57 protein-coding genes (2 of these 57 running past the window's edge) are annotated in these 54,516 nt (G+C 68.2%); 28 read left to right on the top strand and 29 right to left on the bottom strand.

What is annotated here, in order from left to right; genetic code table 11:
* The 10 genes from D1793_RS01865 to D1793_RS01820 all read right to left on the bottom strand — a co-directional run.
* Positions 1-827, bottom strand: partial view of a mannitol dehydrogenase family protein gene (locus D1793_RS01865; RefSeq protein ID WP_119020634.1) — the 5' portion only. Its footprint begins 661 nt before the window's first position; 827 of the gene's 1,488 nt are visible here — the first part of the coding sequence; it begins with the start codon at positions 825-827; the stop codon falls past the left edge of the window.
* Positions 828-908: 81 nt separating this feature from the next.
* Positions 909-1,544, bottom strand: a complete 636-nt coding sequence (locus D1793_RS01860; protein WP_119020633.1) for a nucleoside/nucleotide kinase family protein — start codon at positions 1,542-1,544, stop codon at positions 909-911.
* 78 nt (positions 1,545-1,622) lie between these two features.
* On the bottom strand, positions 1,623-2,411 hold the full coding sequence (locus D1793_RS01855; protein WP_119020632.1) for an L-iditol 2-dehydrogenase: 789 nt from the start codon (positions 2,409-2,411) through the stop codon (positions 1,623-1,625).
* Complete coding sequence (locus D1793_RS01850) at positions 2,408-3,115, bottom strand: HAD family hydrolase (protein WP_119020631.1); 708 nt, start codon at positions 3,113-3,115, stop codon at positions 2,408-2,410. Before D1793_RS01850 ends, D1793_RS01855 begins: the two co-directional genes overlap by 4 nt.
* A 9-nt stretch (positions 3,116-3,124) precedes the next feature.
* Positions 3,125-4,270 (bottom strand): sn-glycerol-3-phosphate ABC transporter ATP-binding protein UgpC, encoded by a 1,146-nt coding sequence (gene ugpC / locus D1793_RS01845; RefSeq protein WP_119020630.1) that lies wholly within the window; start codon positions 4,268-4,270, stop codon positions 3,125-3,127.
* A 15-nt stretch (positions 4,271-4,285) separates the two neighbouring features.
* Complete coding sequence (locus tag D1793_RS01840) at positions 4,286-5,146, bottom strand: carbohydrate ABC transporter permease (protein WP_119023536.1); 861 nt, start codon at positions 5,144-5,146, stop codon at positions 4,286-4,288.
* Positions 5,147-5,221: 75 nt separating this feature from the next.
* Positions 5,222-6,109 carry a sugar ABC transporter permease gene (locus D1793_RS01835; RefSeq protein WP_119020629.1) on the bottom strand — a complete coding sequence of 296 codons (888 nt, stop codon included), beginning with the start codon at positions 6,107-6,109 and terminating at the stop codon, positions 5,222-5,224.
* A gap of 68 nt (positions 6,110-6,177) precedes the next feature.
* Entirely contained in the window at positions 6,178-7,497 is a 1,320-nt protein-coding gene (locus D1793_RS01830) for a sugar ABC transporter substrate-binding protein (protein ID WP_119020628.1), read from the bottom strand.
* Between the two features lie 157 nt (positions 7,498-7,654).
* Positions 7,655-8,608 (bottom strand): sugar-binding transcriptional regulator, encoded by a 954-nt coding sequence (locus D1793_RS01825; protein ID WP_119020627.1) that lies wholly within the window; start codon positions 8,606-8,608, stop codon positions 7,655-7,657.
* Between the two features lie 10 nt (positions 8,609-8,618).
* Positions 8,619-9,176, bottom strand: a complete 558-nt coding sequence (locus tag D1793_RS01820) for an NUDIX hydrolase (protein WP_119020626.1) — start codon at positions 9,174-9,176, stop codon at positions 8,619-8,621.
* Between the two features lie 78 nt (positions 9,177-9,254).
* Here D1793_RS01820 and D1793_RS01815 point away from each other — a divergent pair, with 78 nt between their 5' ends.
* The 6 genes from D1793_RS01815 to D1793_RS19990 all read left to right on the top strand — a co-directional run bounded on the left by D1793_RS01815 (position 9,255) and on the right by D1793_RS19990 (position 14,028).
* Positions 9,255-9,890, top strand: a complete 636-nt coding sequence (locus D1793_RS01815; RefSeq protein WP_119020625.1) for a CoA pyrophosphatase — start codon at positions 9,255-9,257, stop codon at positions 9,888-9,890.
* Positions 9,891-9,922: 32 nt separating this feature from the next.
* Positions 9,923-10,588, top strand: coding sequence for a 2OG-Fe(II) oxygenase (locus D1793_RS01810; protein WP_119020624.1), 666 nt, complete (start codon positions 9,923-9,925; stop codon positions 10,586-10,588).
* Complete coding sequence (locus tag D1793_RS19995) at positions 10,588-12,171, top strand: ATP-binding protein (protein WP_119020623.1); 1,584 nt, start codon at positions 10,588-10,590, stop codon at positions 12,169-12,171. The genes D1793_RS01810 and D1793_RS19995 overlap by 1 nt, the downstream gene beginning before the upstream one ends.
* Complete coding sequence (locus tag D1793_RS01800) at positions 12,168-12,818, top strand: sigma-70 family RNA polymerase sigma factor (RefSeq protein ID WP_119020622.1); 651 nt, start codon at positions 12,168-12,170, stop codon at positions 12,816-12,818. The genes D1793_RS19995 and D1793_RS01800 overlap by 4 nt, the downstream gene beginning before the upstream one ends.
* A gap of 83 nt (positions 12,819-12,901) precedes the next feature.
* Entirely contained in the window at positions 12,902-13,267 is a 366-nt protein-coding gene (locus tag D1793_RS01795) for a hypothetical protein (protein ID WP_162899877.1), read from the top strand.
* 62 nt (positions 13,268-13,329) lie between these two features.
* On the top strand, positions 13,330-14,028 hold the full coding sequence (locus D1793_RS19990; RefSeq protein ID WP_119020620.1) for a c-type cytochrome: 699 nt from the start codon (positions 13,330-13,332) through the stop codon (positions 14,026-14,028).
* Positions 14,029-14,074: 46 nt separating this feature from the next.
* Here the strand turns inward: D1793_RS19990 and D1793_RS01785 are convergent, their stop codons facing one another.
* The 4 genes from D1793_RS01785 to D1793_RS01770 all read right to left on the bottom strand — a co-directional run bounded on the left by D1793_RS01785 (position 14,075) and on the right by D1793_RS01770 (position 19,237).
* Positions 14,075-15,067 (bottom strand): L,D-transpeptidase family protein, encoded by a 993-nt coding sequence (locus D1793_RS01785; RefSeq protein ID WP_240407753.1) that lies wholly within the window; start codon positions 15,065-15,067, stop codon positions 14,075-14,077.
* A 225-nt stretch (positions 15,068-15,292) separates the two neighbouring features.
* Positions 15,293-16,741, bottom strand: a complete 1,449-nt coding sequence (gene cls, locus D1793_RS01780) for a cardiolipin synthase (RefSeq protein WP_119020618.1) — start codon at positions 16,739-16,741, stop codon at positions 15,293-15,295.
* A complete protein-coding gene (gene lgt, locus D1793_RS01775) occupies positions 16,738-17,532 on the bottom strand; it encodes a prolipoprotein diacylglyceryl transferase (RefSeq protein WP_119020617.1) in 795 nt (264 codons plus the stop codon). Before lgt ends, cls begins: the two co-directional genes overlap by 4 nt.
* Before the next feature lie 67 nt (positions 17,533-17,599).
* Entirely contained in the window at positions 17,600-19,237 is a 1,638-nt protein-coding gene (locus D1793_RS01770; protein WP_119020616.1) for a multicopper oxidase family protein, read from the bottom strand.
* 1,218 nt (positions 19,238-20,455) lie between these two features.
* On the opposite strand from D1793_RS01770, the gene D1793_RS01760 reads away from it, so the two are divergent.
* Positions 20,456-22,408, top strand: a complete 1,953-nt coding sequence (locus D1793_RS01760) for an ATP-binding cassette domain-containing protein (protein WP_119020614.1) — start codon at positions 20,456-20,458, stop codon at positions 22,406-22,408.
* A gap of 172 nt (positions 22,409-22,580) precedes the next feature.
* Here D1793_RS01760 and D1793_RS01755 read toward each other — a convergent pair whose 3' ends face one another.
* A complete protein-coding gene (locus tag D1793_RS01755) occupies positions 22,581-23,036 on the bottom strand; it encodes a universal stress protein (protein WP_119020613.1) in 456 nt (151 codons plus the stop codon).
* 117 nt (positions 23,037-23,153) lie between these two features.
* On the opposite strand from D1793_RS01755, the gene D1793_RS01750 reads away from it, so the two are divergent.
* Entirely contained in the window at positions 23,154-23,684 is a 531-nt protein-coding gene (locus D1793_RS01750; RefSeq protein ID WP_119020612.1) for a preprotein translocase subunit YajC, read from the top strand.
* Here D1793_RS01750 and slyA read toward each other — a convergent pair.
* Together slyA and D1793_RS01740 are read right to left on the bottom strand one after the other, a co-directional pair.
* Positions 23,681-24,136 (bottom strand): transcriptional regulator SlyA, encoded by a 456-nt coding sequence (slyA, locus tag D1793_RS01745; RefSeq protein ID WP_119020611.1) that lies wholly within the window; start codon positions 24,134-24,136, stop codon positions 23,681-23,683. The two genes, D1793_RS01750 and slyA, sit on opposite strands and share 4 nt — an antisense overlap.
* Positions 24,137-24,221: 85 nt before the next feature.
* Positions 24,222-25,445: a DUF5924 family protein gene (locus D1793_RS01740; RefSeq protein ID WP_119020610.1), complete on the bottom strand. Its 1,224-nt coding sequence runs from the start codon at positions 25,443-25,445 to the stop codon at positions 24,222-24,224.
* A gap of 157 nt (positions 25,446-25,602) precedes the next feature.
* Here D1793_RS01740 and fadB point away from each other — a divergent pair, with 157 nt between their 5' ends.
* Together fadB and fadA are read left to right on the top strand one after the other, a co-directional pair.
* A complete protein-coding gene (gene fadB / locus D1793_RS01735) occupies positions 25,603-27,780 on the top strand; it encodes a fatty acid oxidation complex subunit alpha FadB (protein WP_119020609.1) in 2,178 nt (725 codons plus the stop codon).
* A 31-nt stretch (positions 27,781-27,811) separates the two neighbouring features.
* The gene (fadA, locus tag D1793_RS01730; RefSeq protein ID WP_119020608.1) at positions 27,812-28,990 is read left to right on the top strand and encodes an acetyl-CoA C-acyltransferase FadA; all 1,179 of its coding nucleotides are present in this window, start codon (positions 27,812-27,814) and stop codon (positions 28,988-28,990) included.
* A gap of 74 nt (positions 28,991-29,064) precedes the next feature.
* Here fadA and D1793_RS01725 read toward each other — a convergent pair whose 3' ends face one another.
* The gene (locus D1793_RS01725; protein WP_119020607.1) at positions 29,065-29,529 is read right to left on the bottom strand and encodes a flavodoxin family protein; all 465 of its coding nucleotides are present in this window, start codon (positions 29,527-29,529) and stop codon (positions 29,065-29,067) included.
* Between the two features lie 70 nt (positions 29,530-29,599).
* Here D1793_RS01725 and D1793_RS01720 point away from each other — a divergent pair, with 70 nt between their 5' ends.
* Together D1793_RS01720 and D1793_RS01715 are read left to right on the top strand one after the other, a co-directional pair.
* The gene (locus tag D1793_RS01720; RefSeq protein ID WP_119020606.1) at positions 29,600-30,079 is read left to right on the top strand and encodes a YbhB/YbcL family Raf kinase inhibitor-like protein; all 480 of its coding nucleotides are present in this window, start codon (positions 29,600-29,602) and stop codon (positions 30,077-30,079) included.
* Between the two features lie 7 nt (positions 30,080-30,086).
* Complete coding sequence (locus D1793_RS01715) at positions 30,087-30,458, top strand: DUF393 domain-containing protein (RefSeq protein ID WP_119020605.1); 372 nt, start codon at positions 30,087-30,089, stop codon at positions 30,456-30,458.
* Between the two features lie 12 nt (positions 30,459-30,470).
* Here the strand turns inward: D1793_RS01715 and D1793_RS01710 are convergent, their stop codons facing one another.
* Entirely contained in the window at positions 30,471-31,406 is a 936-nt protein-coding gene (locus D1793_RS01710) for a 2-dehydropantoate 2-reductase (RefSeq protein WP_119020604.1), read from the bottom strand.
* 180 nt (positions 31,407-31,586) lie between these two features.
* Between D1793_RS01710 and D1793_RS01705 the strand changes: the two genes are divergently transcribed.
* Together D1793_RS01705 and D1793_RS01700 are read left to right on the top strand one after the other, a co-directional pair.
* A complete protein-coding gene (locus D1793_RS01705) occupies positions 31,587-33,164 on the top strand; it encodes a thymidine phosphorylase family protein (RefSeq protein WP_119023535.1) in 1,578 nt (525 codons plus the stop codon).
* 1 nt (position 33,165) lies between these two features.
* The gene (locus tag D1793_RS01700; protein WP_119020603.1) at positions 33,166-34,071 is read left to right on the top strand and encodes a ribose-phosphate diphosphokinase; all 906 of its coding nucleotides are present in this window, start codon (positions 33,166-33,168) and stop codon (positions 34,069-34,071) included.
* Between the two features lie 114 nt (positions 34,072-34,185).
* Here D1793_RS01700 and D1793_RS01695 read toward each other — a convergent pair whose 3' ends face one another.
* Positions 34,186-34,434: a hypothetical protein gene (locus D1793_RS01695; RefSeq protein ID WP_119020602.1), complete on the bottom strand. Its 249-nt coding sequence runs from the start codon at positions 34,432-34,434 to the stop codon at positions 34,186-34,188.
* A gap of 208 nt (positions 34,435-34,642) precedes the next feature.
* Positions 34,643-35,908 (bottom strand): M20/M25/M40 family metallo-hydrolase, encoded by a 1,266-nt coding sequence (locus tag D1793_RS01690; RefSeq protein ID WP_119020601.1) that lies wholly within the window; start codon positions 35,906-35,908, stop codon positions 34,643-34,645.
* A gap of 159 nt (positions 35,909-36,067) precedes the next feature.
* Between D1793_RS01690 and D1793_RS01685 the strand changes: the two genes are divergently transcribed.
* From D1793_RS01685 to D1793_RS01675, 3 genes are all read left to right on the top strand, one after another.
* Positions 36,068-36,598 (top strand): hypothetical protein, encoded by a 531-nt coding sequence (locus D1793_RS01685; RefSeq protein WP_205527609.1) that lies wholly within the window; start codon positions 36,068-36,070, stop codon positions 36,596-36,598.
* A 47-nt stretch (positions 36,599-36,645) separates the two neighbouring features.
* On the top strand, positions 36,646-37,404 hold the full coding sequence (locus D1793_RS01680; protein ID WP_119020600.1) for a VIT1/CCC1 transporter family protein: 759 nt from the start codon (positions 36,646-36,648) through the stop codon (positions 37,402-37,404).
* 173 nt (positions 37,405-37,577) lie between these two features.
* Positions 37,578-38,066 carry an Hsp20/alpha crystallin family protein gene (locus D1793_RS01675; RefSeq protein ID WP_119020599.1) on the top strand — a complete coding sequence of 163 codons (489 nt, stop codon included), beginning with the start codon at positions 37,578-37,580 and terminating at the stop codon, positions 38,064-38,066.
* 145 nt (positions 38,067-38,211) lie between these two features.
* On the opposite strand, the gene D1793_RS01670 is transcribed toward D1793_RS01675, so the two are convergent.
* Positions 38,212-38,496, bottom strand: coding sequence for a ribbon-helix-helix domain-containing protein (locus D1793_RS01670; RefSeq protein WP_119020598.1), 285 nt, complete (start codon positions 38,494-38,496; stop codon positions 38,212-38,214).
* A gap of 252 nt (positions 38,497-38,748) precedes the next feature.
* On the opposite strand from D1793_RS01670, the gene D1793_RS01665 reads away from it, so the two are divergent.
* The 3 genes from D1793_RS01665 (at position 38,749) to gloA (ending at position 41,568) form a co-directional block, all read left to right on the top strand.
* The gene (locus tag D1793_RS01665) at positions 38,749-39,315 is read left to right on the top strand and encodes a twin-arginine translocation signal domain-containing protein (protein ID WP_119020597.1); all 567 of its coding nucleotides are present in this window, start codon (positions 38,749-38,751) and stop codon (positions 39,313-39,315) included.
* Between the two features lie 59 nt (positions 39,316-39,374).
* Positions 39,375-40,958, top strand: a complete 1,584-nt coding sequence (locus tag D1793_RS01660; protein ID WP_119020596.1) for a GMC family oxidoreductase — start codon at positions 39,375-39,377, stop codon at positions 40,956-40,958.
* 76 nt (positions 40,959-41,034) lie between these two features.
* The gene (gloA, locus tag D1793_RS01655) at positions 41,035-41,568 is read left to right on the top strand and encodes a lactoylglutathione lyase (RefSeq protein ID WP_119020595.1); all 534 of its coding nucleotides are present in this window, start codon (positions 41,035-41,037) and stop codon (positions 41,566-41,568) included.
* A gap of 30 nt (positions 41,569-41,598) precedes the next feature.
* On the opposite strand, the gene D1793_RS01650 is transcribed toward gloA, so the two are convergent.
* From D1793_RS01650 to D1793_RS01640, 3 genes are all read right to left on the bottom strand, one after another.
* Positions 41,599-42,237 (bottom strand): DsbA family protein, encoded by a 639-nt coding sequence (locus tag D1793_RS01650; RefSeq protein ID WP_119020594.1) that lies wholly within the window; start codon positions 42,235-42,237, stop codon positions 41,599-41,601.
* 13 nt (positions 42,238-42,250) lie between these two features.
* Entirely contained in the window at positions 42,251-43,306 is a 1,056-nt protein-coding gene (locus D1793_RS01645) for an SO_0444 family Cu/Zn efflux transporter (RefSeq protein WP_119020593.1), read from the bottom strand.
* Positions 43,307-43,394: 88 nt separating this feature from the next.
* Positions 43,395-44,303 carry a complex I NDUFA9 subunit family protein gene (locus D1793_RS01640; RefSeq protein WP_119020592.1) on the bottom strand — a complete coding sequence of 303 codons (909 nt, stop codon included), beginning with the start codon at positions 44,301-44,303 and terminating at the stop codon, positions 43,395-43,397.
* A gap of 141 nt (positions 44,304-44,444) precedes the next feature.
* Here D1793_RS01640 and D1793_RS01635 point away from each other — a divergent pair, with 141 nt between their 5' ends.
* The 8 genes from D1793_RS01635 to D1793_RS01600 all read left to right on the top strand — a co-directional run bounded on the left by D1793_RS01635 (position 44,445) and on the right by D1793_RS01600 (position 51,757).
* The gene (locus tag D1793_RS01635; RefSeq protein ID WP_119020591.1) at positions 44,445-44,786 is read left to right on the top strand and encodes a zinc ribbon domain-containing protein YjdM; all 342 of its coding nucleotides are present in this window, start codon (positions 44,445-44,447) and stop codon (positions 44,784-44,786) included.
* Between the two features lie 220 nt (positions 44,787-45,006).
* The gene (locus D1793_RS01630; protein ID WP_110070469.1) at positions 45,007-45,471 is read left to right on the top strand and encodes an SUF system Fe-S cluster assembly regulator; all 465 of its coding nucleotides are present in this window, start codon (positions 45,007-45,009) and stop codon (positions 45,469-45,471) included.
* A 68-nt stretch (positions 45,472-45,539) separates the two neighbouring features.
* A complete protein-coding gene (sufB, locus tag D1793_RS01625; RefSeq protein ID WP_119020590.1) occupies positions 45,540-46,982 on the top strand; it encodes a Fe-S cluster assembly protein SufB in 1,443 nt (480 codons plus the stop codon).
* Positions 46,983-47,014: 32 nt separating this feature from the next.
* Entirely contained in the window at positions 47,015-47,767 is a 753-nt protein-coding gene (sufC, locus tag D1793_RS01620) for a Fe-S cluster assembly ATPase SufC (protein WP_119020589.1), read from the top strand.
* On the top strand, positions 47,764-49,110 hold the full coding sequence (sufD, locus tag D1793_RS01615; protein WP_119020588.1) for a Fe-S cluster assembly protein SufD: 1,347 nt from the start codon (positions 47,764-47,766) through the stop codon (positions 49,108-49,110). Before sufC ends, sufD begins: the two co-directional genes overlap by 4 nt.
* Before the next feature lie 25 nt (positions 49,111-49,135).
* Positions 49,136-50,392 (top strand): cysteine desulfurase, encoded by a 1,257-nt coding sequence (locus tag D1793_RS01610; RefSeq protein ID WP_119020587.1) that lies wholly within the window; start codon positions 49,136-49,138, stop codon positions 50,390-50,392.
* An 8-nt stretch (positions 50,393-50,400) separates the two neighbouring features.
* Positions 50,401-50,973, top strand: coding sequence for a putative Fe-S cluster assembly protein SufT (sufT, locus tag D1793_RS01605; RefSeq protein WP_110070474.1), 573 nt, complete (start codon positions 50,401-50,403; stop codon positions 50,971-50,973).
* Positions 50,974-51,004: 31 nt separating this feature from the next.
* Positions 51,005-51,757, top strand: coding sequence for an ElyC/SanA/YdcF family protein (locus tag D1793_RS01600; protein ID WP_240407752.1), 753 nt, complete (start codon positions 51,005-51,007; stop codon positions 51,755-51,757).
* A gap of 73 nt (positions 51,758-51,830) precedes the next feature.
* Here D1793_RS01600 and D1793_RS01595 read toward each other — a convergent pair whose 3' ends face one another.
* From D1793_RS01595 to D1793_RS01580, 4 genes are all read right to left on the bottom strand, one after another.
* The gene (locus D1793_RS01595; RefSeq protein WP_110070475.1) at positions 51,831-52,274 is read right to left on the bottom strand and encodes a hypothetical protein; all 444 of its coding nucleotides are present in this window, start codon (positions 52,272-52,274) and stop codon (positions 51,831-51,833) included.
* A 112-nt stretch (positions 52,275-52,386) separates the two neighbouring features.
* Positions 52,387-53,295: a 30S ribosomal protein S6--L-glutamate ligase gene (gene rimK / locus D1793_RS01590; protein WP_110070476.1), complete on the bottom strand. Its 909-nt coding sequence runs from the start codon at positions 53,293-53,295 to the stop codon at positions 52,387-52,389.
* Between the two features lie 40 nt (positions 53,296-53,335).
* The gene (locus tag D1793_RS01585; RefSeq protein ID WP_119023533.1) at positions 53,336-53,773 is read right to left on the bottom strand and encodes a RimK/LysX family protein; all 438 of its coding nucleotides are present in this window, start codon (positions 53,771-53,773) and stop codon (positions 53,336-53,338) included.
* A gap of 25 nt (positions 53,774-53,798) precedes the next feature.
* Positions 53,799-54,516 carry the 3' portion of a DUF3549 family protein gene (locus tag D1793_RS01580; RefSeq protein WP_119020586.1) on the bottom strand. 308 nt of this gene lie beyond the right edge of the window, so the window shows 718 of its 1,026 coding nt (coding positions 309-1,026); its start codon lies off the right edge, out of view — the gene reads right to left on this strand; the stop codon is at positions 53,799-53,801.

Below are 54,516 nucleotides of genomic sequence, written 5' to 3'. Positions count from 1 at the left end.
GGGCGGCCGGAAACGAAGTGCTCCTCCAGCACCCACTGGGTGAAGGGCTCGCAGACCACTGGCCAGGCATCCTCGACGCCGAAACGCGCCACCAGCTCGGCGATGTCGGCCTCACTGGTCACCGGGGTGATGCGGTCCACCATGGCGTTGGGAAAGGCCACCTCGGCCTCGATCCAGTCGGCGAGCCCGGGGTCTCGGGCCCGGGCAAAGGCGCAGAAGGTCTCCCTGGCCACCTCGCCATTGCCCTGGATATTGTCGCAGGACATCACCGTGAAGGGCGTGATGCCCCTCTCCCTACGCCGCGCCAGGCCCTCGACGATCAGCCCGAAGGGAGTGCGGGAGGCCTCGGGGTGTTCGAGGTCGTGGCGGATATCGGGGGCCGCCAGGTTGAACTCGCCGGAGACCGGATGAACGTTATACCCCCCCTCGGTGACGGTCAGGGAGACGATGCGAATCGTCGGGTCGGCCAGCAGTTCGATCGCCGCCGCGGGGTCGTCGGGGGCGAAGCGATAGTCGATGAGACTGCCGATGACCCGCGGCTCGCGACGCCCGTCCGGGTGCTTGATCACCAGGGTATAGAGATGGTCCTGGGCGGCCAGGGCCTGCTGCATCCGGCGGTCGCCGGGCATCACCCCGACCCCGACGATGCCCCAGTCCAGTGCCTCGCCACGGTTCATCAGGGCATCCAGGTACATGGCCTGATGGGCGCGATGGAAGCCGCCGACCCCGAAGTGGACGATCCCCGGGGTCACCTCGCGACGGTCGTAGGCGGGTCGTGCCACTTCCCTAGGGAGTCGAGAAAGGTTGTCGTTCTTGAGTCGGGTCATGGGAGTCTCCGGCCGAGCCGTGCCCGGCGTGTTCCAGGCCGAGCGCTCTCGGCGTCGTCTTTGTCGGTCCGCGGCGTGGCGTCAGCACCACACCAGGTCGGGCGGAAGAGAGGTGGTCTTGATCAGGCGGGCGTTGGGCATGTCGTTGTCCAGCGCCTTGCGACGGGCGACCGCCTCGTCCAGGCCGATCTCCCGCCAGCGTTCGATCAGGCGACGCTCGAGGACCTCGTCTTCCACCTCGAGCATCACACTCAGGTCGAAGAGGCCGGCAAGCGAGCGCCAGGGCGCCTGATCGAGCAGCAGGTAGTTGCCCTCGACGATGACGATGCGGTGTTCGAAGGTGACCCGGCGGGCAGCGGCCCGGGCCAGGTCCAGGGGACGGTCGAACACCGGCACCGCCACCTCCGCATCGGCGCGCCGGATTCGCTCGAGGTCGACCCTGAGCCCCTCGACATCGAAGGTGTACGGCGCTCCCTTGACCGGCAGAAGGGCCTCGCCGAGCAGCGCGTTGTCGAAGTGGTAGCCGTCCATGGGGACCACCACCACCTGTCCCGGCAGGGGGTGCTCCAGCGCCCGGAAGAGCTGCTCCGATCGGTAGGACTTGCCGGCGCCGGGCGGCCCGGCCAGGGCCACCAGCAGGCGCTCGCGCCCCTCCAGGGCGGCCAGGATCCGCCAGGTCACCTCGTCCAGGGTGTCGGCGCGGGGGATGGACGTCATCTCGGCACTCCTCGTGATTGTCGTGCGGTGGCGTGGCGATCCAGCGGGGGACACGCCATGAAGAAGGGCGGGCCGGGCTCAGCTCATCCAGTTGCCGCCGTCGACGTTGAGCGTCTGGGCGACGACATAGTCGCTGTCGTCGCAGGCCAGGAAGACCGCAGGACCGGCGTAGTCCTCGGGTCGCCCCATGCGCCCATAGGGTACCGCCTCGCCCACCAGGCGTTTCTTCTCGCCAAGGGGGCGATTCTCGAAACGGGCGAAGAGGGCGTCGACCTCCTCCCACATGGGGGTATCCACTACCCCGGGAGCGATGGCATTGACGCGGATGCCGTGGCGGATCAGGTCCAGGGCACAGGACTGGGTCAGGCTGATCACCGCCGCCTTGGTGGCGCAGTAGACGCTCACCAGGGCCTCGCCGCGGCGCCCTGCCTGGGAGGCCATGTTGATGATCGCCCCGCCCCGGCCGCGCTCCACCATGGACCTGGCCACCGCCTGCAGGGTGAAGAAGAGCCCCCTGACGTTGATATCGAACTGGCGGTCATAGCTCGCCTCGGTCACCTCCAGCACCGGCGCCATGTCGAAGACGGCGGCGTTGTTGACCAGGATATCGATGCCTCCGAAGCACTCGGTGACGCTGGCCACCAGAGCGTCGATCTGGGCACGGTCGCAGACGTCCAGGCGTACCCCCATCAGCCGCTCGGCGACATGCCCCTCCCCTTCGAGCGCGGCCAGCGCCTCGTCGATGGCCGCAGGGTCGATATCGGCCACCACCACGCTGGCCCCCTCGTCCAGGTAGGCCCGAGCGATGGCCAGGCCAATGCCACGGGCTCCGCCGGTGACGACGCTGGTCTTGTTCTCGAGTTTCATGAGTCGTGTCTCGCTTGGCTGAGATGATGGGGAGGGCAGCCCGATTGCCGCGCCACTCCCACCAGGGCCGGCAGCTCCTGCATGTGCGCGATGACGCGCCAGGCCCCGGCGGCGGCCAGGCGCTCGGCCTGGCCCGGCTGGATGTGGCTGGCGCCGGTGAAGCCGATCACCGTCATGCCGGCGGCGTGAGCGGCAGTGACCCCGGAAACGCTGTCCTCCACCACCAGGCAGCGCGCGGGCGCCACCCCCAGAGTCGCGGCGGCCAGGCGGTAGAGGGCAGGGTCCGGCTTGGGCCGAGCCACCTGCTCGGCGGTGAAGATCGGCGCTCCGTCGAGCCGGAGAGCGAGCCCGGTGGTGGCAAGCGAAGCCAGCACGCGCCGACGCCGGCTGTTGGAAACCACGGCCTTGGGCAGGTCGATAGCCTCGATGGCCGCAGCCACACCCGGGATCGCCTGCAGTTCCAGGGCCAATCGCGCCTCGATGGTGTCATCCACTCGCTCGGTGGCCGCGGGCGGCAGACGATGCATGCTCAGCCCCTGCAGATGAGCAAGGATATTGGCGGTGGTCATTCCCAGGGCCTGGCTGAGTTCGGCGTCGATATCAAGGTCCGGCAGCCACTCGCCGATGAGCGCCACCAGGGTCCCCTCGGCGATCGCCTCGCTGTCCACCAGCACGCCATCGCAGTCGAAGATCAGGGTGTCCATGCCTGCCCCCTAGACGCTGCTGGCGTCAGTCGCGGAACGGTTGTCCTGACGGCGCAGTCCGGCCAGGGGGTGTCGCTCCAGGCTCGGCAACGCCATACCTTGCCCGTCGAAGAGATGGACCCGATGGGGCTCGAAGCCGAAGCGCACTCGTTCATGTACCCGGTGTGCCACATCACCATCGGCCATCAGGGTAATCAGGTCATCACCCATCTTCAGATAGAGAGAGGTCTGGCCACCGAGGCGCTCGATGACCTGAATCTCTCCCTCCAGCGGGCCGGCCGCGTCGAGCACCAGATGCTCGGGGCGGATGCCAAACTCCAGAGAGGAGTCGCTGGCAACTTCAGCACCGTTGACCGGCACCCGACAGCGCCCCCCACCGGGTAGCGTGACCTCGACGCCCTGCGCGTTCACGCCACTCAGCGAGACCGGCAGGAAATTCATCTTCGGCGAACCGATAAAGCCAGCCACGAAGCGATTGCAGGGATGGTGGTAGAGCTCCATCGGCGAGCCCACCTGCTCCACCACCCCCCCGTGCAGCACGACGATCTTGTCGGCCATGGTCATGGCCTCGATCTGATCGTGGGTGACATAGATCATGGTGGCGTCGAGCTCCTCGTGGAGCCGCGCCAGCTCGATTCGCATCTGCACCCGCAGAGCCGCATCCAGGTTGGAAAGCGGCTCGTCAAACAGGAAGATGCTGGGGTTGCGCACGATGGCGCGGCCGATGGCTACCCGCTGGCGCTGACCGCCGGAAAGCGCCTTGGGTTTGCGGTCGAGCAGCGGCTCGAGCTGCAGGATACTGGCCGCCTCTCGCACCTTCTCTCTACGTGCCTGCTTGCCGACGCCCGCCAGACGCAGGCTGAAGCCCATGTTGTCCTCGACGGTCATATGCGGATAGAGGGCATAGCTCTGGAACACCATGGCCAGACCACGATCGGCGGGCCCAACCTCGTTGATGCGCTGGCCATCGAGGACCAGGTCTCCGGAGGTGGCGCTCTCCAGGCCAGCGATGACCCTCAGCAATGTCGACTTGCCGCAGCCGGAGGGGCCGACGAAGACCACGAACTCCTTGTCATTTACCTCAAGGTCGATGCCCTTGAGGACGTCGGTATCGCCGAAGCTCTTGGTGACCTGATTGAGTTGGAGTGTTGCCATGAGAAGGCTCCTTGATTACTTGACGGCACCGAAGGTGAGGCCGCGGACCATCTGCTTCTGGGTCATCCATCCGAGGATCAGGATAGGAGCGACGGCCATGGTCGAGGCGGCCGACAGCTTGGCCCAGAAGAGGCCTTCAGGACTCGAGAAGGAGGCGATGTAGGCGGTCAGGGGGGCCGCACGGGACGAGGTGAGATTGAGGCTCCAGAACGCCTCGTTCCAGCTCAGGATCACCGACAGCAGACCAGTGGAGGCAATGCCCGGCAGGGTCAGGGGGATGAGCAGGAAGCCCACTTCCTGCATTGTACTGGCCCCGTCCATGCGGCCTGCCTCGAGGATGTCCTTGGGAAGATCCTTGAAGAAGGTGTAGAGCATCCAGATAACGATCGGCAGATTCATGAGCGTGTAGATGATCATCAGGCCGAGGCGCGTATCCAGCATGCCCAGGTCGCGGAAGATCAGGTAGATCGGCACCAGCACACCTACCGGTGGCAGCATCTTGGTGGAAAGCATCCACAGCAGGGTGCCCTTGGTGCGCTTGGTGGGCAGGAAGGCCATTGAGTAGGCCGCCGGAATACCGATCAACAGCGCCACAAGGGTCGAGCCGATGGAGACATGGACGCTGTTCCAGGCAAAGCGGAAATAGTCGGCGCGCGCGTGCACCGCCTCGTAGCTCTCCAGGGTCGGCGTGAAGAAGAGCGTCGGCGTGGCGATGGCCTGCGCCTCGGTCTTGAAGCCGGTGAGCACCATCCAAAGGATCGGAAAGAAGATGATGAAGGTGATAGTCCAGGCGAGCAGCGCCAGCCAGAGGCGTTTGTGGCGCGCCAGGGTCCCCGCCAGGCCTTGGCTGCCCAGCACCTGCTGGGTAGCGGGCATCGCAGTCGTGGCCTGCATGGTGGTAGGTGTCTTGTTGAACATCTTGTGACCTCGTTGCGTGTGCCGCGGCGCGGATTAGTCTTCCAGGTTCCTGGCGACCATGCGGATCAGGAAGATCGCCACGATATTGGCCAGGATGATGGCGATGACCCCGCCAGCGGAGGCTCCACCCACGTCGAATTCCAGCAGCGCGCGGATATAGATCAGGTAGGCCAGATTGGTAGTGGCCAGCCCGGGGCCGCCCGAGGTGGTGACGAAGATCTCGGCGAAGATGGTCAGCAGGAAGATCATCTGGATCATGACCACCACGCTGATAGCCCGCTTGAGGTGCGGCAGCGTGATGAAGAAGAACACCGCAACAGGACCCGCCCCATCCATGCGCGCCGCCTCGACCTGGTCGTCGTCAAGGGATTGCAGCGCAGTGAGCAGGATCAGCAGGGCGAAGGGCAGCCACTGCCAGGAGACGATGATGATGATCGACAGCAGCGGATAGGAGGAGAACCAGTCGATGGCCGGCAGGCCGAACAGACCGGTGAACCAGGCCAGCACGCCGTTGACCGGATGCATCATCATGTTCTGCCACACCAGGGCACTGACGGTGGGCATGATGAAGAAGGGCGAGATGGCCAACACCCGGGCGACCCCTCGGCCGAGGAACTCCTGCTGATAGAGCACCGCCAGCAGGGTGCCACCGATCACCGAGATCGCCAGGACCGATCCCACCAGCACCAGGGTGGTGCCCATGGCCGTCCAGAGTGCGGGGTCGGTGAGCAGGTACTGATAGTTTTCCAGGCCGGCGAACTGCTCCATGCCGGGCATCAACAGGTTGTAGCGCTGGAAGGAGAACCACAGGGTCATCCCCAGAGGGATCAACATCCAGATCAGGAGGAGCGTGACGGCCGGTGCCTGCAGTGACAGGGAGCGCAGGCCACCGACAGTACGTCCGGAGGCTCGAGTCGTCATGGGAGTTACCACTTGAAATCGGGGAGAAAGGGGCCAGCCGGCATGGCCGGCCGCCCCTGTCGCTCGGCTCAGTCGAAGTAGCCGGCCTGACGCATGGTGCGCTCGGCACTGCGCTGGGCATTATCCAGCGCCTGCTGGACCGACATCTGGCCGGTCAGAGCGGCGGCCACCATCTGCCCCACCTGGGTGCCGATGGCCTGGAACTCCGGAATGCCGGCAAACTGCACGCCCACATAGGGGCTCGGTTCCAGGGTCGAGTCGGTGGGGTCGGCGTTCTGCATCGCTTCCAGCACGAAGCTGGCGAAGGGCGCCGCCTCGATGTAGCGCTCATCCTCGTAGGTGGACGTCCGAGTGCCTGGCGGCACGCTGGTCCAGCCTTCACGCTCGCCTACCATCTCGATGTAGTCGCGCGAGGTCGCCCAGGTGATGAACTGCCGGGCAGCGTCCTGCTGCTCGGAAGATGCCGGAATGGCCAGGGCCCAGGACCACAGCCAGTGGGAGCCCTTGGGAGTTACGGCGACCGGCGCCTGGGAAAAGCCCAGCACGTCCGCAACGGAGGACTCGCGCGCATCGTAGATGCGACCTGCTGCCGAGGTGGCATCGACCCACATCGCGCAGCGGCCGCTGGAGAAAAGCGCCTGGTTCTCGTTGAAGCCGTTTGAGCTGGCGCCGGGCGGGCCGTAGTTGCCGAGCAGATCGACATAAAAGGAAATCGCCTCTTGCCACTCGGGCGAATTTATCTGCGGCTGCCAGTCCATGTCGAACCAGCGCCCGCCGAAGGTATTCACCAGGGTCGAGACAAACGCCATGTTCTCTCCCCAACCTGGCTTTCCGCGCAGGCAGATGCCGTAGGTCCCGTTGGCCGGATCATGGATCTGGCTGGCCCACTCGCGTGCCTCTTCCCAGGTTGGCTGGTCCGGCATCTCGATGCCGTGCTGCTCGAAGAGGTCGGTGCGGTAGAAGAGCATCGAGCTCTCGCCGTAGAAGGGCAACGCGTGAAGGGTGCCGTCGTGTGAGAGGCCCTCGCGCACCGGCTTGAGAAGGTCATCGATCTCGTACTCGGCGGGCAGGTCGGTCAGCGGCACCAGCCAGTCTCGCTCGGCCCAGAAGGGCACCTCATAGGTACCGATGGTCATGACGTCGAACTGGCCACCGCCGGTTGCGATATCGGTGGTCAGCCGCTGACGCAGCACGTTTTCTTCGAGGATGACCCAATCGACGCTGATGCCGGGATGGGCCTGCTCGAACTCGCGGGTCAAGCTTTGCATGATCACCATGTCATTGTTATTGACCGTGGCGACGGTGATCTCGGTCTGGGCATGGGCCGGAGAGGCGGCAGCAATGGCGGCTGCCAGGGTGGCCAGCGGCAGGGCTCGGGTGAGCTTCATGAGGGGCTCCTTTGGGATCTCGCATTATTATCTGTTGTCGCGAACTGATCATTTTGATCATTGATCAATCAAATGATCGGACGGCAGCCCAAAAAAAGCAAAGCCGATGCACCTAGACTTTGGTCGGAGCAAGAGGATGGCTAGAGTGATGGCGTCCTCACGGAGCCCGCTCAACAATGAAGCGGGCCGCCACCTCGTCGGTGACCAGTCCCTTGAGCCAGCCGCCACGAAGTGCCGCGAGAATCGCCGGTGCCTTGCCGCTTCCGCCGGCCAACGCCACCAGCGACTGTCCAGCCAGCATCTCCAGCGGCAGGCTGGTCACTCGGCGAGTGATGGTACAGTCAATGACCCGGCCATCGCGATCCATGGGCCAGCCCAGCAGCTCGCCCACCGCTTCTCTGCCCAGCAGTTCGTCCAGCTCGCCCTCGGAGATGAATTGGTCCTGGAAGAGGGTAGCCTGGCGGTCGATCTTGCCGATGCCGATGTAGGCGGTCTCGGCCTGGCGAGCCACCTCGGCGACGGACTGGAACAGCCGCTGCTGCTGCATGGCCTCCTTCTCCTCCACCGTGCCCGCCACCACCGGGGCCGGCAGCAGGAAACGCTCGCCCCCGGTCTTGTCGGCCAGCACCATCACGCCATCGTAGCGGTTGGAGGAGCCATCCCGAGCCACGTTGCCCACCAGGGAAACGAAGCGGTGCTGGGGGCGCTCCAGTCGGCTGACCGCCTCCACCGTGGCTCTTACCGACCGCCCGGTACCCAGTGCCAGGGTCAGAGGAGCGCTGCGCTCCACCAGCCGAGCAATACGCTCTGCGCCGGCTACGGCCAGGTAGTGAGCGGCCCCATCAGCAGCGTCCGGTTCGGCTGGCACCACATCGCAGAAGTCCAGACCGAAGCGCTGTCGGATGGCGCTGGACATCGCCATGCAGGCCGCCACCGGATGGTCGATGTGTACCTTGACCAGCCCCTCCTGGCGCGCAAGCGCCAGCAGGCGCTGTACGCCGGGACGCGACACCCCCAGCTGCTGGGCAATCTCGTCCTGGGTCATGCCGCCAACGAAGGACATCCAGGCAGCACGTGCCGCCTGATCCAGCTTTACCTCGAACTTGTCCACGGTGGTGTCCTTAGGCAGAACCGAAGTAGCGCTCGCGATCCTCGGGGGTGATGTCGCTGACGTGCAGCGGAAACAGCTGATCGCGGCGGTCGGCGTAGAAGTGGCGCAGAGTGCGCTCGATGGTGGGAAAGGCGAGCTCCTCCCAGGGGATCTCGTGCTCCTCGAACAGCGCCACCTCCAGGCTCTCGGGGCCGGGGCCGAAGCCGCCGGTGAGATCGGCCCGGAAGATCATGTAGACCTGGTTGATGTGGGGCAGGTTGATCAGGGTGTAGAGCCCGTGGATATCGACCTCGGCGCAGGCCTCCTCGCGGGTCTCCCGGGCGGCCGCCTCCACGGTGGTCTCGGCGTTTTCCATGTAGCCCGCCGGCAGGGTCCAGTACCCCTTGCGCGGGGCGATGGCGCGGCGGCACAGCAGCACCCGGGTGCCGCTCACCGGCAGGGTGCCGGCCACGATGCGCGGGTTCTGGTAGTGGACGGTGCCGCACTCGTCGCACAGGTGGCGGGGGCGGTCATCCCCCTCGGGAATCGCGAAGCGCACGGTGTGGCCGCAGTGGCTGCAGAAGTTCATGGGGCTCCCGGGCAGGCTGGCGGGCTTGACGCCGCTCTCGAGGGACGGGTAGAAGGAATCAAACCCGATGGAAACCCCATGTTAGAGAATCTTCGCGAACGCCTGCAAGCGCACCGCCCCCGGCGGTCACTGCTGCGGCTGCCGGAGGCGGCGGTGCTGATGCCCATCGTCGACCGCCCCGAGCCGACCCTGCTGCTCACCCGCCGCGCCGCCCACCTCAACACCCACAGTGGCCAGGTGGCCTTCCCCGGCGGCAAGCGCGAGGCGGGCGACCCTGACCTGCTGACCACCGCCCTGCGCGAGTCCCATGAGGAGATCGCCCTGCCCCCCTACCGGGTGGAGCTGCTCGGCCGGCTGTCGGACGTGGTCTCGCTGCACGGCCTGCGCGTCACCCCCTACGTGGGGCTGATTCCACCGGACCTGCCGCTGACCCCCGACCCCACGGAGCTCGACGCCATCTTCGAGGTGCCCCTCGCCCACTTCCTGGAGGATCGCCGCCACCATACCGACGTCATCCCCATGGACGGCCGGCCCCTCTATGTGCCCAACTACCATGTGGAAGGCCAGGTGATCTGGGGCCTCTCGGCGATGATGCTGGTGGAACTGCTGGCCGAGGGGTTCGGCTGCCCGGTGAGCCTGGACAGGAAGCCCCCCGGCCGGCTCTGCTACTTTCCCGACCGCCTGCTGCGCATCCAGCAGCAGGCGAGCCGCTGACCCGTTCGCCCCAGGAGACCACGACACTGAGCCTGACCCTCCCCTCTGCCCTGCCCCCCGCGCTGGTCCCCGAGGCCCTGCCCCGCCTGATCGATGCCCTGGTGGAACAGGGCTGGTACCTGGGCGAGGGGGTGCTGGACGCCGACCTGTGCGCGGAGCTTCATGCCGAACTCACCGCCCTGGCCGAACGCGACGCCCTGGAGGCCGCCGGCATCGGCCGCGGCCAGGAGCTTCAGCTGCGTCGCGATATCCGCGGCGACGCCATCCACTGGCTCGACCGCGAGAGCCTCGCCCAGCGCCGCTACCTGGAGGCCATGGGCGAGGTGCAGCAGGCGCTGAACCGGGCACTGTTCCTGGGGCTGTTCGAGTACGAGGCGCACTTCGCCCACTACCCGCCCGGCGCCTTCTACCGCCGGCACCTGGACAGCTTCCGCGGCCGCGCCAACCGGGTGGTCTCCACCGTGGGCTACCTCAACCCCGACTGGCCCGAGGACGGCGGCGGCGAGATGGTGCTCTACGCCCCCGACGAGCCCGAGCGCGAGGTGGCCCGGGTGCGGCCCAGCGCCGGCACCTTCGCCTGCTTCCTCGCCGAGAGCGTGCCCCACGAGGTGCTGCCGACCCGCCTGCCGCGGGCCAGCATCGCCGGCTGGTTCCGGCGCAACGCCTCCCTGGGCGGCCGGGTGGACCCGGCGCGCTGATGACGGGGCAAGGTGACAGGCCCGAGGGGCTGGCGGCGCGCTGCGCCGAGCTGGAGGCAGAGAACCGGCGGCTCAGGGACCAGCTGCAGCCGCTCCAGGACGAGCGCGACCACTACCAGTGGCTGGCCGAGAGCACCACCGACCTGATCAGCCGGCACGCCCGGGACGGCACCTTCCTCTACGCCTCCCGCGCCGCCCGGGACCTGCTCGGCTATGAGCCCGAGGAGCTGATCGGCGTCTCCGCCTACGACCTCTTCCACCCGGCGGACCTGGCCGACCTGCTCAACAAGTCGCCGCGGATCTACTACCACAAGGGGTTCTACCAGCAGACCTACCGCTTCCGCGCCAAGGACGGCCGCTACGTCTGGTTCGAGACCACCAGCCGCACCCGCCGCGACCCCGCCACCGGCGAGCTGATCGACATCCTCAGCGTCTCCCGCGACGTGGGCCGGCGCCTGCGCGCCGAGGCCAATCGCGAACGCCTCGCCCGGGTCGTGGAATCCACCACCGACCACGTGCTGTTCATGGATGAGCACGAGCGGCTCTTCTACGCCAACGAGGCCGCCCGGCGCCTGCTGCGCCTGCCCCGGGAGGGCGGCGAGGCCCGCCTGGCGGACGCCTACGGCGAGGAGTCGCTGGCCGAGCTGCGCGATATCGTGCTCCCCGCGGTGGCCCGCTATGGCTCCTGGAGCGGCGAGCTGGCAATGCGCGGCCCCGACGGACCGGTGCCGGTGCTCAGCGTGGTGATGGCCCATCGGGGCCTGGGCAGCGAGCCGGGCCACGTGTCGCTGCTCAACCGCGATATCGGGCTGCGCAAGGCCGCCGAGACCCAGGCCCGCCGCCACCAGGAGCAGATCGCCCACGCCAACCGTCTGGCCACCACCGGCGAGCTCGCCTCCAACATCGCCCACGAGCTCAACCAACCCCTGGGAGCCATCGCCAACTACGCCAACGGCGCCCTGCTCAAGCTCGACGCCGACCCCGACCTGCCGGCCGAGGCGCTGCGCCTACCGCTCTCGCGGATCAGCGACCAGGTGGCCCGCCTGGCCGAACGCCTGCGGCATATTCGCGCCTTCGTGCGCAAGGGGCAGACCCGGCCGCGGCCGGCAGTCCTGCTGGAGGTGGTGGACGCCGCCTGCCGGCTCTGCGAGTGGCAGTTCCAGCAGGCCGGCATCGCGCTGGAGCATCACCTGCCCGAGACCCTGCCGCGGGTCATCGTCGACCCGGTGGCCCTGGAGCAGGTGCTGGTCAACCTGCTGCTCAACGCCCTGGAGGCGAGCCGTGACCACCCCGGCGCCGAACGGGTCAGTCTGCGCGCCCGTCAGAGCGGTCGCCGTGAGGTCACCCTCACGGTCAGCGACCAGGGGCCCGGGGTGCCGGCCGATGAGGCCGAGCGCATCTTCGCGCCCTTCCACTCCGGTCGACCGGAGGGGCTCGGCATGGGGCTCGCCATCAGCCACTCGCTGATGGAGGCGATGGGGGGCGACCTGCGCCTCCTGCCCGCCGACGGTTCCGGCGGCGCCACCTTTGCCGCTACACTGCTGGCCGAACCCGCTCCCCTGGCTGCCGCGAGACACCCGTGACCGACACTCCCAACGCCTGCATCGCCGTCGTCGACGACGACCAGGACCTGCGCGAGTCGCTGGCCTGGCTGCTCGACTCCGTGGGCCTGGCCAGCCGCGCCTTCGCCGACGGCGAGGCCTTCCTGGCCGCCGACCCTGACGCCTTCGACGTCGTACTGCTGGATGTGCGCATGCCGGACCTCTCCGGCCTGCAGGTCCAGCAGCGCCTGAACGAGCGCGGCGACGAGCTCCCGGTGATCTTCATGACCGGCCACGGCGACGTGCCCATGGCGGTGGCGGCCCTCAAGGCCGGTGCCCTGGACTTCATCGAGAAGCCCTTCAACCACCAGCAGCTGATCGATACCGTGCAGCAGGCGCGGCAGGCCCACCAGCGGCAGCGCCGGGAGCGGGAGCGCCACGACGATCTGCAGGCGAGCTACGCGGCGCTGCGCCCCAAGGAGCGGCAGATCCTGGTGCACGTGGCGGAAGGGATGACCAGCCGCGAGGTCGCCGAGCACCTGGGGATCAGCGCCAAGACCGTGGAGGTCTATCGGCTGCGCGCCATGAAGGCGCTGGGGGCGTCGAGCCTCGCCGAGCTGGTGCGGCTCTGCGTGGCGCTGGAGCTGGTGAAGGCGCTGCCTGACCGGGGTCAAGTCGACGCCGATTGATGCCCGCCGAGGCATCCCGGCGCCTTGTCGCGGCCGCCGAGCCGGGCGATGATCCGGGCATCACCCTGGCTCACGGTCTTCCCATGCGACGTCTCGCCCTGCTGCTCGGCTTCTGGCTGCTGCTTGCCTTCTCGGCAGGCGGGCAGCTGCTGGCCGGGCCCCCGGGGATGCCCACCCAGGCCACGCCCGACCCGTCGGCCGTCGCGACCTCGAGCCATGCGCATGCGGTCCATGCCCCCAGGGCCAGTACACCGACCGAACGGCTTGCCGACTGTCCGGACGAGGCTCACGGCGCCGAGTGCCTGGCCGCCGGCCACTGCCTGAGCGGAACCGCCGGCCGCTTCAGCCTGGCAAACGCCCCCGCCGAGGCCACCTGCCCGCCGCCGCCCGGGCGGCGGCACCTCCCGGCTCCCTGCGACCGCCTCGAACGCCCTCCCAGAACCGTCTGATTCCGCTGCCTTGCTCGAGCCGCCATGACGGCTCGTCCCTCACGGATATCAGGAGATTCTCCATGTCAGCCTTCGTCTCGCCCAAGCGCTCCCTGCGCCACCTGCCCCTCGTCCTGCTTGCCGCCCTGGCCCTCGCCGGCCCCCTTCATGCCCATGACGACCACGGCGATCACGCCCATGCGCCAGCCCATGACCACGGCAATCATGCCCATGCGCCAGCCCATGACCACGGCAATCATGCCCATGCGCCCGCCCCTGACAACGACCATGGCGATCACGCCCACGCGCCGGCCCCTGCCAACGACCATGGCGATCACGCCCACGCACCGGCCCCTGCCAACGACCATGGCGACCATGCCCATGGCCACGGCGACCACGCCCATGGCGATCACGGCCGCCAGGCCCCGCAGGAGTGGCTCGAGCGGGAGAGCCCCCTGCCACCCAGCGCCGACAACCTGGCTGTCGGGCAGGAGGCGTATCAGCGCTACTGCGCCGCCTGTCATGGCGAGAGAGGACGCGGAGACGGTGTCGCCGCCGGCGTGGCCGGCTTCGTGCCGATACCCACCGACCTCGCCCAGCATGGCGCCGGTCACGCGGCCGGGGAATACGCCTGGCTGGTCAAGGCGGGCAACCCCGACAGCGCCATGCCACGCTTTGCCGGCAAGCTCGGCGAGGAGGAGACCTGGGCCGTGGTGCTCTATATCCGTCATGTCCTGGCGGCCGACGCGGATGGCAACGGGACCGGCGGCCATCGCCACTGACGAGAACGGGCGCCCGAGGGCGCCCGCTCCGTGAGCCTGGCTCGCGTCAATCGTCGCTGAACGCCAGCTCCTCGAAGAGGCCGTTCAGCGCCGGCGCCTCGTCGGGCGCAGGCTCGGGGGGAGGCTCGAGGGCCACCAGCTGGCCGGTGGGCGATTCGAGCAGGTCACGCAGCTGCTCGTAGTCGAAGGTCACGCCGTCGGCATTGCCCGCGTTGAGACGGGAGATGGTGTCAATCAGTGCCGACATGCCGTGCTCCTGTTCCTCCAGGGGCTTGAAGACCTGCACCAGCGGCTGGCCGTCCCGCCAGCCCACCTTGATCGGCTGGTCGATGATGTTGACCCGGGTGCCCACCGGCACGTTGCTGAACACCGACTCGACGTCCTCGGGGAACATGCGGATGCAGCCGCGGCTGGCGCGCATGCCGATGCCGTCCGGCTCATTGGTGCCGTGGATCAGGTAGCCGGGAATATCGAGCAGGATGGCGTGGCGCCCCAGCGGGTTGTCGGGGCCGGGCGGCACCACGGCCGGCGCCGGCTCGCCGCGGGCGGCGGCTTCCTCGCGCATGGAGCGCGGAGGATACCAGGCCGGGTCCTCCAGGCGCATGGTGGTCTTGGTGACCCCCAGCGGGGTGTCATAGCCCTCGCGGCCGATGCCGATCGGATAGGTCTCGACCCTCGGGGTCTCGCCGTTGCGCACCTCGGGGAAATAGTAGAGGCGCAGCTCGGCAATGTTGATCACCACCCCGGTGCGCTCGGCATCGGGCAGGATGAAGGCGCCGGGAATCGTCACCTCGGTGCCCTCGCCCGGAATCCAGATGCTCACGTCGGGATTGGCACTGATGATCTCCTCGTAGCCGACGCCGTGCTCGCGGGCGATATCCATCAGGGTGTGCTCGTGGTCCTCCACCGTAACGGTGTAGGCCTCGCCGATCACGTTGCCCGACTCGGGCAGCGGAAAGTGGCCGCGGGGCCACTCGCGCTCCTCATCGGCCTGAACGGCACCGCTCAACGCCAGCATACCGGCCAGAAGCACGCTCATGGCCATGGCCGACCACGTCCGGGGCTCGCCCCGCCAGCCTGGCTTGTATCTCGATATTGCCATCTATATCACCTCGTCAAGGCATCCACGGCCGCAAGGCCTCGGGATCATTATCGTGTCCGTAGTGTAACGGGGAGCTCCCCGTCCCGGAGCAGCAAGAGTGTTGAGATTTGTCACCGGGCTCTCTGACGCCCGGCACCTGGCGCGCCGTCTTGGCACAGTGGCTCACAGCACCGGCGCCAGCAGATAAGAGGCACGAGCGGCGACCCGGTGCCAGAGCGGGTGGTGATCGATCTCGTCGGCACGCATCCTTCTCGACTGGACAAAGTCACGCTCGAACATGGCTTCGACCTCGGCGGCGAAGCCGGGATCCATCACCAGCGCGGTGACCTCGAAGTTGAGTCGGAAGGAGCGGTTATCGAGGTTCACGGTGCCGACCGCCGCGCCGATATCGTCCACCAGGAAGGCCTTGCCATGCAGGAAGCCCCCCTCGTAGCGGTAGACCTTGACCCCCGCCTCGAGCAGCGAATCGAGGAAGGCGTAGGCGGCGAAGTAGGTCAGCGGATTGTCCGGCCGCTCGGGGATCAGGATCCTCACGTCCACGCCGCTCAGGGCAGCCAGCTTGAGCATCGAGAGCACCCCCTCGTCGGGCACGACGTAGGGGCTGGAGATCCAGATTCGCTCATGGGCGGCGTGGATCGCCTGCTGGATCATCAGGCTCGCGGTCTCGAAGCGGTCCGCGGGCCCGGTGGGCAGTATCAGCACCGGCATGCCGTGGTGGCTCGGCACCACCGGCGACCAGGGCAGCTCGGGCAGTTCCTCCGTGGCCCAGTGCCAGTCCTCGAGGAACACCAGCTGCAGCGCCAGGGCCGCCGGCCCCTCGATCATCAGGTGGGTGTCGCGCCAGGGGCCGATGCGCGGATGGCCGTGCAGGTACTCGTCGCCGACGTTGAAGCCGCCCACCCAGGCCCGCTCGCCGTCGGCCACCACGATCTTGCGGTGGTTGCGGAAGTTGAGCTGGAAGCGGTTGCCCGTGCCGCGGGTGGAGTGGAAGCGGTGCACCTGGACCCCGGCCTCCTGCATCGCCCTGAGATAGCTCCCCGGCAGCGCATAGCTGCCGATCTCGTCATAGAGGAAGAAGACCTCCACCCCCTGCCGCGCCTTCTCGATCAGCCTTGCCTGAAGCGCCCTGCCCACCGCGTCGGCGCGCACGATGTAGAACTGCACCAGCAGATAGCGCTCGGCGGACTCGATGCCGGCGAACAGGCTCTCGAAGGTCGCCTCGCCGTCGATCAGGAGCGCCACCCGGTTGCCGCCAAGGAACGGCAGCTTGGCCAGCTGCTCGACGCCCACCAGGTGCTTGTCGCTGTGGGCGGCGGAGACGCCGTGGGCGCGTAGCTCCGCCAACTTGTCGGCCAGCGCCTGGCCCAGCGCCGAGTCCTCGTCGCGCCGCGCCGAGACATAGCCCTGGAACCGCGCGCGACCGAACACCCAGTAGGTGGGCACCGCCACATAGGGCACGGTGTTGAGGGAGACGATCCAGGCGATGGCCCCCTGGGAGGTCCGGCTCGACATCATCGCATCCAGCGATGAGGCCAGGCCCACCAGATGAGCGATACCCATCACCAGCAGAATCCGGCGCCAGGGGCGACGTCGCCTTGCCTGAAGCGTCATCGGGAAGCGGCTTCCACCGCCGGCTGACGCCGCGACCAGCCGATCAGCGCCGCGCCTGCCACCATCATCGGCAGGGTCAGCGCCATGCCCATGGTCACCCAGCCGAAGGCGATGAAGCCGATATGCGGATCGGGCAGGCGCACGAACTCCACGGCGAAGCGAAAGACACCATAGAGCAGCAGGAAGAGCCCGGAGATCAGCCCGGTGCGGCGCGGCTCGCGGGAGAGCCACCAGAGCACAGCGAACAGCACCAGCCCCTCCAGAGCGAACTCGTAGAGCGCTGTGGGGTGGCGCGGCTCCGGTCCCATGTGCGGGAAGGGCATCGCCCAGGGCAGCTCGCTGACCCGGCCCGGCAGCTCGTGATTGATGAAGTTGCCGATCCGCCCCGCCCCCAGGCCGATCGGCACCAGCGGCGCGATGAAGTCGGTCAGCGACAGGAAGCCGAGCCGCTTCTTGCGTGCGAACAGCCAGGCCGCCACCAGCACCCCGATGAGGCCGCCGTGGAAGCTCATGCCCCCCTCCCAGAGTCGCAGCAGCCAGAGCGGGTCGGCGAGCCACTGCTCGCTGCCGTAGAAGAGCGCATAGCCCAGGCGGCCGCCGAGCACCACGCCGACGGCGCTGTAGAAGATCAGGTCGCCGATGTCGTCGTGGGTCAGGTCCAGGCGATGCGCGCGAAGACGCCCCAGCCACCAGGCGGCGACGAAGCCGACCACGTACATCAGGCCGTACCAGTGAATCGCGAACGGCCCGAGGCTGATGGCCACCGGATCGATATTGGGATATTGCAGCATCTCGTTCTCCTCTCGGGCGTTCCCGAGGTGGCAAGGCCCCCGGGGCGCCTCGGCAACAGGGGTGGCCTCAGCTCACGCGGATCGTCGCCATCATGCCCAGCTCCTCGTGCTCGATGATGTGGCAGTGGAACAGCCAGTCACCGGGCTCGCGGAACACCATGCGGAGTGTCAGGCGCTGGTAGGGCGCCAAGTTAACGGTGTCCTTCCAGGCCAGCCAGGGCGCCTCGCGCCACTCGCCGTCGGCATCGCGGGTGGCGATCACCTGGAAGTGGGTGCCGTGCACATGGAAGGGATGATCCATGTGGGAGTTGTTGAAGACCTCCCACTCCTCCACCTCGCCGACCCTGCCCTCGAAGAGGATCTCGTCCATGGCGAAGGCGCGCCCGTTGATCAGGAAGTCCACCTCCGGGCGGGCATCGCCGCCCTGGCCGGCTCCGTGGGCCGCATGGCCGGCGCCCGGGCCATGGGTACCATGGTGGCTGCCGCTGCCGCCGCCATGCGCGGCATGGGGGTCATGTCCTGCCCCATGGCCGGCATGGGGGGCACCGTGGCCCGCGCCGTGGTCGTCATGGCCCGGCATCACCTCGGTGAGCTCCACCTGGCGACGCACGTCCGGCTCGCCCAGGGGCTCGACGCGCCCCAGCCGCTCCGGCAGCGCCACCGGAGGCTGCACCCCGGCATTCAGGGTATGGAGCGTCAGCAGCGGCGCGACCCGATCCAGGTGGGAGGGCCGTTCGCCCATCCAGCCCCGCTCGTAGGGATGGCTGGCCAGCTGGAACCGTCCCTCGGCCTGCTCGCTTACCCGCACCAGCAGGTCGGCGCGCTCGCCCGGGGTGAGCAGCAGCTCGTCGAGGGGCTGCGGGCGCTCGATCAGCCCGCCGTCGGTACCGATCAGGGTGAGTTCGTGCTTGTCCAGGCGCAGGCGCAGATAGCGCCCGGCACAGGCATTGATCAGACGCAGGCGCAGGGTGGTGCCCGGCGCCACGTCCAGGCGCGGCTCGCGCTGGCCGTTGACCAGCAGCAGCTCGCCTTCGCGGCCGTTCATCCAGTCCTCGGCGGTATGCGGTGCCACCTCACCGTTCGCCATCAGGCGCAGGTCGCTGACCACCAGCAGGTGCTCCTCCACCTCGAGGGGGAGCCGATCCTTGGGCGGACGCACCAGCAGCGCCCCGGCCAGGCCGTGGGCCACCTGCCTGGCGGTGCCCTCGTGGGGATGCGGATGGAACCAGTGCAGGCCGGCGCTGCCGGCAGGGAAGGTGTAGCGGTACTGGCGCGACTCGCCCGGCGCCACGGCGTCCCAGGGGGCGCCATCCTGGGCCTTTGGCACCGGCACGCCGTGCCAGTGCAAGGTGGTCTCCTGCGCCAGCTCGTTGAACAGGGTGATGTCCAGCTCATCCCCCTCGCGCACCTCGATCAGCGGCGCCACCTTGCCGTTGTAGAGCCACAGCCGGGCCTCGAACTCGTCGCCGAGCGGCACCGCATGGGGGGCCGGCGTCAGCGCGCTGCGAAAGCGGCCGGCCGTCTCGCTCAGGTTGGCAAGGCGCGGCAGGGGCTGGAGGGGCTGCCCGCCCGGCGGCGTCGGGGCGAGCCCGACGGGCGGCGCCGAGTGGGGAAGCTGACGAGAAAGGGCATAGCCCATGGTGCCGGCCGTGGACAGTACCAGGGCGCTCAGCGCCGAGTAGCCCAGAAATTCGCGACGTTTCATCAAGTGATCCTCGTGGCATGAACACGCTCACCGCGGGGCAGTCGCCCGCGGCGCCATCAGGGGAAGAGAGGTTCAGGCGCGAGGAGGCCGCTCGAAGGGAGCGGGAGGACCAGAGGGAGTGCCCAGGCCGGGCCCGGACAGAGGAATAGAAGCTGCCACCGCGTCATCGGCCAGCCGAGCCATGGAGGCGACGCACTGGGCGCAGGGCGAGCCGCAGGACGATGCCGCGGGGACATCGGGCTCCCCCGGGTCGACCATTGCAGACAATTCCCATGTGACCGCTGAATCCTGCCCGACCAGACTCTCGATACAGGTGGCATCCCCATGATGCCCGCCCGCGGCAACGGGCGGCGCCATGGCCAACACCAGGGCCATCAACAGGCTGAGAAGCCAGTGAGAGGAGAGTCGACGCATGGAGTAAAGCGGCCTTGTGAGCCAGTTGGGGAGACGAGTATTTCACGGCCTCGGGCCCCTCGCAACCTGGGCCCTGCCCACAGGTTTACCATCGGAGATCCTTTGACATGAATCAATGGACAGCTGGCGCTGCTGGACTAGGGTAAGGGCTACACGACACCGACAAGCGGGACACCGTCATGCAGCCTCAGGCGCCCGGGCAGCGCACAGCACCCCGCCAGGGAGGACTCCCCCTCTGGCTCGGCGCCGTGCTCATCCTGGCGCTGCTGCAGGTCGCCCTGATGGCCAGGGCCCAGACGACGGAGCCTGTCCATCCTGTCGACCCACCGGTGCCGGGCCTCGAGCTCGCCCTCGGCGAGGCCGCGTCGAAGGCCTGGCTCAGCACCCCGTCCGAACTGCCCCACTGCCATCATGAACATGCCTGGCGCCCCACCACGGGCGTACTGCCCCGCAGCGAGGCGCCGGATGCCACTCCCGACCCGTCGCCTCCGATCGCCTCCGTCGCCGGGCCATCCGTGCACCTCACCTCGGCACTTGACCACATCCTTCCTGGGCCCGCCTCTCCCCACACCGTTCCCCTCTACCTGCTGACACAGCGCTTCAGGTCCTGAGTCCTGGGTGGTTTCCCAGACACTCAGTCGTAGTCGCACGGCATTGACCTCTGTGCCGCACATAGCCGGAATACTGTGAGCATTGGCCCTCGACGGGACCAACCGAAAAATGCTGATATTCTAAATCAGCCCGATCTCCATCAGCAATTGTTAACGCACCCTAGCCGCCTTCGCGATTCGATGAGGTGTGCGCGTGACCCTGCTACGTCTGGAACAGCTGCAACTGGCCTACGGTACCCAAGTCCTGCTCGACGGCGCCGACCTGGTGCTGGAGAGAGGGGAACGGCTGGCCCTGGTGGGGCGCAACGGCACCGGCAAGTCGACGCTGCTCAAGCTGGTGGCCGGCGAGATCCTGCCCGATGGCGGCACTCTCTGGCGCGCCCCGGGGCTCAAGATCGGCGTGCTCGCCCAGGACCTGCCCGAGGCCTCCGGCCAGACCATCTTCGACGTGGTCGCCGGCGGCCTGCCCGAGGCCGGCGCGCTGCTCTCCGAGTACCACCACCTGATCCATGAGGACGAGCCCGACATGCGCCGCATGGCCGAGCTGCAGACGCGCCTCGAGGCGATCGACGGCTGGTCCTTCCACCAGCGCATCGACGTGGTGCTGACCCGCCTGGGGCTGCCCGAGGACGCCGAGATGGCCGCGCTCTCCGGCGGCTGGCGCCGGCGCGTGGCGCTGGCCCGGGCGCTGGTGGCGGAGCCGGACCTGCTGCTGCTCGACGAGCCCACCAACCACCTGGATCTCGACACCATCGCCTGGCTCGAGGAGCAGCTGGCCGCCTTCAACGGCGCGGTGCTCTTCATCACCCACGACCGTGCCTTCCTGTCGAAGCTGGCCACGGCCATCCTCGAGCTCGACCGTGGGCGCCTCGGGCGCTACCCGGGGGACTACGCGAAGTACCAGGCCCAGAAGGCCCACGAGTTGGAGGTGGAGGCTCGCGAGAATGCCGAGTTCGACAAGAAGCTTGCCCAGGAGGAGGCGTGGATCCGCCAGGGCATCAAGGCGCGGCGCACCCGCAACGAGGGGCGGGTGCGGGCCCTGGAGCAGCTGCGCCGCGAGCGCGGTGAGCGCCGCGAGCGCCAGGGCAAGGCCAGCCTCAGCGTGGACAGCGGCGAGCGCAGCGGCAAGCGGGTGGTGGCCCTGGAGCACGTTACCCAGCGCTTCGGCGACGAGGCGGTGATCCGCGACCTTTCGCTTGAGATCCAGCGCGGCGACCGCATCGGCTTCATCGGCCGCAACGGCGCCGGCAAGACCACCCTGCTCAAGATCCTGCTCGGCGAGCTTGCGCCCAGCGAGGGCAAGGTGCAGCTCGGCACCAAGCTGCAGGTGGCCTACTTCGACCAGCTGCGCGGGGGGCTCGAGCCCGAGAAGAGCGTCTACGACAACGTGGCCCAGGGCAGCGATCGGGTCACGGTGGGCGGTCGCGACCGTCATGTGATGAGCTACCTGCAGGACTTCCTGTTCACCCCGGAGCGGGTCCGCCAGCCGGTCAAGGCACTCTCGGGGGGGGAGTCCAATCGCCTGCTGCTGGCCAAGCTGTTTACCCAGCCGGCTAACGTGCTGGTGCTGGACGAGCCCACCAACGACCTCGACGTGGAGACCCTGGAGCTGCTCGAGGAGCTGCTGCTCGATTTCGACGGCACCCTGCTGCTGGTCTCCCACGACCGCGCCTTCATGGACAACGTGGTGACCAGCGTGCTGGCCTTCGAAGGGGAGGGACGGGTGCGCGAGTACGTGGGCGGCTACACGGACTGGGTGCGCCAGGGCGGCAAGCTGCCCCCGGCGCCATGGGAGGGAGCCGCCCGCCAGCGGGCCGAGCCGTCCCGGACCGCCGAGGAGATGGCCGAGCAGTCGCCGCCGACCTCGAAGGCGACAGCGGCGAAGGAGCCCTCAGCGGGGGGAGGGAAAAAGCCCGCCAAGCTCTCCTACAAGCTGCAGCGCGAGCTCGACGCCCTGCCGGCCGAGATCGAGCGGCTGGAAGGGGAGGTCGCTGCGTTCGAGGCGAAGGTGGGCGATCCGGCCTTCTACCAGCAGGACGCGGCGACGGTCACGGCCACCCTGGAGGCACTCGGAGCCCGGCAGGCCGAGCTGGACGCCGCCATGGAGCGGTGGATGGAGCTGGAGGCCCTCGCCGCCGGGGAGTAAGTGATGATTCGCTACTGCGCTAGATATATTGATCGCCGGCGGTGCTCGGAATCCTCATGTAGCAGGCTACACTCCGGTTCCTGCGCTCCGGCGGCGACCAACCTATCTTCGCTCGTCACGCGAATCCTGCACTTCCTCAAAATGAGAAAGGCTTTTGGGGGGCAGCAGTAGATTACTCGGCGCTCTCGCCCTTCTTGCCCACACGAACTGCGAGGACATCGCACTGGGCGCCGTGCAGCACACCGGTGGAGGTGGAGCCCAGCAGCAGGGCGAAGCCGTGACGGCCGTGGGAGCCGACCACGATCAGGTCCACGTCATTCTCCTCGGCGAAGCGATGGATCTCGGTGTCCGGCATGCCGACCAGCACATGCTGGTTCTCCTTGGCCACGTGGGGGTCGGCGATCTCGGCCAGGCGCTGCTTGGCATGCTCGTCGAGCTGGTCCTGGATGCTGGTGAGATCCATGGGGATGTCGCCACCATAGGCGAAGCCCAGCGGCTCCAGGGTGTGCATGATGGAGAGCTTGGCATTCTGGTTGCGCTCGGCGATCTGGGCCGCGCGCTCCAGGACCTTGTGGGAGTCCTTGGTCAGGTCCACGGCGACCAGGATGTGGCGGTATTCGTTGCTCATGGCAGGGCTCCTAGTGGATATCGAGATGAAGCAGGATGCCTTCACTCTAGGCCGCCTGACACGGCAAGACAACGACTTGTATCAAGACTCACGCATCAACCCGATCTGGAGATGGCGATGACCTGGTTCTTCATCCTCTTTGCCCTGCTGCTGGTGGTCTCGCCGGTGATGTGGCTCAAGCCCAGTCCGCGGCAGCGGCGCATCTCGGCGCTGCGCACGGCGGCGATCAAGACCGGGCTCACCGTCAAGCTGGAGAAGCCCCCGCTGCATGGCATCGAGACGACCATGCCCGCCTATCGCTGGCGCTATCCCCAGGAGCGCCCCGGTCCCGATTTCGTGCTGGTGCGTGACGACCACGCCAGCGCGGCGCTGAAGGCCTTCGCGCACGGCTGGCGCTGGCGACGGGAGCCGCTTCGCCCGCTGCCCGAGGCGCTGGAGGCCCGGCTCAGGGCGCTGCTGGAGCGGCTGCCTCAGGATGCCGTGGTGGTGGAGTCCCACCGGCATGCGCTGACGCTGTGGTGGTGGGAGTCCCAGGACTTCCCGCGCTTCTCCACCTACCTGGAGGACTTCGTGGCGCTGCGTGATGGCCTGGCCGGGCGACCGGACGACGGCGCCGTCTCGGTGCCCCTCGGGCAGCCCCGGGCCTAGCCCCGGGCCTTCTCCTCGGCGTCGCGGGCCTGGATGGTCAGGCCGTTGTCCTCGATGCGGGAGAGCAGTTCGGCCAGTGTCGCCAGGTCCTGGTCGCTCATGCCCGCGAACATCTCGCTGCGGGCCTCGCGCACCACGGCGTCGATCCGCTCGAGCAGCGGGGTGGCCTCGGGGGTGAGGAAGACCCGCTTGGTGCGGCGATCCTGGTCGCAGGGGCGCCGTTCCACCAGTCCCTGGCGAGAGAGCTGGTCGAGGGTACGCACCAGGGAGGGGGCCTCCACGCCGATGGCGCGAGCCAGGTCGCACTGGGGCTGACCGTCGCCGAGTCGCCACAGGTGGTAGAGCGTCACCCAGCGCGTCTGGGTCAGGCCCAGGGGCGCCAGGCGCTCGTCGATGATGGCGCGCCACAGGCGTGGCAGGCGGCCGAGCTGGAAACCGATATTTTCATGCATGAGTCTGGGCATTCCATGGGCGTTCGCTGGATTTTGTGAACTCGACGCGTGGAATGCAAGCGGGCTTATCATTTCACTCCGTCCGTCACTCTTCCCCGGCGCCGCCATTTACCCCGGCGGGGGTGTCCCCCTGGTCTGCCGCCGGCTCCGCCGCCGGGCCGTCGTCGCGCCGGCCCGGCACCAGACGACGCAGGCCCAGCCCCTGCACGCCGCTCAGCAGCTCCCGCCCGTCGGCCAGACTGGCCTCCCCGTCATCGGTCACCCGGAAGCGTATGACCCCGATGCGCTGACCGCTGTCGGTCATCACGTCGATCCGCCAGCGCCCCGCGGGGTCGTCCGGGAAGTTCTGCTTGCGGCTCCAGGCCCGATAGCCCGCCTCCCGGCCGCCCTCGATGGTCAGCGCAATGCGATCGACCTCCTGCCCCTCCTGGCGCCAGACATGGAACACCTCCTCCCTGAGCCCACGCGGCGCGCGGATCGCCGTATAGGCGTAGAGCCCGCTTCCGGCCAGCGCCTCGGGCGTCAGGCGCAGCTCCCCTCGGGGGCTCCTCGTTGCCACGTCGAAGGCGGGGGAGAGTGCCGCACTGCCCAGCCAAAGGTTGGCCGGTGGCACCCAGATGCGTCCCGCCCAGGCCAGGCCGGCGAGCAGCGGCAACAGGGTCAGCATCATCAGCCAGCGGCGGCCGCGCTGCCCGGCGGTGAGGTGCAGCAGGCTCGGCAGGCTGAACAGCAGCATGGCGCCCAGCGCCAGCTTGAGGCTCTGGCCGGTGGTGAGCTTGAGCATGATCGGCAGGGTGACCAGCACCACCAGGAAGACGCACTGGGCGTGGAAGGCGAAGTAGAGCCAGCGGAAGCGGTCCGCCACCCGGTAGTAGAGTGGATCGACGATGGAGAACACCGCCAGGCCGATCAGCAGGAGGGTGAAGAGCGCCTGGCCGCTGGTCCAGACGGTGGTGGCCAGCAGGAAGGGCAGCGAGAAGAACAGCGTCTCCTGGTGGATCATCTGGGCGATGAAGAGGGTCACCCCGTGGGGCAGGGTGGGGTAGCCGCGACGGGCCATCAGCCGGCCGATCAGGCTCTCGAACAGCAGCAGCAGCCAGGCGGCCAGCATCCCCAGGGCCAGCAGGGCTCCCAGCCACTGCTGGCGATCCACCAGGAAGAAGCTGCCGAGCCCCGCGCCGAAGGCCACGGGGGGCCACAGCCAGCTCCAGGGGCGCAGGCGTTCGACCAGCGCCTCGATGCGCGCCTGCAGCTGGCTCACTCGGGGTGCCTCCGGTCGCTGGTCAGGCCGGGGGGAGGATGGGGGCATGGCGCGCGGCTACCCTGTGGGGTGTCATCGTGAAGCCTAGCACCCGGGGGTGATGAGAGGGGCGTCGAGGCATCGGCGACGGGGGGGTTGACGCGCCGGCGTTCGTGACCCAAGCTGTGCGCATTCAAACGGCCGTATGAAATCGGGAGATTCGCGGATGATCTATCAGGGCAATGCCATCACGGTGACGCGCGGCGGCGACGATATCGCCACGCTCACCTTCGACCTGCAGGGCGAGTCGGTCAACAAGCTCTCCAGCGCGGTGATCGCCGAGCTGGAGCAGGCGGTCAAGGCCATTCAGGCCGAGAGCGGCCTGGCCGGACTGGTGCTGGCCAGCGCCAAGGAAGCCTTCATCGTCGGTGCCGACATCACCGAGTTCCAGGCCATGTTCGGCAAGGGCGGCGAGTTCCTCGAGTCGATGCTGCACCGGGTTCACGGCATCTTCAATGCCATCGAGGACCTCCCCTTTCCCACCGTTACCGCCATCAACGGTCTGGCCCTGGGCGGCGGCTGCGAAGTGCTCCTGACCACCGACTTCCGGGTGATGGGCGACAAGGCCCAGATCGGCCTGCCCGAGACCAAGCTCGGCATCCTGCCCGGGTGGGGCGGCTGCGTGCGCCTGCCGCGCCTGATCGGCGCCGACAACGCCATCGAGTGGATCGCCGGTGGCACCCAGAACCGGGCCGATGCCGCTCTCAAGGTGGGGGCCGTGGATGCCGTGGTGCCGGGTGAGCAGCTCGAGGCCGCCGCGCTGGACATTCTCGCCCGGGCCAACGCCGGCGAGCTGGACTACCGCGCGCGCCGCGAGGAGAAGATGCAGCCGCTCAGGCTCGGGCCCATCGAGCAGATGATGGCCTTCGAGACCGCCAAGGGCTACGTGGCCGGCAAGGCGGGGCCCCACTATCCGGCGCCCGTCGAGGCGATCAAGGTGATCCAGAAGGGGGCCGGCGAGGAGCGCGCCCGGGCCCAGGCCATCGAGGCCAAGGCCTTCGCCAAGCTGGCCATGACCGAGGTGGCCTTCAACCTGGTCGGCCTCTTCATGAGCGATCAGGTGGTCAAGAAGAAGGGCAGCCAGTTCGAGAAGCAGGCGCGCCCGGTCAAGCAGGCCGCCGTGCTCGGCGCCGGCATCATGGGCGGCGGCATCGCCTACCAGAGCGCCTCCAAGGGCACCCCGATCCTGATGAAGGACATCAAGGAGGAGGCAATCCAGCTGGGGCTCAAGGAGGCGCGCAAGCTCTTCACCAAGCAGGTGGAGCGCAAGAAGCTCACCCCCGAGCAGATGGCGGAGAAGCTGGCCAATATCCGCCCGACGCTGACCTATGGTGACTTCGGCAGCGTCGACCTGGTGGTCGAGGCGGTGGTCGAGAACCCCAAGGTCAAGGGGGCGGTGCTCTCCGAAGTCGAGGGGCTGGTGGGCGATGAGACCATCCTGGCCTCCAACACCTCCACCATCTCCATCACCCGCCTGGCTTCGAGCCTCAAGCGTCCCGAGAACTTCTGCGGCATGCACTTCTTCAACCCGGTGCACCGCATGCCGCTGGTGGAGGTGATCCGCGGCGAGAAGACCAGCGATGCCGCCGTGGCTGCCACCGTGGCCTACGCCCGCGCCATGGGCAAGACCCCCATCGTGGTCAACGACTGCCCGGGCTTTCTGGTCAACCGCGTGCTCTTCCCCTACTTCGGCGGCTTCAGCCAGCTGATGGCTCAGGGGGCCGACTTCCAGCGGGTCGACAAGGTCATGGAGAAGTTCGGCTGGCCCATGGGTCCCGCCTACCTGCTCGACGTGGTGGGCATGGACACCGCCGTGCACGCCGGCGAGGTGATGGCTGAGGGCTTCCCGGAGCGGATGGGCAGCCTGGGCGGTAATGGCGAGAAGAGCGCCATCCAGGCGATGTTCGAGAACGACCGCCTGGGCCAGAAGAACGACAGGGGCTTCTACGCCTACGAGGAGGACCGCAAGGGCAAGCCGAAGAAGGTCAGCGACGAGGCCGCCATCGCCCTGGTCAAGAGCGTGGCGAAGGAGAGCCGCGAGTTCTCCGACGAGGAGATCATCAGTCGCATGATGGTGCCGCTCTGCCTGGAGACCGTGCGCTGCCTGGAGGACGGCATCGTCGGCACGCCCGCCGAGGCGGACATGGCGCTGATCTACGGTATCGGCTTCCCTCCGTTCCGCGGCGGTGCGCTGCGCTATGTCGACGCCATGGGCGTGGAGGCCTTCGTCAAGCTGGCCGACGACCTCGCCGAGGAGCTGGGGCCGCTCTACGCCCCCACCGAGAAGCTGCGCGAGATGGCCGCTGCCGGCGACACCTTCTACGCCGCCCCGGCCCAGGCCTGAGCCCACCACCACGAACAGGAGTAACAGAACGATGAGCTTGAACCCGAGAGATATCGTGGTGGTCGACGGCGTGCGCACCGCCATGGCCAAGGCCAAGAATGGCGCCTTCCGCCACGTGCGCGCCGAGAACCTCTCCGCCGCGGTGATGGAGGCGCTGCTGGACCGCAACGCCGGCGTCGACCCCAGCGAGATCGATGACATCATCTGGGGCTGCGTCAACCAGACCCTGGAGCAGGGCTACAACGTGGGCCGCAACGCGGCCATCATGACCCGCATTCCGCGCAGCGTGCCGGCCCAGACCGTCAACCGGCTGTGTGGCTCCTCCATGAGCGCGCTGCATCTCGCCGCGGCCAACATCAGGGCCGGCATGGGCGACGTCTACATGGTCGGTGGCGTGGAGCACATGGAGCATGTCTCCATGATGCACGGCGTCGACGTCAACCCGTCGGTGAGCAAGCATGCCGCCAAGGCGGCGATGATGATGGGCCTGACCGCAGAGCTCCTGGGCAAGATGCACGGCATCTCCCGCGAGGACCAGGACGCCTTCGGCGTGCGCTCCCACCAGCGCGCCCAGGCCGCCATGGAGAAGGGCTACTTCGACAATGAGATCATCGGCGTCGAGGGCCACGACGAGCGCGGCTTCAGGATCCTGTTCAAGCGCGACGAGGTGATTCGCGCCGATGCCAGCCTCGAGAAGATGGCCCAGCTCAAGCCGGTCTTCGACCCCCGGAGCGGCACCGTGACCGCCGGTACCTCCTCGGCGCTCTCGGTGGGTGCCTCCGGTATGCTGGTGATGAGCCATGAGCGCGCCCAGGCGCTGGGCCTCGAGCCTATCGCTCGGGTGCTCTCCACCGGGGTGGCGGGCTGCGACGCCTCCATCATGGGCTACGGCCCGGTGCCGGCCTCGAAGAAGGCGCTGAAGGCCGCCGGCCTCACCGCCGACGACATCCAGACCGTCGAGCTCAACGAGGCCTTCGCTGCCCAGGGCCTGCCGGTGCTCAAGGACCTCGGCTTCCTCGATGCCATGGACGACAAGGTCAACCTCAACGGCGGCGCCATCGCGCTGGGCCACCCGCTGGGCTGCTCGGGCACGCGAATCTGCACCACCCTGCTCAACGTCATGCAGCAGCGCGACACCACCCTGGGCCTGGCTACCATGTGCATCGGCATGGGGCAGGGCGTGGCCACGGTGTTCGAGCGCCTGAAGTAGGCGCTTACGGCCATCCGACAGACAGCGGCGGCGCCCTCGGGCGCTGCCGCTGTCGTTGTGGGCCGCGTGGGGTGCTAGAGGATGCCCGCCTCGAGCCCCGCGGCCATGGCCATGGCGAGCTCCTCCACCTGCTCGGCGAAGCCCGCCTGCCACTCACCGCGCAGGATCAGCGGTTCCTGTGCCCAGCGCCAGCGCAGCCCGGTGACGATGCTCTCCATGGCGCGGCGAGTGCCGGTGCCGTCATGGCCGGCGCGCACATAGAGCGCACAGGGCAGTCCCTGCGTCTCCTCCAGCACCGGGTAGTAGCAGCGATCGAAGAAGTCCTTGGTCAGCCCCGCCATGTAGCCGAGGTTCTCGGTGGTGCCGAGCAGGATGGCATCGCAGGCGCGGACGTCGTCGGGTCCGGCGTCGAGCGGTGCCTTTACCACCACCTCGACGCCCCCGATCTCGGGGTGGCAGGCGCCGCGCTCGGCCGCCTCCGCCAGGGCCCGGGTGTTGGGAGAGGGGGCATGGGCCACGATCAGCAGGCGCCTGGGCATGTTGACAGCTCCTTCGTTGTTTCCCACGCTGAACCGGCACTTTTCCCGGTTTATCCAAGGAGGATCACCGATGGCCTTTGCCCTGTCGACCCTGCAACTCACTAGCCCCGTCTTCGACGACGGCGGCGCCATTCCCGCCAGGCACACCGGCGAGGGAGACGACATCTCGCCGGCGCTGGTCTGGCAGGGGGCGCCCGAAGGCACCAGGGGATTTGCGCTGATCTGCCACGACCCGGACGCGCCGCTGGTGCAGAACGGCACCTATGGCTTCGTGCACTGGGTGCTCTACAACATCCCGGCCTCCGTCACCAGCCTGGAGGAGGCCACCCGCGTCGGCACCCGGGGCAAGAACGATTTCGGCAAGCTGGGCTACGGTGGTCCCATGCCCCCCGAGGGGCATGGGTTCCACCGCTACTACTTCTGGCTGCTGGCGCTGGACAAGCCCACCGATGACCTGCCGGAGGGGCTCAGGCTCCATGACCTCCTGGTCAAGGTCGAACCCCACCTGCTGGGCATGAACCGCCTGGTGGGGACCTATCGGCGCGGCTGAGGCGAGGGTGTCCCCGCTGGCCCCGCTTCGGGTCTACTACGACGGGCTCTGCCCCGGCTGTCGGCACGATCGCGCCCGCTACGAGCGCTGGGCCGGCGAGCTGGGGGAGAGCGTGCGCTGGTGCGACGTGACCGAATACCAGCAGACGCTGCGCGACATGGGCGTCGACCCCCAGGCGGCGCTGCTCTCGCTACACGTGGAGGAGGCCGACGGCACCCTTCGGGAGGGCATCGACGCCTATATCCTGCTGATGCGCCGGGTGCCTCGCCTCAGGCCCCTGGCCTGGCTGATCGGCCTGCCCGGGCTCAAGCCGATGCTGCGCAAGCTCTACGATGGCTGGGTGCGGCGGCGGCTGGCCCGGGAGGGGCGCCTGCCCTGAGCCGCTGGCCGATCACCCGGTGATGTGCCGGGCGGCCCTCTCCTGGGGGAGCAGAGCGGCGTAGACCATGGCGTTGACCGGCGTGGCCACGCCGGCCTCGCGCCCGAGGCGCATCACGGCGCCGTTCTGGGCGTCAAGCTCCGAGGGAAGGCCGGCCATGATGTCGCGCTGCATGGAGGCGGTGCTCGCCTCGGGCAGGGCGTCGATGAAGCGCAGGGCGCGGGCCGCGGCATCCTCCGGCAGCGCCACGCCCCTGGCGCGGGCCACCGCCTCGATCTCGGCCAGCAGCTGCTCGATCATCGTGCGGGTCTCGGGCAGGGTGCGGGTCACCCCGATGGGCGCTCGGGTCACGCTGCCGATGCCGCTCATCGCGCAGATGAACAGGAACTTGCTCCACACCGCCACCTGGATGTCATCGGGGATCTCGGCGGTGACGCCCCGGGCCTGGTCGAAGGCGGCCTTGAGACGCAGGGCGCGCTTGCTGCGGCGGTTGTCGCGTTCGCCGAAGCGCACGAAGGGCGAGACGCCGGCGTGGCGGATATGCCCGGGGGCCTCTCGCCAGGCGAGGATGCCGCAGAGGCCGTCCAGCACATGGGCCTGGCCGAGGATGCCGGCGAGGGTGTCGGCGGCCTCCACGCCGTTCTCCAGCGGCACCACGAAGGTGTCCGGGCCGATCATCGGCCGGATCGCCCGCGCCGCCTCGGCAACCTGCCATGACTTCACGGCCACCAGGACCGCATCGACGGCGCCCACTCGGCTCGGGTCGTCGCTGACCTTCACCTGGGCCAGGTGCAGGTCGCCCTCGATGCTTTCGACCCGCAGGCCATGGCGTTGCATCTCGGCAAGGTGCTCGCCCCGAGCGATGAAGGTCACGTCGTGTCCGGCCTCTGCCAGGCGTGCACCGAAGTAACCGCCCACGCCGCCGCTGCCCATGATCGCCACTCGCATTGTCTCTCCCTCGTGATTGCCTGGACCGACTGACAGCCTACACCCGAATCGCGGGTGTCACATCGCGACCTTGGCCTTGCGCCGGTGACGCTCCCCGGGGCGGCTGCTAGGATGGGACCATCTCGAGTCCGCGTGGCAGGAGGCCCAGGCGCCGGTCGGCCACGCTGCATGGAAGAGCCCATGACACGATCCAAGACCCAGGCCGTCCTCGATGATGTCCTCTCCCCCCTCACGCTCAAGCGCGTGGGCATCGACACCTACCGCGAGAACGTCGCCTACCTGCATCGCGACTGCGACCTCTATCGCGCCGAGGGCTTCCAGGCGCTCTCCAAGGTAGAGGTGCGCGCCAACGGCCAGCGCATCCTGGCCAGCCTCAACGTGGTGGATGACCCGGCCATCGTCGACTGTCAGCAGCTCGGCCTCTCGGAGGACGCCTTCGCCGCCCTGAACGTGAAGGAGGGGCAGCCGGTGAGCGTCTCCCAGGCCGAGCCACCGGCCTCGATCCCGGCGCTGCACCGCAAGATCAACGGCGAGCGGCTGACCCGCGAGGACTTCCGGGCCATCGTCCAGGACATCGCCGAGCTGCGCTACTCCAAGATCGAGCTGACCGCCTTCGTGGTGGCCTGCGACCTGGGCGAGATGGACCGCGAGGAGATCTACTACCTGAGCGACGCTATGTGCCGCGTGGGGCGCCGCCTCGACTGGCACGAGCACCCGGTGGTGGACAAGCACTGCATCGGCGGCATCCCCGGCAACCGTACCTCCATGCTGGTGGTGCCCATCGTCGCCGCCCACGGCCTGCTCTGCCCGAAGACCTCGTCCCGGGCCATCACCTCGCCGGCGGGGACCGCCGACACCATGGACGTGCTGGCCAACGTCGATCTGCCCTTCGACGAGCTCGAGAAGATCGTGCGCACCCATCGCGGCTGCCTGGCCTGGGGCGGTACCAGCCAGCTCTCCCCGGCCGACGACGTGCTGATCTCGGTAGAGCGCCCCCTCTCCATCGACTCGCCTGGCCAGATGGTCGCCTCGATCCTCTCCAAGAAGGTGGCCGCCGGCTCCACCCACCTGCTGCTCGATATCCCGGTGGGGCCCCACGCCAAGGTGCGCTCCATGCCCGAGGCACGGCGCCTGCGCAAGCTCTTCGAATTTGTCGCGGCGCGCATGGGGCTGACCCTGGACGTGGTGATCACCGATGGCAGCCAGCCCATCGGCGCCGGCATCGGCCCGGTGCTTGAGGCCCGCGACGTGATGCGGGTGCTCACCAACCACCCGGAGGCCCCCATGGACCTGCGCCAGAAGGCGCTGCGCCTGGCCGGTCGCATGCTCGAGTTTGACCCCGACGTGCGCGGTGGCGACGGTTTCGGCATCGCCCGGGACATCCTCGACTCCGGCCGTGCCCTGGAGCGCATGCAGGCGATCATCGCGGCCCAGGGCGCCAGACCCTTCGATCCGGACAGCCCGCCCCTGGCCCCACACGTCTTCGAGGTGCTGGCCCCCGAGGACGGCGTGGTGATCGCCATCGACAATCTCAAGCTGGCGCGTATCGCGCGGCTCGCCGGTGCGCCCAAGGCGACCGGCGCAGGGGTCGACCTGGCGGTGCGCATCGGCGACGAGGTCAGGGCGGGACAGCGGCTCTATACCGTCTACGCCGCCTTCCGCAACGAGCTGGCGCTGGCCCACCGCTCCAGCGAGCGCGACAGCGGCTTCACGCTGGGCCATCGCGACCAGCTGACCCGCCTCAACGTGGAGATGTGACATGGACGCTGCCCTGCTGCATTTCGCCGATGAGGCCGAGCCGGCGCGACGCCTGGCCGGGGCATGCGGCCTGGCGGCTCGCGAGGTGGAGCGCCACCGTTTCCCTGACGCGGAAGTGCGGATCACGCTGCCCTTCGCCGAGGCGCAGGCGTTTCCCGAGACCCTGGTGCTCTATCGCAGCCTGGACCGCCCCAACGACAAGCTGGTCGAGCTGCTGCTGCTGGCGCGCCACGCCCGCCGCCAGGGGGTGACTCGCCTGGTCCTGGTGGCGCCCTACCTGGCCTACATGCGTCAGGACATCGCCTTCCACCCCGGCGAGATCGTCAGCCAGACCATCGTCGGCGGCTTCCTGGCGGAGCTCGTCGACGCGGTGATCACCGTGGACCCCCACCTGCACCGCATCGAGCGGCTCGACCAGGCGATTCCCATCGAGCATGCCATAGCGCTCTCCGGGGCCCCGCGGCTGGCCGAGCTGATCGCCGAGAAGCGCCCCGGGGCGCTGCTGCTGGGGCCCGACGAGGAGGCGCTGCAGTGGGTGGCCCAGGCCGCGGCGCTGACCGGCCTCGACCATGCCACCTGCCGCAAGGTGCGCCGCGGCGACCGCGACGTGGAGATCCACCTGCCCGATACCCCGGTGGCGGGGCGGGCGGTGGTGCTGATGGATGACGTGGCGAGCTCCGGCCATACCGTGGCCCGAGCCGCCGAGGCGCTCAAGGCCGCCGGAGCGGCCTCGGTGGACGTGGCGCTGACCCATGCGCTGTTCGCCGGCGATGCCCTGGCGGTGATCCGCGAGGCCGGCGTGGGGGAGGTGTGGAGCACCGACTGCATCGCCCATGACAGCAACGCCATCGCCATGGCACCGGTGCTGGCCGAGGCGCTGGCCGGGGTGCTGGGCTCCCGGCCGTAGCCGGGCGACAGCGATAACGAGGGCGCCACAATGCCAGCGGGGCACGAGAGTCTCTCTCGTGCCCCGCTGGGTGTGCTCGTTTGGTCACCCGGATGGGGAATGGCTCGGCTGCCGTCAGGCGTAGAGGGCGCCGGTGGTAGCGGCCCGAAGGCGCTCCAGGGACATCACCTGCTGGCCACGCTCCGGCGTGTCGGTGCGAAAGCCGATCTCGAAGCCGCGGTCGGCGAGATCGGCGGCCCAGAACTCCTCGGTGGCCATGGCCTCGGCCTCGATGGCGCTGGCGGCATGGAAGAGGCCGCCGCCAAGGTGCATCTCCTGGCCGCGAGAGTGGATGGCGAAGACGTCGACGAGGAAGGATTTCATGGCGCTCACATGGGCTGGTGTGTGGATATGCGGGCATGGTAGCCATTCGCCGCAGGCCTCGTAAGCGAATCCGGATTCCGTTGTGTCACGGCCCATGCGCCCACGACATCATTCCTGGCCGGCATGAGGAATGCCGATAACGAGGGGGCCCCGGCGCGGTTCCGTGCAGCGCATGCCCCGGGGCCCTGGCGCGTCCTGCGCCTGCCGGCTATCGGGTGCCGGCGCCCGCCTTCTCGGCGTCGGGCTCCGGCTTGTCCGCTCCCTGGTGGCCCAGCGCACCGGCCTGGTCTAGGCGCGGGTGGTTGTCGAGGAACTCCCGATGGGGATCGGGCAGGGCGTCCAGTGCCTGGAGGCTACGGGTGATGGCGTGGATCGCCGCCATCACATCGCGGGTGTTGCCCGTCTCGGAGATGGTGTGCATGTTGCGGATCGGGAAGCCGATGGAGGTGGCCACGCAGTCCACGGCGGCCAGCACCCCGGCCATGCCGTCGGTGCCGGTGTCGGCGCCGACGATGTCCCGCTGCATGGGGATGCCGTGCTCCCGGGCGGTGGTCTCGATGATCCGGTTGAGCTGCTCGCTGGCGATGGCGCCCACCGACAGCGTGAACCCCTTGCCCATCTCCAGCGGCTGCATGCGACGGTCGCCGATGCCCGGGGCCGCCACGTAGTCATGGTTCACGTCCACGGCGATGATGGCGTCGGGACGGAGCTCGCCGGCCAGTACGCGGCTGCCGAAGCGGCCGATCTCCTCGTAGCTGGCGATGGCGAACATCACCCGCACCTGCTCGGTGCCTCCCGCCTCGGCGACCAGTCGTGCCACCTCGGCGGTGACGAAGCAGCCCAGGCCGTTGTCCAGGTAGGCGCCGTAGAAGGTGTCCGGGCTGAAGCCGTGGCGAATGGGGCGGTTGAAGAGGATCGAGTCGCCGGGACGCACGCCCAGGTTCTCCACCTGCTGCTTCTTGTTCTCTCCGTGGATCTGCAGGTCCAGGTAGATCTGCTCCTTCTTGATGCCCTTGCTGCCGTCGCGCTGGGCCGGGTCGGAGAAGTGGATGGCGCCCAGCGCCTCCACGGTACCGCCCTCGATGCGCCGGTAGCGACCGGGGGCCTGGGGATCCTCGCTGAATAGCGTGACCTCGTGGCCGATCAGCACGTTGGGCAGGAAGGCGTCGGTGTTGATCCAGATCTTGCCGTCCTCGCCGATGGAGCGCACCTGCATGCGGATCTTGTCGGCGTGGCCGATCACCATCACCTTGAACAGGTCGTCGCGGCCCGGGTGGGTGTCCAGCACCACGCCGGCATGGCCCTTGAACTGGTGCAGTTGCCAGCCCGGCGGGGCGAAGCTCTCGAAGTGGGGCTTGAGCACGCCGTAGGTCATGGCGGCCTCCAGGCCCACGGGGCTTGGCGCCGCGAGGAGGCGTCGCATCAGCTCGAACTGCGGCTCGGGCATGGGCTCTGTCCAGGGGGTATCGCTCATCGTGTTCCCTCTCTTCGGGGTGAGATCATCGTCCCGGAGCTTACCACCCCGATGCGGCGACGGTCTGTCCACGCCTGAAGGGCTGCCACGCCTGCCATCGGTCAGGCTATGCTGAGCGGGTTGTCCTCAACCGCTTGTGCATGAGAAGGAGAGTCAGGGATGTCATCAAGGATGTCGCCGCTGTTACCCCTCGGACTGGCCGCTCTGCTGCTGGCAGGCTGCGCCGGGGCACCGCCGGCACCCGCCGAGCGCCCCGCGGCGGAGCCGGCGCCGCCACCGGTGGCGGCAGTGCCGGGTGTGGGTGTCGAGGAGCGCGACTGGCTCCCGCCACTCTTCAGCGGGGTGGAAGATGAGGCCCACTACTACATCAGCCGCCTGCCGGACCGTCGTTTCGTCACCACCTACGGCGGGGAGGAGCATCCGCGGCCCTGGTACATCGCGGCGGAGCGGCTGGGGCAGATCGGCGAGCCGGCCATTCCCCTGCTGGCCGCGCGGCTCGAGTCCTCGGACGAGTACGAGCTGATGCTGGCGCTCTATGCGCTGATGCTGGCTTCCCAGGACCCGTCGCTGATGGCCGCCACCGGCGGCGATACCCTCGAACTTGGCAGCGTGCTGGACCCGCGCCACAACGCCGAGAATCTCGCCCTGGCCCGGGCCTGGTGGCAGCGACAGGGCTGGCGCTGGGAGTAGTCCGCCAGGCGCCGAACCCTAGGCGCCCAGACTGCCAGGAGGTGAGCATGCAGCGTCAGGACCGCCAGTCCCTCGAGGCGTCGCACCGGCCTGAGGCGATCCGACGCCGGCTGCGCCAGCCGACCCGGGGCCGGAACCTGCCCGATGCGATCCTCGGTGGCATCGATGGTTGCGTGACTACCTTCGCGGTGGTGTCGGGTGCCTTCGGCGCGGGCTTCTCGGCCACGGTGGCCCTGGTGCTGGGATTGGCCAACCTGCTGGCGGATGGCTTCAGCATGGCCATCAGCAACTACGAGGCGATCAAGGCCCAACGGGAACATGTCGATGGGGTGCGCGATGACGAGCACCGCCATATCGAGGTGGTGCCCGAGGGCGAGCGCGAGGAGATCCGTCAGATCTTCCGGCGCAAGGGCTTCGAGGGCGAGACCCTGGAGCGGGTGGTGGACACTATCTGCGCTGACCGGGAGGTCTGGGTGGAGACCATGCTGCACGAGGAGCATGGCCTGCAGACCGAGGGGCTGAGCCCACTGCGCTCGGCCCTGGTGACCTTCACGGCCTTCCTGGTGATCGGTGCCGTGCCGCTGCTGCCCTACGCCCTGCCGGGGCTGTCCATCACCCGGCAGTTCCTGGCGAGCCTGGGGCTGGCGGCGTTGATGTTCTTCCTGATCGGCATGGGCAAGAGCCTGATCTATCACCAGCCGGTGTTCGCCTCCGGACTGCGTACCCTGATGATGGGCGGTGCGGCGGCGGGGCTGGCCTTCCTCACCGGACATCTCGCCCAGGCGCTGTTCGGCATCGGGGTGTGACGCGGACGCGGCGTGCCAGGCGGGCATCGTCGGCTATTGAGCTGTATCAAGGCGAAGCGTCGGCGCTGGTCTACGCTATCTGGTGCGGCATACGCCGCTCGGGCATTACCGGCTTGGGCGTCGGGCCCGGCCTTGTCTCAGCATGTCTTTCCAGGAACCAGGAGAGCGCCACCATGGCCAAGAAGCCGAAGGAAGTCTCCCCCGCCGTCCAGTCGGAATCTCGGGGAGTCAGTCCCTTCCACGAGTTTGATCGTTTCTTCGACAGTGTCTTCGATCGGGGCTGGATGCCGATGCTGCGCCGCGATCACCCGCTGTGGGAGCGTTTTGCCGCCTTCGAGAAGGGGATGCCCAGGGTCGATGTCATCGAACGCGACGCCGAGGTGCTGGTGCGTGCAGAGGTCCCCGGCTTCGAGCGCGAGGATCTCGAGGTATCGGTCAGCGACCATAGCGTGACCATCAAGGGCGAGCACCGCCAGGAGCACAAGGAGGAGGAGGGGGAATACTTCCGCTCCGAGATCTCCAGCGGCTCCTTCTCGCGCACCGTGACGCTACCCGGCGATATCGACACGGAGGGGGGCGAGGCGAGCTTCAAGAACGGCATCCTCGAGCTGACCCTTCCGAAGCTGAAACGGGCCAGCCGGCGCAAGATCGAGGTGAAGTGACGGCCTTTCATCCCCCTCGACGAACCCTACTCAAGGCGTGCCTCGGCGACAGCCGGGACACGCCTGGTTTCCTCATGCGTCGAGACTGCTTCTGGAGCACCATCATCATGACGGCAGCCAAGTGCATCAGTCGTCACGGGAGGCGTCAGGCGCTTCGTGCTGCGGGTTCAGCCCGGATATGCAGGTGGACGGCACAGGCGACGCGCAGCATCGAGGCCAGGTTGGGTACGGCGCCTTTAGTGGCCATCACTTCACCATAGAGCTCGCTGATGAACTGACCAGTGGAAAGCTGCTGGTCGTGGGCCAGCAGGTCGAGGATCTGCCAGAACTCGTTCTCCAGCCGAACGCTTGTGACGCTGCCCTGAAGGCGCACCGAGCGAGTGGTGCACTCGTAACGCTCGGGGTCAGTGGATGCGTAGACATGACACATGATTACTCCCCTCCGCTGGCGAAGGCCACAGGCCGGCGACATAACGGTTTCCGACTTTCCCCGACATTGCTCCCTGTTGCGACCCTTGAGCATTAGACCATCGTCGATGTAGTACTCCACTGTTACCCGGATCGTCTATTGACGGCCTATTCTCGGGCGAGGTGACCGATGCATCTGGCACCCCGACAACAACAAGAGACCAGGCGCAGGCGAATCTTATGCGACTGCGCACTCACCCTGGAGAAGCTCGCCATGCATTCCCCCAACCTATCCCGCCGAGTCTTCCTCAAGGCCAGCGGTGGTGTCTTGGCCGGTACCCTGGCCTTTGCCAGCGGCCCGATTGCCCTGCTCGCGCCCTCCCGCAGCTGGGCGCTGTCCCTGGAGTCGCTCAGCTCGCGTCAGGGCGAGATGCTGCTCGCCATCACACGACAGATCTTCCCGCATCCGGACCTGGAGGATGCCGTCTACGCGATGGTCGTTAAGAGCCTGGATCGCAAGGCGGCCGATGCTTCCCTGCATGCCCTCCTCAAGGAGGGCATGGACGCACTAGATATGGCCGCCGGGGGCGACTGGCTGGCACTGGACGACGCCGCACGACTCGAGCATCTGGCCCCGATGGCCGGCGGCGCCTTCTTCGAGACCGTCCGCGGCGATGCGGTGGTATCGCTCTATGATAATCCGCTGGCCTATGTCCACTTCGGATATGGCGGAGCCGAAGGCGATGGTGGCTACCTCTCCAAGGGCTTCAACGACCTGACCTGGCTGCCCGAGCCGCCCAAGCCCCAGGGCGGCTACCTGCCCTACGAGAGCGCGGGCTGAGCCTGCGGTGGTTCGGCTGCCACGATTAAGACAACAACAACGTATCCGGAGACGCCACGATGGCAATGACCGATAATCAGCAGACCTTCGCCCATGACGATGAGAACGTCGCGGTGGTGATCGGGTCCGGCGCCGGGGGCGGCACCCTGGCCAACGAGCTGGCCCAGCAGGGCATCGATGTGGTGGTGCTGGAGGCAGGTGCGCTGCACACCACCGCGGACTTTCTGGCCGACGAGTGGGCGTCCTTTGCCCAACTCGCCTGGCTCGACACGCGCACCACCTCCGGCAGTTTTCGCCTGGCGCGGGATTTTCCAAATCTGCCAGCGTGGATCGTCAAGTCGGTGGGCGGCACCACCGTCCACTGGGCCGGGGCCAGCCTCCGGTTCCAGCCCCACGAGTTTGCGGCGCTCACCACCTATGGCGAGGTCGAAGGAGCCAACCTGCTCGACTGGCCGCTTACCTATGATGACCTGGCCCCCTATTATGAAAGCGCCGAGAAGCGCATGGGTGTAACCCGCACAAACGGCAACAAGGGTCTGCCCGGCAACAACAACTTCAAGGTGATGTATGCCGGTGCCCAGAAGATGGGGTACTCCTGCGATACCGGCCACATGGCAATCAACAGTGAGCCGCGTGACGGGCGCGCCGCCTGCCAGCAGCGTGGCTTCTGTTTCCAGGGGTGCAAGACCGGTGCCAAGTGGTCGACGCTTTACACCGAGCTTCCCAAGGGCATTGCCACCGGCCATCTCGAGCTTCGCCCGGAGTCCCATGTGGCGCGCATCGAGCATGACGAGAGCGGCAAGGTCACGGCCGTGGTCTACTTCGATGCCGAAGGCCGCGAGCAGCGTCAGAGGGCGCGTCTGGTCGCGGTGGCCGGTAACTCGATCGAGACGCCGCGGCTGCTGCTCAACTCCGCCAGCAACCTATTCCCGTCGGGTCTGGCCAACGGCTCAGGGCAGGTAGGGCGCAACTATATGCGCCACATGACCGGTTCGGTCTACGCCACCTTCGAGGAGCCCGTCCATATGTACAAGGGCACCACCATGGCCGGCATCATCGCCGATGAGGCGCGCCATGACCCGTCGCGTGGCTTCGTCGGCGGCTACGAGATGGAGACTCTGGCTCTGGGCCTACCGTTCATGGCAGCCTTCCTCGACCCTGGTGCCTGGGGGCCACGCTTCACCGGTGCCCTTGACCAGTATGACCACATGGCCGGCATGTGGCTGGTGGGCGAGGACCTGCCCCAGGAGGGTAACCGGATCACCCTCAATCCCGAGGTCACCGATCGATTCGGCCTGCCGGTGGCCAATGTCCACTACGACGACCACCCCAACGACGTTGCCATGCGCGAGCACGGCTACCGACAGGGTACAGAGCTCTACCGCTCGGTGGGAGCGAAGGATGTCTACGAGGTGCCGCCCTATCCCTCGACCCACAATCTGGGCACCTGCCGCATGAGCGAACGCCCCGAGGATGGCGTCTGCAACGCCTATGGCCGCGCCCACGAGATCCCTAACCTCTTCATCTCGGATGGCAGCCAGTTCACCACCTCGGCGGCGGAGAACCCCACCCTGACCATCGTCTCGCTGGCGATACGCCAGGCCGAACACATCGGCCAGCTGATGCTGCGCGGCGAGGTCTGATCCCTTTTGCCCCCGGCCATGGCCGGGGGCTGCCCATCCCCTTCATGCCCCCATATTGATTCCAGAAGGAGACTCCATGAGCTTTTATGGCGAGCAACACCCCGGCGTGCAGGCCGCCACTGCCGATTCCGACGGCTTTCGTCTCAACCACACCATGCTGCGGGTCAAGGATCCCGAGAAGGCATTGGCCTTTTATTCCCGGGTGTTCGGCATGCGCGTCCTGCGCCGGCTGGACTTCGAGGAGATGCAGTTCTCCCTCTACTTCCTGGCGAAGCTGGAGGCGGACGAGGTGGTCCCCGAGAGCGTGGGCGAACGTACGGTTTGGACCTTCAGCCAGCGCGGCCTGCTGGAGCTGACCCACAACTGGGGCACCGAGACGCAGGCCGATTTTGCCTACCATGACGGCAACGCCCAGCCTCAGGGCTTCGGTCATATCTGCTTCTCGGTGCCGGACCTCGAGGCTGCAGAAGCCTGGTTCGACAGCAACGGCATCGAGTTCATCAAGCGCAGTGACCAGGGCAAGATGAAGGACGTGGTCTTCGTCAAGGATGTCGACGGCTACTGGATCGAGGTGGTCCAGGCTGACCGCCTCGCCTCTCTGGGCGATTGATCCCCAAAGCCATCGGTCCTGGTCGGCCGATTACCCCAGGGCGTCGAGCAGCCGCTGCGTGGCCAGGAACAGCTGGCGGCGGGGCTGGGCGCCCTCGAGCACGCCGGCGTGTTCGCCGTCCAGGCTGAAGCGCAGCGCCGGCACGCCCTGGATGCCGAGGTCGCGGGCGGTGCGTTGGTCGTCCATCACCGCCTGGTGATAGGTACCCTGCTCCAGCGCCTGGTGCAGGGCGCTGCCGTCTAGCGCCAGGGTCTCGGCCAGCCGGGCGAGGGCCTGGGGGTCGGCCAGGTCCAGGCTCGCCTCGAAGAAACCGCGGAACAGCGCCCTGCGCATGGCGTCGCCCGCCCCGGGGTGATCGGCCGCCTGTGCCTCGGCCCAGGCGGCCGCCTCGTGGGCCAGCCGTGAGCGCGGCTGAATCCGCGGCAGCCGCAGGGTCATGCCGCGTTCGGTCGCCATGGGGTAGACGGCCCGTCCCCAGATGTCATGCAGGTAGTCGCCGTCCGGGTCGAGGGTCGGCTCGGGGGCGGGACGCAGCTCGAAGGCGCGCCAGCGGATCGTCACCTTCCCCCCGAAGCGCTCGGCCAGGGCGTCGAGCTCCGGCATCTCCAGGTAGCAGAAGGGACACACATAGTCGCTGAAGACGTCGAGCGTGATGCGCGGCTGGGTCATGGAGACTCCCCGTTCAGTTTGGCAGGAAAAGGCGGGCGGCCAGGCGGTGACGCAGTGGCCTCACGGCAAGGACCACCAGCACGATCAGCGCCAGCGCTTCCAGCCAGGTGGGCAGCAGCTCCTGAACCCGGGCCACCTGGAGCGGTATGTCGAGTTCCCACCAGCCGGCCAGCAGGTCCACGCCCAGGCCCAGCAGCACGGTGCTTGCCAGGATGCCGGCCAGATAGGCCACAAGCGCTCGGTTGCCCATCTCACGGCGGAACACGCCAAGGGTCGCCAGGCTGGTCACCGGTGCAGCGATCAGGAAGACCAGCACCGTGCCCGGGGAGACCCCGGCCAGCAGCAGGCCGGCGGCGATCGGCGTGGCGGCGGTGGCACACAGGTACATGGGGATGCCGATCACAGCCATCACCAGCATGGCACCCAGGCCGCTGCCCAGCCCGGCAAGCTGCTGAGGCGGTACCAGGGCGATCAGCGCCCCGGCCACCAGCAGGCCGGCCAGCAGCCAGAGGCTGATGTCGTCGAGGATGTCGCTGAAGGCATAGCTCAGCCCGGCGCGGAGCCGGCGCCCCAGGGTGGCAGGCGCCGGACTGGGCGAGGCCCGGGTTCCGCAGCCGCTGCCGCAGCCTCCCCCGCAGCTCGCCGCCGAGGCGGGTGCCGTTGCCTCGGCGACGTGGGTGCGCCCCACCAGCAGCCCGGTGACGATGGCGGTCAGCACCGCGCTGACGCCTCGCGCCAGGGCCATGAAGGGGCCCAGCAGCGCGTAGCTGATGGTCAGGGAGTCGATGCCGATGCCCGGCGTGCCGATCAGGAAGGCGGTGGTGGGGCCGCGGTCGGCCCCTCCGCGGTGCAGGGCCAGGGCGGTGGGAATGGCGCCGCAGGAGCAGAGCGGCAGCGGGGCACCGATCACCGCGGCGCGGGCCACGCTGCCAAGGCCCTGGCCGCCTACCCAGCGCGTCAGGGCGGCCTCGGAGATCACTCCCTTGATCAGGCCGGCGATACCCAGGCCCAGCAGCAGCCAGGGAGCGGCCGAGAGGGCGACATCGAGGATGGCCAGCAACAGTGTCATGGTGGGCTCCAGAAGGCGGGCAGGGGCTTGGGCGGCATCCTATCACGGCCCGCAGGCGAGCGAGGGGAAATGCGGGGGCGCGGTGCGCTCAGCCGGCGGCCAGGCAGGCCGGCAGGCTGTCATGTAAGGTGCGCGGCACGATGCCCAGGTCGTCGAAGGTGCCCACGTCCTCGCCGACCAGGGTGTCCTGCTGCATCAGGATCACCTGGTCCCGGGTCAGCGGCGGCGAGGGCAGGGGGGCGAGCAGGGCAGCCACGAGGCGCCAGGCCGCAAAGGGCACCGGCAGCAGGTGGCGCCGGCACGCCAGGTGGGCCAGGACCTGCTCGACGATCTGGCGGTAGGTGAGCCGCTCCGGGCCGCCCAGCTCGAACAGTCGGCGCTCCAGCGGACGTGCGCCGCTCAGGCGCACCGCGGCACGCGCCACGTCATCCACGTGCACCGGTTGCAGCCGGGTGCTGCCGCGGCCAAACAGGGGGAAGGCCGGCAGCCGTGCCAGGCGCACCAGCGCCGTGAGGAAGGCGTCGTCGGGGCCGAACAGCACCGCGGGGCGCAGCAGGATCGCCTTGGGCAGGGCATCGATCATGGCACGCTCCCCGGCGGCGCGGGCACGCACATAGGCGGAGGGGGAGCGCTCGGCGACACCGATGCCGGAGACATGCACCAGTCGGCTCACGCCGGCCTCCCGAGCGAGACGCGCCAGGCGCTCGGCGCCCGCGACGTGGATCGCCTCGAAGGTGAGGCCGGCACGGGGCCGTTCCACATAGAGGCTCACCGCGTTGATCACCGCGCCGCTGCCGGCAAGGGCAGCGGCGACCTGCGGCTCGTCGCGCAGGTCGCAGGCCACGGCCTCCACGCGGTCACCGGCTTCCAGCCAGTCGGGCAGGCGCGGGCGCCTCGTCGCGATGCGCACCGGTCGGCCGGCCTCCACCAGTTCGCGCACGATGGCGCGGCCCAGAAAGCCGGTGCCGCCGACGACCGTGGTGGGGGCCTCCTGCATGTCGCGTCCTTCGTGCTGCCGGGAAAGCCCCTATCCTGCCAGGCTCGCGGTAGGGCGTCATGTCCGGTGGGTCACGGCTGGAGAGCGCCCGCGGGGCGGTGTAGGCTTGGCCGCTTCCTTCCATCCTTGCCGGAGCCCGCCATGAGCGACCTTCCTCACTGTCCCGCCTGTGATTCCGCCTTCACCTACGACGACGGCCTGCAGTATGTCTGCCCGGAGTGCGGTCACGAGTGGTCCCGCGACGCCGCCACCGACGTGGCCGACCAGGCCCCCCAGGTGCGCGACGCCAACGGCAACCCCCTGGCCGATGGCGACACCGTGACCGTCATCAAGGACCTCAAGGTCAAGGGCTCGTCTCTGGTCGTGAAGGTGGGCACCCGGGTCAAGAACATCCGCCTGGTGGAGGGCGACCACGATATCGACTGCAAGGTCGACGGCATCGGCCCCATGAAGCTGAAGTCCGCGTTTGTCAAAAAAGCATAAGCGTCAAAAAGGCATAAGCGTCAAGCCGGCCTCCCACCGATAATCCTGCCCAATGAGAACGATTGTCGTTATTGATGGGATCGGCGGCGAACGTGCCGGCATCTTCCCCGCAGGACCCTGCAAACGCTCTGGTGCTCTTCACATCGGCTCGATACAGGACTAAAATGGTCCCCAATCGAGGCGCGGCCCCTTCGGGCCGCGCGCCACCGAGGAGGGCAGCATGCTCAAGCTTTCGCGGCTGACGGACTATGCCGCCGTGGTGATGGCCCAGATTGCCCGTCATCCGGAGCACTCCCATGCGGCAGGGGAGCTGGCCGAGGCGGTGCAGCTGCCGCATCCCACGGTCTCCAAGACCCTCAAGATGCTGGTCAAGGCGGGACTCCTGGAGTCGCGGCGCGGTGCCCAGGGGGGCTACTCCCTGGCGCGGCCGGCATCCAGGATCACCGCCATCGACATCATCACCGCCATCGAGGGCCCGGTGGCCATGACCGAATGCAGCCATGCCGAGGGCGACTGCGACCTGGCCGCCACCTGCGGCGTCGCCGACAACTGGCAGCGGGTGTCGCTGGCCGTGCGCACCCTGCTCGACAGCGTGACCCTGGCCCACCTGGCCGACACCGCGCCGATCAAGCTGCCGGTGCAGCTGCCCATCCAGAGCGTGACCCTGGCCGCCGACACGGCCTGAGTCGCCTTACCGAATCCAAAGCGGCGAGCCTGGCTCGCCGGCCCAACCGCCCGGGGAGGGGAGACATCATGGCAAGTCAGGAAATGGAACAGCTTGTCCGTCGCGAATACAAGGAAGGCTTCGTGACCGACATCGAGAGCGACACGTTGCCACCAGGCCTCGACGAGGGCACCATCGCCTTCATCTCGAAGAAGAAGGGCGAGCCCGAGTGGATGCTGGATTGGCGCCTGGAGGCCTACCGCAAGTGGCTGACGATGACGCCGCCCTCCTGGGCCCATCTCGACTATCCGCCCATCGACTACCAGGCGATCTCCTACTTCAGCGCGCCCAAGCGCCCGGAGGATCGCCCCCAGAGCCTGGATGAGGTGGACCCCAAGCTGCTCGAGACCTACGAGAAGCTGGGCATTCCCCTGCACGAGCGTGCGGCACTCGCCGGCGTGGCGGTGGATGCGGTATTCGACTCCGTCTCGGTGACCACCACCTTCAAGGAGAAGCTCTACGAGGCAGGAGTGATCTTCTGCTCCATCTCCGAGGCGGTGAAGGACTATCCCGAGCTGATCAAGCAGTACCTGGGCACCGTGGTGCCGGTGACCGACAACTATTTTGCGGCGCTCAACTCCGCGGTGTTCACCGACGGCTCCTTCGTCTTCGTGCCCAAGGGCGTGACCTGCCCCATGGAGCTCTCCACCTACTTCCGTATCAACGCCGCCAACACCGGCCAGTTCGAGCGCACCCTGATCATCTGCGAGGAGGGCGCCCAGGTCTCCTACCTCGAGGGCTGCACCGCGCCGATGCGTGACGAGAACCAGCTGCACGCGGCGGTGGTCGAGCTGGTGGCCCTGGACGACGCCTACATCAAGTACTCCACGGTGCAGAACTGGTACCCGGGCGACGAGGACGGCAAGGGCGGCATCTACAACTTCGTCACCAAGCGTGGCGACTGCCGCGGCGACCGCTCGCGCATCAGCTGGACCCAGGTCGAGACCGGCTCCGCCATCACCTGGAAGTACCCCTCCTGCGTGCTGCGCGGGAAGGACAGCATCGGCGAGTTCTATTCCGTGGCGGTGACCAACGGCCGCCAGCAGGCCGACACCGGCACCAAGATGATCCATATCGGCGAGGGCAGCCGCTCCAGCATCATCTCCAAGGGGATCTCCGCCGGCCGCAGCAACCAGTCCTACCGCGGCCTGGTGAAGATCGGGCCCCGTGCCAAGGGGGCGCGCAACTTCACCCAGTGTGACTCCCTGCTGATCGGCGACCAGTGCGGTGCCCATACCTTCCCCTATCAGGAGATCGGCAACAGCACCGCCACCGTGGAGCACGAGGCGACCACCTCCAAGATCGGCGAGGATCAGCTCTTCTATTGCCAGAGCCGCGGCATCTCCGAGGAGGACGCGGTGAGCATGATCGTCAACGGCTTCTGCAAGGACGTCTTCCAGGAGCTGCCAATGGAGTTTGCCGTGGAGGCCGAGGCGCTGCTGAGTGTCACCCTGGAAGGCGCGGTCGGCTAATCCCCCATTTTCAGAATTCAAAGGTAATGAAGATGCTCGAAGTCAAGGATCTGCACGTCACGGTCGAGGGCAAGGAAATCCTCAAGGGCCTTACCCTGACCATCAATGCCGGCGAAGTGCACGCCATCATGGGCCCCAACGGCGCCGGCAAGTCCACCCTCTCCGCGGTGATCGCCGGCAAGGAGGGCTACGAGGTCACGCAAGGCTCGATCACCTTCGAGGGTCAGGACGTGCTGGAGATGGAGGTCGAGGAGCGGGCCCTGGCCGGCATGCTGCTGGGCTTCCAGTATCCGGTGGAGATCCCCGGGGTGAAGAACATCTACCTGCTCAAGGCGGCGCTCAATGCCAAGCGGGCCGCCAACGGTCAGGAGGATATCCCGGCGCCGGAGTTCCTGAAGCTGGTCAAGGAGAAGATCGCCGAGATGAAGATGGACGCCAGCTTCCTGCAGCGCTCCGTCAACGAAGGCTTCTCCGGCGGCGAGAAGAAGCGCAACGAGATCCTGCAGATGCTGGTGCTGCAGCCCAAGCTCGCCATGCTCGACGAGATCGATTCCGGCCTCGATATCGACGCCATGAAGGTGGTCGCCGACGGCGTCAACAGCCTGCGCGCCGAGGATCGCGGCATCCTGCTGGTGACCCACTACCAGCGCCTGCTCGACTACATCGTGCCGGACAAGGTGCACGTGCTGGTGGACGGCCGCATCGTCAAGAGCGGCGGCGCCGACCTGGCCCTCGAGCTCGAGTCCCGCGGCTATGACTGGGTGCTGGAGGAGACCGCTGCATGAGCGATGTTCAGACCTTTCTCGACCGCCTGGCCGAGCTCGGCGCCCGGCGCGGGCCTGAGCCGACCTGGATCGCCGCCCGGCGCCAGGCCGGGGCCGCGCGCTTCGAGGCGCTGGGCTTTCCGACCCGCCGCGACGAGGCCTGGAAGTACACCGACGTGCGCGCCATCGCCCGGGGCGACTTCGCCCTGGCCGAGGACGCCGAGTTCTCCCAGGCCAGTGCCGCGGCGCTGACGCTGCCTCTCGACGCCCATCGGCTGACCTTCGTCGACGGTCACTTCTCGGCGGTGCTCTCCCAGCTCGACGGCCTGCCGGCCGGCGTGGCGCTGCTGCCGCTCTCACGAGCCCTGGAGGAGAACCACGAGGCGGTGGGTGGCCCCCTGGGCCGGCTAACCGGTGTCGACTTCTCGCCCTTCTCGGCGCTCAATACCGCCTTCATGGAGGAGGGCGCGGTGCTGCGCCTGGCGCCGGGCACCGTGGTAGAGAAGCCGATCATCCTGCAGTTCCTCTCCCGGGCCGGCGAGCGGGCGGTGATGAGCCATCCGCGCATCCTGGTGGAGGCCGGCGGTCGCAGCCAGGCGACCCTGATCGAGCACCACGTGGGGGAGGAGGCCGCGGCCAACTTCACCAACCTGGTGGCGGAGATCATGCTCGACCGCGGCGCGATCCTGACCCACTACAAGCTGCAGGAGGCGCCCCTGGCCGACCTGCACGTGGCCAGCATCCACGTGGAGCAGGGCCGCGACAGCACCTACACCTCGTTCAACCTGAACCTGGGCGGCGGCCTGGTGCGTACCGACCTGATCAGCGAGCTCAACGGTCAGGGCGCCACCGCCAACTTCTACGGCCTCTTCTACGGGCAGGGCCGCCAGCATGTGGACAGCCACACCGTGGCCAACCACAACGCGCCCCACACCTACTCCAACGAGAACTACAAGGGCATCCTCGACGACCGCGCCCATGGCGTGTTCAACGGCAGGGTGGTGGTCAAGCGCGACAGCCAGAAGATCGAGGGCTACCAGAGCAACGCCAACCTGCTGCTCTCCGACCGTGCCGAGATCGACGCCAAGCCGGAGCTCGAGATCTACGCCGACGACGTCAAGTGCTCCCATGGCACCACCACCGGCCAGCTCGACGAGGAGGCGATCTACGCCCTGCGCGCCCGCGGCATCGACCGCCAGACCGCGCGTGGCCTGCTGACCCTGGCCTTCGCCGGCGAGGTGCTCGAGGCGGTGAGCCTGGATGCGATTTCCGAGCGCGTGGAGCTGGCGGTGGCCGGCAAGCTGCCGGAGCGCTTCAACCTGGCCGGGCTGGTGGAAGCCGCCGCGGCCCTGGGCGACGAGTGAGCGCGCCCCCGACGAGGAACTCGCCATGACTGAACTGGCTACCCGCGATGCCGACGCGCCCGTCCTGGACGTGGCGGCGATCCGCGCGGACTTTCCGATCCTCGCTCGCCAGGTGCACGGCCGGCCGCTGGTCTATCTCGACAACGCGGCCACCAGCCAGACCCCGCGGCAGGTGATCGCGGCGTTCGACGACTACTACAGTCGCTACAACGCCAACATCCACCGCGGCCTGCACACCCTGGCGGACGAGGCCACCGCGGCCTTCGAGGGCACCCGGGAGACGGTGCGCGGCTTCCTGAACGCGGCCGAGCATCGCGAGATCATCTTCACCCGCGGCACCACCGAGGCGATCAACCTGGTGGCCAACAGCTGGGGCCGCGCCAACCTGAAGGCCGGCGACGAGGTGCTGATCTCGCGCCTGGAGCACCACTCCAATATCGTGCCCTGGCAGCTCCTGGCCGCCGAGCTCGGCTTCACCATCAAGGTGATCCCGGTGGACGAGCGCGGCGTGCTGGACCTCGACGCCTACCGGGGACTCTTCACCGAGCGCACCCGGCTGGTGGCGGTCAACCACGTCTCCAATGCCTTCGGCACCGTCAACCCGGTCAAGACGATGGCCGCCATCGCCCACGCCCAGGGCGCGCTGATCCTGGTGGATGGCGCCCAGGCCACCCCCCACCAGACGGTGGACGTGCGCGACATCGACGCCGACTTCTATGCCTTCTCCGGCCACAAGGTCTATGGCCCGACCGGGGTGGGCGTGCTCTACGGCAAGGCGGCGCTGCTCGAGGCGATGCCGCCCTGGCAGGGCGGCGGCGAGATGATCAGGACGGTCTCCTTCGAGGCCGGCACCACCTTCGCCGAGATCCCCCACAAGTTCGAGGCCGGCACCCCGGCCATCGCCGAGGTGATCGCCCTGGGCGTGGCGCTCCAGTGGGTGTCAGGCGTTGGCCTGGGCGCCATCGGGGCCTGGGAGAACCGTCTGCTCGAGCACGCTACCGCCGCGGTGTCACACATCGACGGACTGCGCATCCTGGGCACCGCCCCGGGCAAGGCGGGGGTGCTGTCGTTTGTGGTCGAGGGCGCCCACGCCCAGGACATCGGCCTGCTGATCGACCAGCTCGGCGTGGCGATCCGCACCGGCCACCACTGCGCCCAGCCGCTGCTGGCCCAGTTCGGCGTGGATGCCACCTGCCGGGCGTCGTTTGCCGCCTACAACACCTTGGACGAGATCGACACCTTCGCCGAGGCGCTGACCCGCGTCATCGGCATGGTGCGCTAAGGACGCCCATGAGCGAAATCGAGCAGATAGCCAGCCTCGAGAAGGGGCAGACCCTGCCGCTGCAGCGTGACGTGGAGGCGATCTCCATTCCCTTCGGCAAGACCGTCACCCTGGCCGAGGACAGCATCGTCAGCGTGATGCAGGCCAAGGGCAGCACGGTCAGCGTCGGCTTCGAGGGTCGCCTCTACCTGATCGAGGGCGCCAACCTCGACGCCCTGGGCCTGGAGGCCCTGCCGCGGCCGACCCTGGCCGAGGACGCCTCCGAGGAGGAGATCGAGCAGTTCGTCTGGGACCAGCTGCGTACCTGCTTCGACCCGGAGATCCCGGTCAACATCGTCGACCTGGGGCTGGTCTACGGCTGTCGCATCGAGCGGCTGATCAGCGGCGAGCGTATCGTCACCATCCGCATGACCCTGACCGCCCCCGGCTGCGGCATGGGGGATGTGATCGCCGCCGACGCGCGCAACAAGATCCTCGGTGCCCCGCAGATCAGCAAGGTGCATACCGAGATCGTCTTCGATCCGCCCTGGAGTCGTGAGATGATGAGCGAAGAGGCCCGGCTCGAACTCGGCATGTTCTGACGGCGGCCTGGCCACACGCCCGGGGAGGGCCATGAAGCGAACCGCCTGGAAGGCCCTGCGGGGGCTGCTGATGACCCTGGGGGCCGCCGCGCTGCTGGCGGCCCTGCTGTTCGTGGCAGCCAATCTCTGGGTGCTGGGCCGGACCCACTCGCGCATCGAGCACACCCTGCCGCTGTGCGGCGGCGAGCGGGTGGGGATCGTCTTCGGCACCTCCCACTGGACCCGCAGCGGCGTTCGCAATCCCTACTTCGATGCGCGCATGAGCGCCTCGGCCCGGCTGCTGCGCCTGGGCCGCGTCGATCACCTGCTGCTCTCCGGCGACAACCGTACCCGCTTCTACAACGAGCCCGTGACCATGTGGCGCGACCTGCGCGGTCGCCAGGTGGCCGATGCCGACCTGACGCTGGACTACGCCGGCTTCAGCACCTTCGACACCCTGGCCCGGGCTCGGGAGGTGTTCGGCGTCGAGCAGGCGCTGCTGATCACCCAGGCCTGGCACCTGCCCCGGGCGCTGTTCATCGCCGATGCGCTGGGGCTGGAGGTCACCGGCTGCGCGGTGCCATCGCCCTCGCGCAAGGTCAGCGGAGAGTGGCGGCTGCAGGCACGGGAGTGGGTGGCGCGGGTGGCCACCCTGGGGGATCTCTATGTGTGGGGACGCGAGCCCTACTTCCTGGGGCCGCTGGAGCCGCTGGAGATTGCCCCGCGCTCCTGGGAAGCCTGGCTGTTCACTGCCGACGGCGAGGCTCCCGCGGAAGACGATGGCATCACCGGCGAGGGCGGCTGACGGGGAGGGGCGAAAAGTGAAGGGCCCTGAAAGTGAGGGGCCCTGAAGGTGCGGTGAAGCTGAGGCGCCGGGCTCAGCGCCGGCGCGGCTTTTGCTGGGCGTAGAGCTCGCGGATTAGTGCGCGGCAGCCCTTCCAGCACTCCTCGATCACCGGCTCGATGGCATCGGGCAGGGGATGGGTATAGAGGGTCGAGAGGGCCTGCATCAGCACCCGCTCCTGCTCGAGGAGCTCGCCGATCACCACCTGGCTCTCGTTGCCGACGAAGCTCTTCAGCCGGCTCCACAGCCACATGTAGTCGTCGCGCTCCACGTCGGCATCGCGGGGCAGCATGTTGAGATGCTTGCGTGACAGCTCCTGAAGCTCGCGCATCGACCGGCTCCTGGCCTCGTAGTGAGGCTTCAGGGTGTCACGCAGGGCTGGGCGCAGGCGCTCCAGATTGTCCTGGAAATAGTCGATGCTGTCGGCCAGCGCCTCCAGGGCGCTGTCCATCGCCACCTGGCGATTGTCGAGAAACATGAGCGGTCACCTCCTCCGGTGACGCAGATTGTGGCCGGGGAAACACTGTTTTACTACCCCCGGGAAGGAATAAATATCCCCCTATTGGGCCTGGCCGGCGGCGTTCTGGCAATTACCCCTTGGGTTTAGGCGGTGCCTTGCGGTTGGGGGCGGCATTCTTCTCGATATGCTCGATGATCAGGCCGGCGATGTCCTTGCCGGTGGCGGTCTCGATGCCCTGCAGGCCGGGGGAGGAGTTGACCTCCATGATCACCGGGCCGTGGTTGGAGCGCAGCAGGTCCACGCCTGCCACCCGCAGGCCCATGGCCTTGGCGGCGCGGATCGCCGTGGAGCGCTCCTCCGGCGTGATGCGGATCACGCTGGCGGTGCCGCCGCGGTGCAGGTTGGAGCGGAACTCCCCCTCGGCGGCCTGGCGCTTCATGGCCGCCACCACCTTGTCGCCGATCACGAAGCAGCGGATATCGGCGCCGCGGGCCTCCTTGATGTACTCCTGTACCATGATGTTGGCCTTCATGCCCATGAAGGCCTGGATCACGCTCTCGGCGGCCTGGTTGGTCTCCGCCAGCACCACGCCGATGCCCTGGGTGCCCTCCAGCAGCTTGATGACCAGCGGTGCCCCCTTGACCATGGTGATCAGATCGGGGATGTCGTCGGGCGAGTGGGCGAAGCCGGTGATCGGCAGGCCCAGCCCCTTGCGGGAGAGCAGCTGCAGTGAGCGCAGCTTGTCCCGGGAGCGGGTGATGGCCACCGAGTCGTTGATCACGTAGGTGCCCATCATCTCGAACTGGCGCAGCACGGCGCAGCCGTAGAAGGTCACCGAGGCACCGATGCGCGGGATCACCGCGTCGAAGGGCTCGAGCTCCTCGCCCTTGAGGTGGATCGAGGGATGGTGGGCGGCGATGCTCATGTAGCAGCGCAGGGTATCCACCACCCGGATGCTGTGGCCCCGCTGTTCGGCGGCTTCCACCAGGCGGCGGGTGGAGTAGAGATTGCGGTTGCGTGACAGCAGCGCGATATGCATCGAGGGGCTCCAGTGGCCGGGGGTCGGGGTGGCGTTCGCTTCAGGGTTCGCCGTGGAGGAAGGCGGCGCCGGGCGCCACCAGCAGACGGCGCAGGGCGCGGCGGCCCAGCAGCATGGGGTGGCGCATGTTGCGGCGGTCGGTCAGGGTCAGCTCCACCGGGAACTCCAGCTCGCCCAGGCGCATGCTGGTGCGGATCACATAGCGCCACTCCTCCTGGCCGTTGGAGCTGCGTACCTTGCGGCGGTCATGCAGGTGCATGCGGAACACGTGGGGCGGCGTGTGCGGGCCGCCGCTGCGCGTCGTGAAGCTGACCCACAGGTGGCCGTCCTCCTCGAAGGATTCGATATCCTCGGCGTGCAGCGCCGAGGTGCGCGCGCCGGTGTCGGCCTTGGCGCACAGGGTCAGGTGCATCTCCGGCAGTTCCACCATCTCACGACGGCCGATCACCGCCTTGGGGGTGTAGGGCAGTTCTCTCATGCTCATGGGAATCCTTGCAGGCCTGTCAGCGGGTCAGGGCGGCCAGCCGGCGGCCGATCGGGCTCTCCGGGGCGGCCTCGCGCAGGGTCATCAGCACCGGCAGCCGCAGCCGCGGCACCAGCGCGAGGTCGCGGGCCACGCTCATGAAGTCGGCGGCCTCACAGTTGGCCAGTCGTCCGAGGAAGCTGGGCAGCCGCTCGCCATCCTCCAGGTGGCGCCAGCCGCGCCCGGCCATGGCCGCCAGCAGGTCGGGGCCGCAGGCGTCGTCATCGGCCAGCAGCTCGTCGTACCAGGCGCCGGCCAGCTCGCTCTCGGCGCCGGCCACGGCGCGCACGCAGGCGGAGAACGCTTCGATGTCGCCGGCCCGTGCCGCCGCCTCGCCGCAGTCGCGCAGTGCCCGGGCAAGGCCAGCCCCGATGGCCACATGCTCCAGACAGTAGCACAGCGAGGTGAGCACTTCGTGGGGCAGCTCGGGCAGTCGGGTGGCCAGCCGGGCCTGCTCATCGGCGTCCATGCGCACGACGAAGTCCGCCAGTCCCTGCAGGCCCAGGGCCTGCCAGTCGATGGGCTGCTGGCCGCTCAGGTAGGCCTCCACCGGCTCCAGATGCTGGCTGGCCGGCAGGTCCAGGTCGAGGCTGGCACGGGCATGCAGCAGGGCCTGAAAGGGCAGCGAGGGCGTGAAGGCGAGCGGGTTGTCCTTCATCAGGTTGTCCACTGCCTCGCCGTCCTCGCGCCCGACGCTT

Origin of the sequence: Halomonas sp. JS92-SW72 (assembly GCF_003547075.1) — a bacterium.
Classification (GTDB): domain Bacteria; phylum Pseudomonadota; class Gammaproteobacteria; order Pseudomonadales; family Halomonadaceae; genus Halomonas; species Halomonas alkalicola.
Note: the sequence above shows the minus strand (reverse complement) of the source record. Positions and strands in the feature narration are given on the sequence as shown.

What these genes read in the sequence shown, in the direction of transcription:
- D1793_RS01820 (WP_119020626.1), bottom strand. Translation starts at nt 9,176, where the DNA reads ATGAACTTCTGCAGCCACTGCGGCCACACCGTGCGCTTCGCGATTCCC.
- lgt (WP_119020617.1), bottom strand. Translation starts at nt 17,532, where the DNA reads ATGCTGCAATATCCCAATATCGATCCGGTGGCCATCAGCCTCGGGCCG.
- D1793_RS01740 (WP_119020610.1), bottom strand. Translation starts at nt 25,445, where the DNA reads ATGCCCCCATCCTCCCCCCGGCCTGACCAGCGACCGGAGGCACCCCGA.
- D1793_RS01710 (WP_119020604.1), bottom strand. Translation starts at nt 31,406, where the DNA reads ATGCGAGTGGCGATCATGGGCAGCGGCGGCGTGGGCGGTTACTTCGGT.
- D1793_RS01640 (WP_119020592.1), bottom strand. Translation starts at nt 44,303, where the DNA reads ATGCAGGAGGCCCCCACCACGGTCGTCGGCGGCACCGGCTTTCTGGGC.
- D1793_RS01645 (WP_119020593.1), bottom strand. Translation starts at nt 43,306, where the DNA reads ATGACACTGTTGCTGGCCATCCTCGATGTCGCCCTCTCGGCCGCTCCC.
- D1793_RS01665 (WP_119020597.1), top strand. Translation starts at nt 38,749, where the DNA reads ATGCATTCCCCCAACCTATCCCGCCGAGTCTTCCTCAAGGCCAGCGGT.
- D1793_RS01770 (WP_119020616.1), bottom strand. Translation starts at nt 19,237, where the DNA reads ATGAAACGTCGCGAATTTCTGGGCTACTCGGCGCTGAGCGCCCTGGTA.
- fadB (WP_119020609.1), top strand. Translation starts at nt 25,603, where the DNA reads ATGATCTATCAGGGCAATGCCATCACGGTGACGCGCGGCGGCGACGAT.
- D1793_RS01660 (WP_119020596.1), top strand. Translation starts at nt 39,375, where the DNA reads ATGGCAATGACCGATAATCAGCAGACCTTCGCCCATGACGATGAGAAC.
- D1793_RS01830 (WP_119020628.1), bottom strand. Translation starts at nt 7,497, where the DNA reads ATGAAGCTCACCCGAGCCCTGCCGCTGGCCACCCTGGCAGCCGCCATT.
- D1793_RS01835 (WP_119020629.1), bottom strand. Translation starts at nt 6,109, where the DNA reads ATGACGACTCGAGCCTCCGGACGTACTGTCGGTGGCCTGCGCTCCCTG.
- D1793_RS01675 (WP_119020599.1), top strand. Translation starts at nt 37,578, where the DNA reads ATGGCCAAGAAGCCGAAGGAAGTCTCCCCCGCCGTCCAGTCGGAATCT.
- D1793_RS01840 (WP_119023536.1), bottom strand. Translation starts at nt 5,146, where the DNA reads ATGCCCGCTACCCAGCAGGTGCTGGGCAGCCAAGGCCTGGCGGGGACC.
- D1793_RS01750 (WP_119020612.1), top strand. Translation starts at nt 23,154, where the DNA reads ATGACCTGGTTCTTCATCCTCTTTGCCCTGCTGCTGGTGGTCTCGCCG.
- slyA (WP_119020611.1), bottom strand. Translation starts at nt 24,136, where the DNA reads ATGCATGAAAATATCGGTTTCCAGCTCGGCCGCCTGCCACGCCTGTGG.
- rimK (WP_110070476.1), bottom strand. Translation starts at nt 53,295, where the DNA reads ATGCATATCGCGCTGCTGTCACGCAACCGCAATCTCTACTCCACCCGC.
- D1793_RS01600 (WP_240407752.1), top strand. Translation starts at nt 51,005, where the DNA reads ATGAAGCGAACCGCCTGGAAGGCCCTGCGGGGGCTGCTGATGACCCTG.
- D1793_RS19995 (WP_119020623.1), top strand. Translation starts at nt 10,588, where the DNA reads ATGACGGGGCAAGGTGACAGGCCCGAGGGGCTGGCGGCGCGCTGCGCC.
- D1793_RS01595 (WP_110070475.1), bottom strand. Translation starts at nt 52,274, where the DNA reads ATGTTTCTCGACAATCGCCAGGTGGCGATGGACAGCGCCCTGGAGGCG.
- cls (WP_119020618.1), bottom strand. Translation starts at nt 16,741, where the DNA reads ATGACGCTTCAGGCAAGGCGACGTCGCCCCTGGCGCCGGATTCTGCTG.
- D1793_RS01720 (WP_119020606.1), top strand. Translation starts at nt 29,600, where the DNA reads ATGGCCTTTGCCCTGTCGACCCTGCAACTCACTAGCCCCGTCTTCGAC.
- gloA (WP_119020595.1), top strand. Translation starts at nt 41,035, where the DNA reads ATGAGCTTTTATGGCGAGCAACACCCCGGCGTGCAGGCCGCCACTGCC.
- D1793_RS01650 (WP_119020594.1), bottom strand. Translation starts at nt 42,237, where the DNA reads ATGACCCAGCCGCGCATCACGCTCGACGTCTTCAGCGACTATGTGTGT.
- D1793_RS01690 (WP_119020601.1), bottom strand. Translation starts at nt 35,908, where the DNA reads ATGAGCGATACCCCCTGGACAGAGCCCATGCCCGAGCCGCAGTTCGAG.
- D1793_RS01610 (WP_119020587.1), top strand. Translation starts at nt 49,136, where the DNA reads ATGACTGAACTGGCTACCCGCGATGCCGACGCGCCCGTCCTGGACGTG.
- ugpC (WP_119020630.1), bottom strand. Translation starts at nt 4,270, where the DNA reads ATGGCAACACTCCAACTCAATCAGGTCACCAAGAGCTTCGGCGATACC.
- D1793_RS01585 (WP_119023533.1), bottom strand. Translation starts at nt 53,773, where the DNA reads ATGAGAGAACTGCCCTACACCCCCAAGGCGGTGATCGGCCGTCGTGAG.
- D1793_RS01635 (WP_119020591.1), top strand. Translation starts at nt 44,445, where the DNA reads ATGAGCGACCTTCCTCACTGTCCCGCCTGTGATTCCGCCTTCACCTAC.
- sufT (WP_110070474.1), top strand. Translation starts at nt 50,401, where the DNA reads ATGAGCGAAATCGAGCAGATAGCCAGCCTCGAGAAGGGGCAGACCCTG.
- D1793_RS19990 (WP_119020620.1), top strand. Translation starts at nt 13,330, where the DNA reads ATGTCAGCCTTCGTCTCGCCCAAGCGCTCCCTGCGCCACCTGCCCCTC.
- D1793_RS01815 (WP_119020625.1), top strand. Translation starts at nt 9,255, where the DNA reads ATGTTAGAGAATCTTCGCGAACGCCTGCAAGCGCACCGCCCCCGGCGG.
- D1793_RS01670 (WP_119020598.1), bottom strand. Translation starts at nt 38,496, where the DNA reads ATGTGTCATGTCTACGCATCCACTGACCCCGAGCGTTACGAGTGCACC.
- fadA (WP_119020608.1), top strand. Translation starts at nt 27,812, where the DNA reads ATGAGCTTGAACCCGAGAGATATCGTGGTGGTCGACGGCGTGCGCACC.
- D1793_RS01850 (WP_119020631.1), bottom strand. Translation starts at nt 3,115, where the DNA reads ATGGACACCCTGATCTTCGACTGCGATGGCGTGCTGGTGGACAGCGAG.
- D1793_RS01725 (WP_119020607.1), bottom strand. Translation starts at nt 29,529, where the DNA reads ATGCCCAGGCGCCTGCTGATCGTGGCCCATGCCCCCTCTCCCAACACC.
- D1793_RS01755 (WP_119020613.1), bottom strand. Translation starts at nt 23,036, where the DNA reads ATGAGCAACGAATACCGCCACATCCTGGTCGCCGTGGACCTGACCAAG.
- D1793_RS01630 (WP_110070469.1), top strand. Translation starts at nt 45,007, where the DNA reads ATGCTCAAGCTTTCGCGGCTGACGGACTATGCCGCCGTGGTGATGGCC.
- D1793_RS01795 (WP_162899877.1), top strand. Translation starts at nt 12,902, where the DNA reads ATGCGACGTCTCGCCCTGCTGCTCGGCTTCTGGCTGCTGCTTGCCTTC.
- D1793_RS01855 (WP_119020632.1), bottom strand. Translation starts at nt 2,411, where the DNA reads ATGAAACTCGAGAACAAGACCAGCGTCGTCACCGGCGGAGCCCGTGGC.
- D1793_RS01785 (WP_240407753.1), bottom strand. Translation starts at nt 15,067, where the DNA reads ATGAGCGTGCTTCTGGCCGGTATGCTGGCGTTGAGCGGTGCCGTTCAG.
- sufC (WP_119020589.1), top strand. Translation starts at nt 47,015, where the DNA reads ATGCTCGAAGTCAAGGATCTGCACGTCACGGTCGAGGGCAAGGAAATC.
- D1793_RS01695 (WP_119020602.1), bottom strand. Translation starts at nt 34,434, where the DNA reads ATGAAATCCTTCCTCGTCGACGTCTTCGCCATCCACTCTCGCGGCCAG.
- sufD (WP_119020588.1), top strand. Translation starts at nt 47,764, where the DNA reads ATGAGCGATGTTCAGACCTTTCTCGACCGCCTGGCCGAGCTCGGCGCC.
- D1793_RS01700 (WP_119020603.1), top strand. Translation starts at nt 33,166, where the DNA reads ATGGACGCTGCCCTGCTGCATTTCGCCGATGAGGCCGAGCCGGCGCGA.
- D1793_RS01685 (WP_205527609.1), top strand. Translation starts at nt 36,068, where the DNA reads ATGTCATCAAGGATGTCGCCGCTGTTACCCCTCGGACTGGCCGCTCTG.
- D1793_RS01705 (WP_119023535.1), top strand. Translation starts at nt 31,587, where the DNA reads ATGACACGATCCAAGACCCAGGCCGTCCTCGATGATGTCCTCTCCCCC.
- D1793_RS01860 (WP_119020633.1), bottom strand. Translation starts at nt 1,544, where the DNA reads ATGACGTCCATCCCCCGCGCCGACACCCTGGACGAGGTGACCTGGCGG.
- D1793_RS01680 (WP_119020600.1), top strand. Translation starts at nt 36,646, where the DNA reads ATGCAGCGTCAGGACCGCCAGTCCCTCGAGGCGTCGCACCGGCCTGAG.
- sufB (WP_119020590.1), top strand. Translation starts at nt 45,540, where the DNA reads ATGGCAAGTCAGGAAATGGAACAGCTTGTCCGTCGCGAATACAAGGAA.